This is a genomic window from Aquimarina megaterium XH134 (assembly GCF_000520975.1).
GTDB lineage: Bacteria > Bacteroidota > Bacteroidia > Flavobacteriales > Flavobacteriaceae > Aquimarina > Aquimarina megaterium.
This window is the reverse complement of the sequence record NZ_JACB01000004.1, coordinates 173,015-221,350: the sequence shown is the minus strand read 5'-3', so window position 1 is coordinate 221,350 and position 48,336 is coordinate 173,015. Positions and strand designations below refer to the sequence as shown.

Annotated in this window: 46 protein-coding genes (1 of these 46 running past the window's edge); 21 read left to right on the top strand and 25 right to left on the bottom strand. The window is 32.0% G+C overall.

Translation table 11 applies throughout. The annotated features are described in order from the left end of the window. Window positions 1-44: 44 nt before the first annotated feature. The 3 genes from Z053_RS0106050 to Z053_RS29885 are packed head-to-tail and all read right to left on the bottom strand — an operon-like array spanning window position 45 to window position 1,914. Window positions 45-827 carry a sensor histidine kinase gene (locus tag Z053_RS0106050; RefSeq protein ID WP_025664144.1) on the bottom strand — a complete coding sequence of 261 codons (783 nt, stop codon included), beginning with the start codon at window positions 825-827 and terminating at the stop codon, window positions 45-47. Next, window positions 800-1,492: a hypothetical protein gene (locus Z053_RS0106045; RefSeq protein WP_025664143.1), complete on the bottom strand. Its 693-nt coding sequence runs from the start codon at window positions 1,490-1,492 to the stop codon at window positions 800-802. Before Z053_RS0106045 ends, Z053_RS0106050 begins: the two co-directional genes overlap by 28 nt. Beyond that, window positions 1,492-1,914: a hypothetical protein gene (locus Z053_RS29885; RefSeq protein ID WP_025664142.1), complete on the bottom strand. Its 423-nt coding sequence runs from the start codon at window positions 1,912-1,914 to the stop codon at window positions 1,492-1,494. Before Z053_RS29885 ends, Z053_RS0106045 begins: the two co-directional genes overlap by 1 nt. A 661-nt stretch (window positions 1,915-2,575) precedes the next feature. Here Z053_RS29885 and gwsG point away from each other — a divergent pair. The 13 genes from gwsG (at window position 2,576) to Z053_RS31350 (ending at window position 8,372) form a co-directional block, all read left to right on the top strand. Next, the gene (gene gwsG / locus Z053_RS29880; RefSeq protein WP_025664141.1) at window positions 2,576-3,622 is read left to right on the top strand and encodes a grasp-with-spasm system ATP-grasp peptide maturase; all 1,047 of its coding nucleotides are present in this window, start codon (window positions 2,576-2,578) and stop codon (window positions 3,620-3,622) included. Further along, entirely contained in the window at window positions 3,582-3,779 is a 198-nt protein-coding gene (locus Z053_RS0106030) for a hypothetical protein (protein WP_025664140.1), read from the top strand. The genes gwsG and Z053_RS0106030 overlap by 41 nt, the downstream gene beginning before the upstream one ends. Further along, window positions 3,769-4,797, top strand: coding sequence for a grasp-with-spasm system SPASM domain peptide maturase (gene gwsS / locus Z053_RS0106025; RefSeq protein WP_081748219.1), 1,029 nt, complete (start codon window positions 3,769-3,771; stop codon window positions 4,795-4,797). The genes Z053_RS0106030 and gwsS overlap by 11 nt, the downstream gene beginning before the upstream one ends. 62 nt (window positions 4,798-4,859) lie before the next feature. Then, window positions 4,860-5,054 (top strand): hypothetical protein, encoded by a 195-nt coding sequence (locus Z053_RS0106020; protein WP_025664137.1) that lies wholly within the window; start codon window positions 4,860-4,862, stop codon window positions 5,052-5,054. 35 nt (window positions 5,055-5,089) lie between these two features. Then, window positions 5,090-5,284 carry a hypothetical protein gene (locus Z053_RS0106015; RefSeq protein ID WP_025664136.1) on the top strand — a complete coding sequence of 65 codons (195 nt, stop codon included), beginning with the start codon at window positions 5,090-5,092 and terminating at the stop codon, window positions 5,282-5,284. Window positions 5,285-5,319: 35 nt separating this feature from the next. Then, window positions 5,320-5,505, top strand: a complete 186-nt coding sequence (locus Z053_RS0106010) for a hypothetical protein (protein ID WP_025664135.1) — start codon at window positions 5,320-5,322, stop codon at window positions 5,503-5,505. Window positions 5,506-5,574: 69 nt separating this feature from the next. After that, complete coding sequence (locus tag Z053_RS0106005; protein WP_025664134.1) at window positions 5,575-5,757, top strand: hypothetical protein; 183 nt, start codon at window positions 5,575-5,577, stop codon at window positions 5,755-5,757. A gap of 27 nt (window positions 5,758-5,784) precedes the next feature. Continuing rightward, a complete protein-coding gene (locus Z053_RS0106000) occupies window positions 5,785-5,967 on the top strand; it encodes a hypothetical protein (RefSeq protein WP_025664133.1) in 183 nt (60 codons plus the stop codon). Window positions 5,968-5,992: 25 nt separating this feature from the next. Beyond that, entirely contained in the window at window positions 5,993-6,169 is a 177-nt protein-coding gene (locus Z053_RS31360; protein WP_160170055.1) for a hypothetical protein, read from the top strand. A 212-nt stretch (window positions 6,170-6,381) separates the two neighbouring features. Beyond that, the gene (locus tag Z053_RS0105990) at window positions 6,382-7,596 is read left to right on the top strand and encodes a lanthionine synthetase C family protein (protein WP_025664132.1); all 1,215 of its coding nucleotides are present in this window, start codon (window positions 6,382-6,384) and stop codon (window positions 7,594-7,596) included. A 128-nt stretch (window positions 7,597-7,724) separates the two neighbouring features. Continuing rightward, window positions 7,725-7,907: a hypothetical protein gene (locus Z053_RS0105985; protein WP_025664131.1), complete on the top strand. Its 183-nt coding sequence runs from the start codon at window positions 7,725-7,727 to the stop codon at window positions 7,905-7,907. Between the two features lie 79 nt (window positions 7,908-7,986). Next, window positions 7,987-8,136, top strand: a complete 150-nt coding sequence (locus tag Z053_RS31355) for a hypothetical protein (protein ID WP_160170054.1) — start codon at window positions 7,987-7,989, stop codon at window positions 8,134-8,136. Window positions 8,137-8,195: 59 nt separating this feature from the next. Continuing rightward, window positions 8,196-8,372 carry a hypothetical protein gene (locus Z053_RS31350; protein ID WP_160170053.1) on the top strand — a complete coding sequence of 59 codons (177 nt, stop codon included), beginning with the start codon at window positions 8,196-8,198 and terminating at the stop codon, window positions 8,370-8,372. Window positions 8,373-8,636: 264 nt separating this feature from the next. On the opposite strand, the gene Z053_RS0105970 is transcribed toward Z053_RS31350, so the two are convergent. From Z053_RS0105970 to Z053_RS0105915, 12 genes are all read right to left on the bottom strand, one after another. Then, window positions 8,637-9,494 (bottom strand): 5-oxoprolinase subunit C family protein, encoded by an 858-nt coding sequence (locus Z053_RS0105970; protein ID WP_025664130.1) that lies wholly within the window; start codon window positions 9,492-9,494, stop codon window positions 8,637-8,639. Next, entirely contained in the window at window positions 9,491-10,216 is a 726-nt protein-coding gene (gene pxpB, locus Z053_RS0105965) for a 5-oxoprolinase subunit PxpB (RefSeq protein ID WP_025664129.1), read from the bottom strand. Before pxpB ends, Z053_RS0105970 begins: the two co-directional genes overlap by 4 nt. A 10-nt stretch (window positions 10,217-10,226) precedes the next feature. Further along, window positions 10,227-10,952, bottom strand: coding sequence for a 5-oxoprolinase subunit PxpA (gene pxpA, locus Z053_RS0105960; RefSeq protein WP_025664128.1), 726 nt, complete (start codon window positions 10,950-10,952; stop codon window positions 10,227-10,229). Window positions 10,953-10,978: 26 nt separating this feature from the next. Continuing rightward, window positions 10,979-12,184 carry an Nramp family divalent metal transporter gene (locus Z053_RS0105955; RefSeq protein WP_025664127.1) on the bottom strand — a complete coding sequence of 402 codons (1,206 nt, stop codon included), beginning with the start codon at window positions 12,182-12,184 and terminating at the stop codon, window positions 10,979-10,981. Next, entirely contained in the window at window positions 12,185-13,321 is a 1,137-nt protein-coding gene (locus Z053_RS0105950; RefSeq protein ID WP_025664126.1) for a DUF2891 domain-containing protein, read from the bottom strand. It lies immediately after the preceding gene. A gap of 220 nt (window positions 13,322-13,541) precedes the next feature. After that, entirely contained in the window at window positions 13,542-16,415 is a 2,874-nt protein-coding gene (locus tag Z053_RS0105945; protein ID WP_025664125.1) for a M16 family metallopeptidase, read from the bottom strand. A 395-nt stretch (window positions 16,416-16,810) separates the two neighbouring features. Further along, the gene (locus tag Z053_RS0105940; protein WP_025664124.1) at window positions 16,811-17,431 is read right to left on the bottom strand and encodes a hypothetical protein; all 621 of its coding nucleotides are present in this window, start codon (window positions 17,429-17,431) and stop codon (window positions 16,811-16,813) included. 177 nt (window positions 17,432-17,608) lie between these two features. After that, a complete protein-coding gene (locus Z053_RS31345; protein WP_159099342.1) occupies window positions 17,609-17,767 on the bottom strand; it encodes a hypothetical protein in 159 nt (52 codons plus the stop codon). Window positions 17,768-18,254: 487 nt separating this feature from the next. Beyond that, window positions 18,255-19,094, bottom strand: a complete 840-nt coding sequence (locus Z053_RS0105930; protein ID WP_025664123.1) for a T9SS type A sorting domain-containing protein — start codon at window positions 19,092-19,094, stop codon at window positions 18,255-18,257. Between the two features lie 101 nt (window positions 19,095-19,195). Continuing rightward, the gene (locus Z053_RS0105925; RefSeq protein ID WP_025664122.1) at window positions 19,196-21,007 is read right to left on the bottom strand and encodes an AraC family transcriptional regulator; all 1,812 of its coding nucleotides are present in this window, start codon (window positions 21,005-21,007) and stop codon (window positions 19,196-19,198) included. A gap of 169 nt (window positions 21,008-21,176) precedes the next feature. Beyond that, on the bottom strand, window positions 21,177-22,715 hold the full coding sequence (locus Z053_RS0105920) for a YifB family Mg chelatase-like AAA ATPase (RefSeq protein WP_025664121.1): 1,539 nt from the start codon (window positions 22,713-22,715) through the stop codon (window positions 21,177-21,179). Window positions 22,716-22,946: 231 nt separating this feature from the next. After that, complete coding sequence (locus tag Z053_RS0105915; protein ID WP_025664120.1) at window positions 22,947-24,281, bottom strand: aspartate kinase; 1,335 nt, start codon at window positions 24,279-24,281, stop codon at window positions 22,947-22,949. A gap of 113 nt (window positions 24,282-24,394) precedes the next feature. On the opposite strand from Z053_RS0105915, the gene Z053_RS0105910 reads away from it, so the two are divergent. Further along, entirely contained in the window at window positions 24,395-25,048 is a 654-nt protein-coding gene (locus Z053_RS0105910; RefSeq protein ID WP_025664119.1) for a hypothetical protein, read from the top strand. Window positions 25,049-25,100: 52 nt separating this feature from the next. Here the strand turns inward: Z053_RS0105910 and Z053_RS0105905 are convergent, their stop codons facing one another. The 4 genes from Z053_RS0105905 to Z053_RS0105890 form a co-directional block, all read right to left on the bottom strand. Next, a complete protein-coding gene (locus Z053_RS0105905; protein ID WP_081748218.1) occupies window positions 25,101-27,170 on the bottom strand; it encodes a M13 family metallopeptidase in 2,070 nt (689 codons plus the stop codon). Between the two features lie 164 nt (window positions 27,171-27,334). Then, window positions 27,335-27,790: an RES family NAD+ phosphorylase gene (locus tag Z053_RS0105900; protein ID WP_025664117.1), complete on the bottom strand. Its 456-nt coding sequence runs from the start codon at window positions 27,788-27,790 to the stop codon at window positions 27,335-27,337. Beyond that, window positions 27,790-28,242: a type II RES/Xre toxin-antitoxin system antitoxin gene (gene parS, locus Z053_RS0105895; protein WP_025664116.1), complete on the bottom strand. Its 453-nt coding sequence runs from the start codon at window positions 28,240-28,242 to the stop codon at window positions 27,790-27,792. Before parS ends, Z053_RS0105900 begins: the two co-directional genes overlap by 1 nt. 46 nt (window positions 28,243-28,288) lie before the next feature. After that, on the bottom strand, window positions 28,289-30,595 hold the full coding sequence (locus Z053_RS0105890) for a hypothetical protein (RefSeq protein WP_025664115.1): 2,307 nt from the start codon (window positions 30,593-30,595) through the stop codon (window positions 28,289-28,291). A 359-nt stretch (window positions 30,596-30,954) separates the two neighbouring features. Between Z053_RS0105890 and Z053_RS0105885 the strand changes: the two genes are divergently transcribed. From Z053_RS0105885 to Z053_RS0105870, 4 genes are all read left to right on the top strand, one after another. Beyond that, window positions 30,955-31,488 carry a hypothetical protein gene (locus tag Z053_RS0105885; RefSeq protein ID WP_152538268.1) on the top strand — a complete coding sequence of 178 codons (534 nt, stop codon included), beginning with the start codon at window positions 30,955-30,957 and terminating at the stop codon, window positions 31,486-31,488. Window positions 31,489-31,911: 423 nt separating this feature from the next. Beyond that, window positions 31,912-33,108, top strand: a complete 1,197-nt coding sequence (locus tag Z053_RS0105880) for an ATP-binding protein (RefSeq protein WP_407637465.1) — start codon at window positions 31,912-31,914, stop codon at window positions 33,106-33,108. A 140-nt stretch (window positions 33,109-33,248) separates the two neighbouring features. Further along, window positions 33,249-34,553, top strand: coding sequence for a carboxypeptidase-like regulatory domain-containing protein (locus Z053_RS0105875; protein WP_025664112.1), 1,305 nt, complete (start codon window positions 33,249-33,251; stop codon window positions 34,551-34,553). 191 nt (window positions 34,554-34,744) lie between these two features. Further along, window positions 34,745-36,199 carry a S41 family peptidase gene (locus Z053_RS0105870; RefSeq protein ID WP_081748217.1) on the top strand — a complete coding sequence of 485 codons (1,455 nt, stop codon included), beginning with the start codon at window positions 34,745-34,747 and terminating at the stop codon, window positions 36,197-36,199. A gap of 6 nt (window positions 36,200-36,205) precedes the next feature. Here Z053_RS0105870 and Z053_RS0105865 read toward each other — a convergent pair whose 3' ends face one another. From Z053_RS0105865 to Z053_RS0105840, 6 genes are all read right to left on the bottom strand, one after another. Then, window positions 36,206-36,394, bottom strand: a complete 189-nt coding sequence (locus Z053_RS0105865) for a hypothetical protein (protein ID WP_025664110.1) — start codon at window positions 36,392-36,394, stop codon at window positions 36,206-36,208. A gap of 128 nt (window positions 36,395-36,522) precedes the next feature. Continuing rightward, window positions 36,523-36,852 (bottom strand): hypothetical protein, encoded by a 330-nt coding sequence (locus Z053_RS0105860; RefSeq protein ID WP_025664109.1) that lies wholly within the window; start codon window positions 36,850-36,852, stop codon window positions 36,523-36,525. Between the two features lie 68 nt (window positions 36,853-36,920). Next, entirely contained in the window at window positions 36,921-38,363 is a 1,443-nt protein-coding gene (locus tag Z053_RS0105855; protein WP_025664108.1) for a rubredoxin, read from the bottom strand. Between the two features lie 2 nt (window positions 38,364-38,365). After that, window positions 38,366-41,887, bottom strand: a complete 3,522-nt coding sequence (locus tag Z053_RS0105850; RefSeq protein ID WP_025664107.1) for a nitrate reductase — start codon at window positions 41,885-41,887, stop codon at window positions 38,366-38,368. A gap of 257 nt (window positions 41,888-42,144) precedes the next feature. Further along, the gene (locus Z053_RS0105845; protein ID WP_035095218.1) at window positions 42,145-43,545 is read right to left on the bottom strand and encodes an MFS transporter; all 1,401 of its coding nucleotides are present in this window, start codon (window positions 43,543-43,545) and stop codon (window positions 42,145-42,147) included. Between the two features lie 219 nt (window positions 43,546-43,764). Next, window positions 43,765-44,457 carry a response regulator gene (locus Z053_RS0105840; RefSeq protein ID WP_025664105.1) on the bottom strand — a complete coding sequence of 231 codons (693 nt, stop codon included), beginning with the start codon at window positions 44,455-44,457 and terminating at the stop codon, window positions 43,765-43,767. A gap of 388 nt (window positions 44,458-44,845) precedes the next feature. Here Z053_RS0105840 and nirB point away from each other — a divergent pair, with 388 nt between their 5' ends. The 3 genes from nirB to Z053_RS0105825 all read left to right on the top strand — a co-directional run. After that, window positions 44,846-47,362, top strand: a complete 2,517-nt coding sequence (nirB, locus tag Z053_RS0105835) for a nitrite reductase large subunit NirB (protein WP_025664104.1) — start codon at window positions 44,846-44,848, stop codon at window positions 47,360-47,362. A gap of 15 nt (window positions 47,363-47,377) precedes the next feature. After that, window positions 47,378-47,755, top strand: coding sequence for a nitrite reductase small subunit NirD (gene nirD, locus Z053_RS0105830; protein WP_025664103.1), 378 nt, complete (start codon window positions 47,378-47,380; stop codon window positions 47,753-47,755). Window positions 47,756-47,834: 79 nt separating this feature from the next. Beyond that, window positions 47,835-48,336, top strand: partial view of a DUF4202 domain-containing protein gene (locus tag Z053_RS0105825; RefSeq protein WP_025664102.1) — the 5' portion only. The gene runs 86 nt beyond the window's last position; 502 of the gene's 588 nt are visible here — the first part of the coding sequence; the start codon lies at window positions 47,835-47,837; the stop codon falls past the right edge of the window.

The following is a 48,336-nucleotide window of genomic DNA, read 5'->3' as shown; positions in this document are numbered from 1 at the left end:
TTAAAACCACTACTCAAGATGAGTTCTAATACAAATGTATTAAATCAATCGTTAAGTTGTATAGGATATGACAAGGTAAGTACAACTCCTTTTCCTGGTGAAGATGTATAATCTAGTTTTGCATTTACCAAAGCTGCACGGCTTTTCATATTAAGCAAACCAGAATTTGCCTGGACAGATTTTGGATCAAACCCAACACCGTCATCCTGTACTCTAATATTGAGTGTTTCTGGAGTATACTCCAGCTCTACTTCGAGGCTTGAGGCCTCTGCATGTTTTATAGTATTAGAGAAAAATTCCTGAATGATACGGTATAGGATAATCTCATCTTTTGGGTTTATATACACCTCTTCTCCTTTTACAGTAAGGGAAGGCGTTAAAAAATTAAGTTTCTCAAAACGTTTGAGTTCTACAGTAATAGATTTTTCTAACCCTACATTTTGAATCACTTCGTGATTTAAGGTCTTAGATAAGGTGCGTATTTCTTGCAAGCTATCCCCTACCAATTTTCTAACATCCTGTAGTGATTCTGATGCTGTATCCTCTATGGTAGCTCCCATAATATTAATCTGCATCACTGCCGTAGATAGCAATTGCCCGATATTATCATGAAGCTCCCAGCTTACATTTTTAAGTGCCTGTTCCTGTATCTCTATACGGGATTTAAAAATCTCATCCTCAAAACGTTGTTCTGCTCTTAGTTTATCCAGCAGTAATTTGTTTTTTCGGCGCTGAAAAGCCACAAAAAATACAATACCGAATACTACAAAAAATAAAATAATAGCGGTAAAATAAACAATTAATAAGATCTGTTCTTTCTCGAGCATACGATAAAACCAATGGTATAACAAGTATAGGTAAAAATTATAGCACAGTAAAGAATTATAACACGGATTTTAACGAAATCAACATTTTCTTTAGAATAATATGCACTATAAATAAATAAAGGAGCAACTACTAAATGCAAAACCATTGTCCCAATGGCAACATAAAAAACTAAATCCTTATTAAACTCCAATATTTTCTCACTTTTTAGCATTTCAAAAAAATAAAAAAATACACTTATCAAAATAATTAAAGTTCCTGTAACCATTGGAAAAGAAGAATGAACTTTAAAAAAATCGTCCGTAATCAATAAATTAAGAACAGATGTAGTAAAAAATAAAATTATTAAAATATCAAGAGTTAGTCTGAACTTTTTGGATAATAAATTTTCCTTAAAATACCATGTATAAAACACAATACTAACTATCGAATGAATATTATACAACCAAGCATTCTTAATCAAAAAAGTTTCTTTCAAAAATGATAATTCATCATATGTATCTATAAAAGTAGGTAATTTCCCTACCACTTCCACAAGAAAATTAAGCCATAAAAAATACACGAAATACCGTGTCAATTTATCAACACGGTATTTCATGATATAAAAAGTTCCTACTAGTGCTGCTAATAACTCAGCAGTTTGAAAAAGAATATTTAATGTTTTCATTAATAGATTTGTGGAGGATTACCACTATTCCCATAATTATATGGCTCAATATCATAATTATTAGGTGCACTATCACCTCCTTTACCCATCTCACCTGCAGGCGCTCCCGTAGGTGATAAAAAGATAGTTGAATACCCCCTATCCATGTTACACTTTTCTTTAGGATAGGCCCCAAAATACATTCGAATCCCAGGATTATCAATCCCTTGTTTTTTAGATTTCTTTTTTACATATTTAAGATATTGTTGTAATTCTTCAACACTCCACCAAAATTCCCTGGTGTCTTCATACCCCAAACACTTATCTATCTCAGGTGTTCGGGTACAGCACCATACATGTTGTAGCTCTTTTGCTTCTTCTACGCTAATACATTTTTTAGGTTTTCCACCTTTTTTTCCTTTTTTTGGTAATTCTTTTCCCATAACGTTATATTATTTTAGATTAAATTAGATTAGATTGATGCTAATATATCCAAAAAACATGCAGCAAAGCAAATACACCCTACCTAAAAATCAAAAACCACCCAACACCTAAACAGCACCAAACAACTGTATTTCAACACCCTAAAGCATCTAAAAAAATTACAAAAAAAATTACAAGGGGCATTTACCCCTATTACCAAAAGGGTGTTTTCCCCCTATTGGGAGATAAATGAATTCTCGTCCTCTTCTTCAATAGAATGACAAGCCCTTCGGCTAAACAAAAAATGCTAGTCTTAAGAAAAACCAAACAGAAATAACAATTATGTTTTGACGATAACCTTTCAGCAAACTACATCTTGCAAAGTTGGGCTTTAGATTTCAACTTTATTTTATAATATGTAAAAAGAATACGCCGAATAGTATTCAAATTTTCTAATTAACAATTTCATATAACAACTTTAATATTGTAAATTTCGTGGTCATAACTTACATATTAAATGCTAAATCAAAATATAAAAAATAAAGTTCAAGTACTGTGGGGTAAACTTTGGCATGTTTGATTATCAAGTCCAATTACAGCTATTGAGAATATAAAATATCTTTTTCACGAAACATTTAGAAGTATTTAAACTATTCGTACAATTTTATAAAACAAGCAAATATGCCACTTATATTTTCTCAAGAAATAGACTTTCCTACTAATAGAGTATTTGATTGGTTATCTTTTTATGATGCAGATTATCAAAAATACACTGGATTAAATTTAGAAGATGATTTCACATTTAACGATAAGAAAATCACAATATCTTTAGGAGGACTGAGTAAAAAAAAGTCTATAAAGATAAAAGATAAAAATCTTGATCCTGTCAACCTTTTTCCTGTTTGGTTTCGAAGACCAAATAAAGTATCAAATCCGTTTACAGGTGATTTTGAATATGAAAGCACCTACCCTAGAAATCTTTTTAATTATGCTTTAAAACAAAGAAATACCATTTTTTGGGATTACTTAGGGTATAAATTAGAATCTAATAACCATTTGGGTTCTTTTAAAACCACTGGACTTAATAAACCAATCATTCTCGAATTGGCTCAGCAATTTGGCCTCACAATTCCTAGCACTTTAATAACGAATTCTAAAGATGATCTAAAACTGTTTTTTGAAACCAATAATAATAGAATAATTACCAAGTCTATAGAAGAAATTATTATTGATCACAAACATTATATTAATGATGAAGAATATCATCATTTTTATCAAATTACCAACTTGTTAGAGAGTCTCGATAACACTCCTAGTAAATTCGCTCCTTCACTCTTTCAGGAATATATAGATAAAGAATACGAAATAAGAACTGTTTTTTTTAATGACAAATGTTACTCAGCTGCTGTGTTCACCCAAATTAATGAAAACACTAAAGTGGATATGAGGAATAGGATGGCAAATCATTTTACTCGATATATGCCTTATAAACTAGATGCTAAAATCGAAGCTAGCATTTTAAAATTAATGAATCATTTAGAGCTAAACTTTGGAGTAATTGATTTTATAAAATCAATAGATGATCAATATTATTTCTTAGAAATCAATCCTGTAGGACAATATGGAGATGTATCTTTATATTGTAACTATGGAATACATAAAAAAATCGCAGAATTTTTAATTAAAAATGAAAACAAAAAACAAAAAACCTCAGGTAAGCATTCCTGAAAATGAAGCAATTTCTTTTGATTTACATTATATTACAAGTGTACAAAAGAAAGAAATACCCAGAGAAGACTTTAAAGTAGAAATGAATAGATATTATGGCAAAGGTATGATCATGGATTTTTACAAAAACAATTCGAATATATTTCATGATGAATAACGAAGACCATTTTCTTTTATTTTCAACTTGTATCCCAGTAAAAGGACACGAAAGCAGTTTGATAATGGATTTGGATAAAAGTGAATATTTAGAAATCCCAAATGAACTATATGATATTTTAACCTCTGATCATTTTACGCATAATATAAAGAAAATAAAGAGTTTATTTAATAATGATTATGATGAAGGAATTAATCAATATTTTCAGTTTTTAGTTGATAATCATTACGGTTTTTACACATCAAATCCATCACCTTTTCAAAAATTGCCGTTGCATTTTGATTCTCCACATAAGATAATATCTTCTGTTGTTGCTATAAATAAAGAATCAAAATATGATTTAACAAATGTTTTTCAGCAATTAGATAAATTAGACTGTCAGCTATTACAAATTCGTATTTATGACCACATAGAGATGGGGGAAGTCATAGAAGCGTTAAAAGTATTGAAAAAAAGTTCAATTAGAATTATAGAATTATACTTCCCAGCTTTTTTAAAACTAAGTGATGAAGTCTTAAAAAAAATAATAGTTGATTTTCCTAGAATTTTGATAACAGTCTACGGAGCGCAAGAAAGCAAAAAAAATAGTGTATTAAAAAACTCATCTCGGGTAATTAGATACACAGATCAACAACTTTTATATGATTCGAAAGAGGTATATTCTACAGATCTCTTTACGGTGTCTCATGAAATGTATTTGGAAGCAGTAAATTATAATGCTGGACTACATAGAAAAGTATGTATAGACCATGAAGGGAATATAAAAAACTATGTATCCCATAATACTATTTTTGGAAACGTAAAAGATAATTTGATAGCTGAGATCATTCAAAAAGAAGAATTTAAAGAAAAGTATTATTTAAAAAACGATATCATAGAAAAATGTAAAGATTGTCAATTTCGATATATGTGTTTAAGTAATTCTGATGTAGAAAAAAAAGATGAAAATTATCATAAAATTGACACCTGTACTTACAATCCATATAAAAATACTTGGGATCAATCCAATACTATTTAATTTAAAGTTAACGTTTAACAAAATAATTATTTCTTACTTTTAGATAAACTAATATATACATTATGAAAAAAAAGAAAGCAGATTCTTTATCATTGAAATTTGACAAACAACAAATCAGCAAATTAACAAGTTTTAAAGGAAAGTCTATAGATTACGCTTGCGCACATGGTGTTATGGGAGGAGACCATGGAAATGCATCTAACACCTGTCATACGTTTGCAGCTGACTGTGATACGTGTGATACACAAATTAAATAAACTTTAATGAGCCAATTATTAAAAACATATACATTATGAAAAAAAAGAAAGAAGATTCTTTATCATTAAAATTTGATAAACAACAAATTGCTAAGTTAACAAAGTTCAAAGGCAAATCGATAGATTATGCTTGTGCACGTGGTGTTATGGGAGGAGATCTTGTAACTGCTTCTGGTAATAGTTGTGCAGTCTGTGATACTCGTAATACGTGTGATACACAAATTAAATAAACTTTAATGAGTCAATTATTAAAAACATATACATTATGAAAAAAAAGAAAGAAGATTCTCTATCATTAAAATTTGATAAACAACAAATCAGTAAGTTAACAAGCTTTAAAGGAAAATCTATAGATTATGTATGTGCACATGGTATTATGGGAGGAGATGGTGTAGGTGCCTCTCATACCTGCGGAGGTGAATCACAATGTTGGTGTGATACACAGGTTTAATTTAGTATTGATTATCTATAATTTAATTAAGTATTGTAAAAATTATAACTCAACAGAAAAACATATATCATGAAAAAAAAGAAAGAAGATTCATTATCATTAAAATTCAACAAGCAACAAATCAGCAAGTTAACCAGCTTTAAAGGAAAATCTATAGATTATGCCTGTGCACATGGTGTTATGGGAGGAGATTTCGGAGAACATAGTAATAGCTGTCCATCTCAGATGTGTTGTGATACAGGTTTAATTTAAATAAACTCTGCAGAAAAAACATACATCATGAAAAAAAAGAAAATAGATTCTTTATCATTGAAATTTGATAAACAACAAATCGCTAAGTTAACCAATTTTAAAGGTAATTCTATAGATTATGCCTGTGCACATGGTGTTATGGGAGGAGACAAAGGAGGCAACTCTAACAGCTGTCAATCAGTAATTTGCTGTGATACTGGCTTAATTTAAATAAACACCACAAAAAGCATATATCATGAAAAAAAAGAAATTAGATTCTTTATCTTTGAAATTCGAAAAGCAAAAAATTGCGCAGTTAACAAGTATTAAAGGGAAATCTATAGATTATGCTTGTGCACACGGTATTATAGGAGGAGATGAAGGAGGTCTAACTAACAGCTGTCCAGACGCATCAAACTGCCAAACTTGTTAGTGATATGTATTAATTCAATAACAGCCAATTGTATTTTTTAGAAAAGATTCTTCTTCAACTGAAGAATCTTTTTTATGTATAAAACTTAACCTTTATATAATAAAAAAACTATAGACGAAACATATTTTTAGAATATGATAATAAGATAATTTTTCATTTCCATAACTACACATTACATTAGTCTAGAAATAAAACAAACCAACACACCTTCTATGAATACTACCGAAATCTTAAGAAAAAAACTACAAGAAATACATATTGTTTTAAGCCAGAATTATGGTAGCAAACAAGATATAGGTGTTTTATCCGGTTTATCAGGAATATCATTATTTCAGTTTTATTATGCCAGGTTTACAGAAAACAAAAAAATGGAAGATATAGCCATAGACACTATATCTGAAACTATACAACGAATAAACGATGGGTATTCTTTTCCTACCTTTTGTACAGGTATAGCAGGAGCAGGTTGGGTGTTAGAATTATTAGATGAGGAAGAATTTATAAATATCGATACCGATGGTCTTTTGTCAGATTTAGACACTTTTCTTTATGATTCTATGGATTCTGATATCAAAAATGAATATTTTGATTTTTTACACGGAGCAATAGGTTATGGTTATTATTTTTTAAAGAGATATGAAAATACTGTATCAGAGTCGTTAAAACAAAAATACATAACATATATCCTACACCTTATTAATGCGCTTAAAAACAGTGCTAAAATTGACAAACGAGGATATTTTTGGATGTATGAACTTCATAAAGCAGAGAAGCTTTGGGGAGCTAATTTAAGTTTATCCCACGGCATGGCGAGTATTATCAATTTTTTAAGTAGGTTATATCAACATAAAGATTTTCAGAATCCTGTAAAAGATATGTTAATTGGCACGATTGATTTTATGATTAATTCTAAATATCCAGATGAAAATGGAAGCTCTCTTTTTCCTGGTTGGGTATATCCAGAAATGGAAAAATACACAAATAACAGACTAGCCTGGTGTCAAGGAGATTTAGGAATAGGTATTTCACTTTGGAGAGCAGGTAAAGTATTAGAAAATAATACATATAAAGAATTAGCAATACACATCGTAAAACATTCGGTAAAAAGAAGAGATACTGTAGAAGCGATACTACAGGATACAGGAATATGTCATGGAGTTTTTGGGATCGTTACCATATTTAATTATATGTATAAAGAAACCGAAGAGGTAATATTTAAACAAACAGCCGATTTTTGGATGAATGAAGCATTAAAAATGGACACACATAAGGACGGGTATGCTGGTTACAAACAATGGAGAGGTAGTCAAAAAAAATGGAAAAATGAAACCAATTTACTGGAAGGAATAGCCGGAATAGGCTTGTCCATAATTTCTTATTTAGAACCATCTGAAAGTCAATGGAATCAATGCTTAATGATTTATTAATCTATATTCTGAAGTTTATGTTATAAAAATACATAAGAGAGTCAACTCATCCATTACTATTTAATTTAAAATTAACATCTAAAAAAATAATTATTTCTTACTTTTAGATAAACTTAAGTATATATATTATGAAAAAAAAGAAAGAAGATTCTCTATCATTAAAATTTGATAAACAACAAATTGCTAAGCTAACCAATTTCAAAGGTAATTCTATAGATTACGCCTGTGCACATGGTGTTATGGGAGGAGACGGGGCAACTAATTCTAACAGCTGTGCTTCACAGATATGTTGTGATACTGGTTTAATTTAGTATTAATTCCTATAATTTAAGTAAACACTGTTATAAAACATATACATTTATAAAAAAAAAGAAAATAGATTCTTTATCATTGAAATTTGATAAACAAAAAATAAGTAAGTTAACACATTTTAAAGGAAAATCTATAGATTATGCTTGTGCATACGGTATTATTGGAGGAGATCTTGGGAGCGCATCTGATAGTTGCCAAAACTCAAACTGTGATACTACAATAATTTAGGCAGGGAATATCAGCCACTTAAACAAACACTGTAAAAGCTATAACTCAACACATATATTATGAAAAAAAGAAAAACAGATTCTTTATCATTAAAATTTGACAAACAACAAATCAGTAAGCTAACAAGCTTCAAAGGAAAGTCTATAGATTATGCCTGTGCACATGGTGTTATGGGAGGAGACAAGGGAGGTAACTCTAACAGCTGTGTAAATGCATCAAACTGCGTAACTTGTTAGTGATATGCATTAATTCGATAACAGAAATTGTATTTTTTAGAAAAGATTCTTCTGCAACTGAAGAATCTTTTTTTTATGGATAAGACTTAACCTTTGTATAATAGGAAAACTATAGAGGATACATATTTTAAAAATATGATACTAAGATAATTTTTCATTTCTATAACTACACACCACATTAGTCTAGAAATAAAATAAACCAATATATCATTAATGAATACTACCGAAATCTTTCCCAATTATGAATATCAAACATAGCTTTCCTCAAAACTCAATTAACCTAAAACTACACTTTTCTTTCATTCGTTTTTGCGCTATGTAGTTAATAGCAGTTTCTGTTAATTGCAAAACTCTTGGGTATCCTCCTGTAGTTTGGCAATCTCTCATTAACACAATTAAACTTCCTGATGGAGTTAATTGTATTGTACCTGGTAAAACAGGTGATGTTATAATCGAAGGTAAAGTGTTTGTTATTTTCTCTTCTAACTGAATTGCCATTCGATTTATAGTATTAGAAATTGTAAAAACCGAGTCTAGCATTTTAGATTTTTGTGCATCATTTAGCATGTCAAATTCGGGTCCTTTATACACCTCTAATGCATTTGAATTTTCTAAAAATAAAGGTGGTGAAATTGCAGAAAAATGATCGGTATAATTATTACTGCTTTGGTATGGTATTTTGTCATTTTTAGCTAATCGAAATCGAGGTGTAATTGACTTATAAAAAGATCTACTATGTAACACTTCTTCTGAAAGGAATCCATTCTTAATTCCTACATAACCATACATTCCTTTCCTACAAAAATTTATTTTAAGAATATCATTTTTTGAGACTCTAATCTCACGATACATTTCTATTTTTTGATCATTCAAAAAAGCATCTGTTTCGCCTCCTGTTAAAACAATAGTTGTGGTGTCATGAAATTTTAAAACAGGAGGTTGAATCGTCCATTCGATACATGCTGCATTTTTTGCATTGCCCAATATTAAATTTGCAAATCCAAATGCCACCTGATCCATTGCTCCACTTTTTGGAACTCCATATTTTGAAAAACCAAAACGTCCTTCGTCCTGGATAGTTGTAAAAAGTCCCGGTTTAATTATCTCGACATTTGTAATCATAAACACACAGATTCAGGCGTATAATTATTATTTTCAACTCTAGTTCTTATTTCGTTATATTCTTTTTCTTTAATCGATATAAACTGAATTTTATCTCCTGGTGAAATAAAGCAACAATTTTTTGTTTTCGGATTAAAAAAATCCAGAGGACACATACCTATCACATGCCAACCTCCAGGACTATCTACAGGGTATATCCCTGTCTGACTTCCACCAATTGCTACAGCACCTTTTTTAACATGCAACGAAGGAGTCATTTTTCGAGCACTATGCAATTGATTATCCAAACCACCCAAGTACAAAAATCCAGGTAAAAAACCAATACCATATACTGTATAGAGTGGAGCAGTATGTAATCGAATTATTTCTTCTACAGTAAGTGATTTATCTTTTGCAAATACTTCTAAGTCCTGTGCAAGGGAAGCAGCATAACAAACCGGAATTTCCCACAGCTTACTTTCGGGCCTTGCTTCTTCAAAACTTTTAGAATACAGCGATTTCAACTCCAAAACACTACTATAGAAATCCTCTATAGTAGACACATAACAAATTAATAACGAGTTATATGATGAAATTACCTCAACAATTAGTTTATCATAAAAAGAAAGTATCGATTTTTTAAAGAAAAGTAGGTCATGAAGGGTGTTTTCGTCAATTTTTGCAGGCCATTCTATTAAAATTGCTCTTTCAGAATATCTTTTGTATTGCAATTTATATTTCATAAGCTTCCTATTATAGTAAATTTAAAATCGAAAACTCTTTATATAAATATTTCAAAATCTGAACAGATTTTGGGTTATCTCCATGCACACAAATTGTATCAAAAAAAATTGGAACTTCTACTCTATTTTTAGTTTTCACTTTCTCTTCAAGAACCATTCTTTTTACATGACTAAAAATTTCTTTTGGATCAGTTAGTAAAGCTTCTTTTTCTTTTCTTGAAACCAATGTCAAATCATCATTGTAATTTCTATCAGCAAAAGCTTCATGTTTAACCTCGAAATTCCCTCTGGAAAGATACGATAATTTAGCATTTTTCAAAGTAATTATATATAAACTTTTATCGACATTTTTCACAGCTTCGATAATTGCCATAGCTACCGATTCATTTTTCACTGCTTCATTGTAAAGTGCTCCATGTGGTTTTACATGATGTAGTTTTCCTCCTGCTTTTTCGGTTAAAGATTTTACCAACCGTATTTGTTCGGTTATTATTTTTACCAAATCACCATATGGCATTTCAACTTTGGTTCTTCCAAAATTTTCACGATCAGGGTATGATGGATGTGCTCCAATTTTCACATTATGTTGCATTGCCAATTCGATCGTTTTCTTGATTACTTCTACATTCCCTGCATGGCTTCCACATGCAATATTACACCAAGAGATATACTGCATAATTTCGACATCAAAACCTGCCTCTTCCCCCACATCTGCATTAAGAATAATTTTCTTCATATTCCTACATTTACCAGTAATAATTCCTACAAACTTTCAATCACTTTCCAAATCCCTCTAAATCCTAAAAAGCAAGTAATGATAAGAATGAAAAATCCAATCAGGTTTTGCTTCCATGAATTGGTATATTTTCCTAATATTTTTTGTTGGTTCATTACCCATAAAAGGAAGATTGCAATTACAGGTAAAAGGAGTCCATTTGCGATCTGCGCAAATCGAATAATTACTATTGATTTTATCCCTAGGGAAGAAAACAAAACTCCCAAAAAAAGGATGAACATCCACACTGCTCTAAAGGATTTACTTTTGAGTCCTTTTTGCCATCCCATACACCCTTTTACTACATAAGCTGCTGCAAGAGGTGCTGTGATTGCAGAAGTAATTCCTGCTGCAAACAACCCAACAGATAGTACATATTTTGCCATCGAACCAAAAACCGGTTCCAGTCCTTTAGCCAGATCGGCTGCATTATTCACTTCTGCTTCTTGTATAGCCGCTCCCGCAATAATAATTGCCATTGACACAAACCCACCCAATACAATCGCAACTACAGTATCCTTTTTTGCTTCTGGCAGGTCCTCGGTAGATTTCCATTTTTCACTAACAATAGAGGCGTGTAAAAAGAGGTTATACGGCACTACTGTTGTTCCTATCAACCCTACAATGGTAAGTACATTATCACTAGAAAAATTAGGCACAAACCCTTTAAAAATCATTGAAATATCTGGTTTGGTAACTATTGCTGTTACTATAAAAGCTACACTCATTAATAAAACCAGAACAATCAAGCTTCGTTCTAAAACCTTATAATTACCTATGTACAATAGTACAAAGGCAATCACACCGATTACGATACTTAGGTAGTTTTCTGAAATCCCGAGTGAGGATTCTAAGATTGTAGACAGCCCAAGTACTCCCCCACTGATATTACCGGCTTCGTATGCCGCATTTCCTATGAAAATTGCTGACAGGATTAATGTAATAAGAGCTCCTCTTACAATTTTGTTATCAAATTGAGATTTTAGCACTTCGCTTAGTCCCTTTTGGGTGACTACACCTAATCTTGCTGCCATTTCCTGTAAAACAACACAAGCTACAATAGATAACACCAATGCCCATAGTAATGAAAATCCAAACTGTACCCCTGCTAATGTACATACAGTTACGGTACCTGGACCAATAAAAGCTGCAGTCACCCATGTTCCTGGGCCTATATTAAAAAATTTCTTCATTTATTTTGTATTAACATCTAGTGTATAAATAGCAAATGATCCCAGCCAATGCCCTCCTTCATAACTATCCCCAACCAGATTAGGCAAAGAATAGTTTACATGTGTATTTGCTACCGAAAAAAGATGCATGTACTCTTTATACTGTTTGGCAAGCCCATATAACACCCAGGCTCTACTAAAATTAAGTCCATCTAAATGAACCAATTTACCATCTGTACGATCAGACACTTCTCCTACGTCGATCGTAAAATTTTTGGCTTTAAGTTGCGGCATAAAATCAGAGATCCAACGATCAAATTCTTCTTTATTTAACACTCTTCTCATTACATCTATTTCTTCAAAACAAGGAGATAAAAAATCATAACCACTGGGTTCCCAGCCAATAGGACAACCTTGATCATTAGCATAGAATTCTCTTGCCCTGGTCTCTATAATGCCCTTTAGTTTTTGATCTCCCAGAGTATTTGCATAATCCCAAGCAAAGGATAATCCAAATGCAGTATTGGTATGCTCTCCTACTCTAATTGGATATTTAAGTTTTGGAAGAAAATCGATATACCGTTGTACAATAAGTGCAGTTAGTGGCTGAAGGTTTTCTTCTAATTCTCTTGCCAGTGGATCATCCCAGGTATGAAGCTCTTCGGCCAGTTTAAGCAACCAGGCCCAACCATAGGTTCTCTCGTATGATTTATTATGCTTTCCTTCAAAATACTTGATTTCTTCCTCAATATTCTTCTTAGACATATTTTGAAGCAATTTGGTTTTCGCTTCTTCCTTTTTTTCCAGATCAGGAAATGTTTTTAATAACTTCACTAACGACCAATGCCCATGGACTGAAGAATGCCAATCAAAACAACCATAAAAGGTAGGATGCAATACATGAGGTTCTCCTATATTTTCTTTTCCTCCTAAGGTTTGTCCCAGTTTATTAGGGTACTCTACCTGCAAGCAAGCTAATGGCAGTTCTACCAATGTATTGGCTTGTTTTAATGTGAGTTGCAAAGGTTCTTCTATTGGGTTCTCTTGTAGTGATTGTTCTTCGGTTTTTACATCCTTGGATGGTTGTTTTGATGTATCATTGTTTTTATTACACCCTAAAACAACAAGTAATGAAATCAGAAAAAGTATTCGGTACATAATCAATATTTATAAGTTTAAAATATCTACTTTCTTAAAAGTATCAATTTCCGGAATTATGCGTATGTGATTGTTGATAAGAACGGTAAATAGTTTATAAATTCTCTTAACCACTCAATAGAGTGATTTAAATACTGGTATAGTTTTTTATTTAGCGTTTTGGCATAAAAAAAGGGATATGATTAGATCATATCCCTTTACTTTCATTTCTAACTTGGATTTACATCTTCACATCGCTAAGCTTCACTTCTTTCCCTTCTTTATCCAACATCAATACTTCATCAAACCCGGCATTTTTAAATTGCTCAAATTGTGTAGCTGCATCTCCTATTAACAGGTATGCCATTTTGGTTTCATCAAGATATTTATTAGCTAATGCCTTATGTTGTTCTAAGGTCATTTCTTCTATTATTTTTTCTTCCTTAGCTATATAATCTGATGCAAAATCATACCTTCCCATTTCCTGTAACATTCCTAATAATGCTCCTTGGGTCTCAAATCTGCGAGCATTAGATTTTATTAAGGCGTTTTTAGTAAAGGCTAAATCTTCTTCAGAAATACCATCTTTATACTTCTCTATTTCATCTTTAAAAATCTTTACAGACTCAAAAGTCGTATTGGTACGTACACTTGAAGAGGCGGTAAAGGTCCCCGGTATCTTACTCCCATTAAACCTGGATCGTGCACCATAGGTATATCCTTTTTCTTCTCTCAAGATTAGGTTTACATTTCCTGAGAAAGATCCTCCCAACTTATAATTCATAACTGTAGCCGGAAAATAATCTTCGTCGGTACGTGCCATAGAAAGATACCCTATATTAATTACAGATTGTTTTGCATTAGGAATATCAACAAAATATAAAGATGATTTATCTCTGGTATTCACTACTTCATATTCTGGAATAGTTACTTCTTTGCTAGCCCATTTACTTTCTAAATTTTTAAGAGCCGCAAGTGCTTTATCTTGGTTTAAGTCTCCTACAATTTGAAATTTACTAACTGAAGGGGAGAAATTTTTGGCATAAAACTGCTTTAAATCGTCTATAGTAATCGCTTCTACAGAAGCTACAGTACCAGTGGTAGGGTAAGCAAACATGTGTTTTTCTCCATAAAGAAGTTTATTGTATACGTTTCTTGCCACCGTATTAGGGTCTGCAGCCGATCTTTTAATCCCATTAATAGTTTTGGTTTTTATTCTTCCAAATTCTTCTTCATCCCATCTTGGCTCCAGTAATATTTCGCCTATCAGATCCATTGTTTTATCAAGATTACGAACCAGGGTATTACCTCTTATGATAATTGCTTCTCTGGTTGTATACATTCTGATAGAGGCTCCCAGTAACTCTATCTCTTCTTCTAACTGCTCTGGAGTTTTGGTAGCGGTACCTTCCATCATGATATCTGTCATTAGGTTTGCTACTCCAATTTTATCAAATGAATCTAACAAATGTCCTCCAGAAATTATCAAACTAAAATTAACCAATGGAAGTTCATTTTGCTCTATACCATATACTTTCATTCCGTTAGATAATGAAGTACTCCAGGATTGAGGAATGTTCAGTTTTGGAGATTCTCCTTCTTTCGGAGCTACAGAACGATCAAAAGCCGAAGGTGTTTTTTGGATTTCTTCTTTTGTTTCGACTACTGCTTCTTCTACATTTTCTTTTATCTCTTCTTCTACAACTGCTGCTTTTTCTGAATCATTTGCCGCCAAATCCAATTTTCCTTTAGGAACAAAACTAGTAATCACATAAGGCTTATCCTTAATATATGTGTTGTATACTCTAATCACATCTTCTTTTGTAACCGCCTTAATATTTTCTATATCTTGAGTTATAAACCCCGGATCACCAGCAAACACATTGTATTGTGCTAATTGAAATGATTTTCCTAGTACACTACTAATTCCATTATAAAATTGTGTTTCGAGTCCTGCTTTAATACGTTCGATATCTGTTTCAGTAATTCCCTCTTCTTCAAATTTCTTAAATGCTTCAAAAACACCTGCTTCGATATCGGCTAGACTTTTACCATCATTAGCCGTAATATTTACTCTGAATTTACCTGCTATTTCCATAGATCTATTCCATGCATTAGTATCCGAGGTTAATTCTTTTTCTTTTACCAAAACTTTATATAAAGGTGCTTTTTTTCCGTCGGATAACAATTGCCCTAAGAAGTCTAATGCATAGGCATCTTTAGTATATTGTTCTACTGTTGGCCATACCATATTTAATTGTGCAGTAGTAGCAAAGTTATCTTCGTGAGAGAATCTTTTGGTTTCTGATAAAGTAACATTCTGTACTTTTAACTTTTCTACTGGTTGACGTTTTTTAATTTCGCCAAAATACTTCTCGATCATTGCTTTAGCCTCTTCTGTTTCAAAATCTCCAGCAAGTACTATAGTGGCATTATTGGGTCCGTAATATTTATCATAAAACTCTTTTACATCTTCTACAGTAGCATTTTGAAGATCTACTAACTCTCCTATTACTTGCCAGTTGTATGGGTGTCCTTCTGGATAAATATTCTTATCAATTACCCAATTGGTATGCCCATAAGGATTATTATCTACACGTTGTCGCTTTTCATTTTGCACCACTTCCTGCTGATTTTTGAAAGCACTTTTGGTAACTGTATTAATTAGAAAGCCCATTCTATCAGACTCTAACCATAATACCGTTTCCATAGCATTTTTGGGAACTACTTCATAGTATATTGTTCCGTCCTGCCATGTTCCCCCATTAAGTGTTCCTCCAACATCCTGAATCTTTTTAAAGAACTGATCCTGAGGTACATTTTCTGATTCTTGAAACAGCATATGTTCGAATAAATGTGCAAATCCTGTTCTTCCCGGTTTTTCTCGATTAGAACCTACGCCATATTGGATCGCAACCGAAACGATCGGATCAGATTTATCCTGATGTAATACCACTTGAAGCCCATTTTCTAGCTCATATTTTTCGAAATCAATAGATAATTTACCTACTTCTTCTGTTTGTACTTCAGAACTTGTTTCTTTCTTACAAGAGATAACTCCTAAAAATAAAAAGGACATTGCTACGACGAGCACCCTATAAACCTGAGTTTTCATAATTATGTTTTTTGTTTATGGAGTTAAAAATAACCTTTGCCAATGAGTATTTCTATTGATATGTTATTAAAATAAAGTTAAAGAGGTCTATTTTATGCTTGTAAATCCTCATAAAAAGCTTTTTATGAGGTAAATAGAAAGACCTTCCATTCTCTGGAAGGCCCTTCTATCGATAAGTAGTATTTACTCTTTTTAAAAAATTGAAGTTAGTTAAGTTACTATAGTTTACCTGAGTTTGTTTGCACTTTTGAAATCTAATTTTCTAATCATACATCAACAGATTCTATGTAGTAAAGAAATATTTCTATTTTTCTCAACATAACGACAAAACTGTATAACTCTAAAACGAGGTACATTACTTACGTGAAAGATTCTTACACCTAGATTTACCGAAGTTAATATGTACATTGGTTTGCTGCATTTGTACATTCGGTAGCCATATTATTTTTTCTGATTTGATATTCTTGAGAATTCATAATACCACAAACGACTGCTTTAAGACTTGTTCTTCTCATTTCTCGTGTCCAGGCAATTCCTCCGGTTACATCTGGCTCTCTTAAAAGCAATCCTCGGTATGCAATATAAATATCTAAATCCAGCTGAATCTCGGTCAAATTATAACGATTCAAATAACTATAATATTGATTCCCCCATCTTACTTTAGCTTCATTTGATATTATAAATTGTTCTGTTACAAAACAAACATCTCGTCTATTTAACTCTCTTACCCATTGAGTAACTACGCTTTGGTTTTCTGGACACCTTCTCAGAAAAGACAAATAGGAAATCCTAATCACGCAAGTTGCATCTATTTGAGGAGGTGAAGGGATATCTCTTGGTGGTCTGAAATCGGGATCTTCGGGAAAAGGAAATGATTTTTCTGGCGCATTGGTAGTATCCACTATTTCTACTGGCTCATTATTTGTATCTTCTTTCTCGCAGGAAGAAATTAAAAGCAATCCAAAAAACATAGGAAATAGTACAAGGTACTGTAATCTATATATTAATTTTTTCATGATATATAAGTTGTTTTAATGATTTATTATGTGAAATTATTTATGTTTCAAATAGAGGCTAAACTCCTTTGTTTTGATATAGAACTTAGCCTCTTATTAACTGATTCGGTGTTGCAACCAACTGATACTTATCGTTAGTAAAATACTTTCTAACTCAACCTCCGAATCCAAGACATATCACCCTCTTATGCAATGACCGTTATTACTACATACCGGCCATAAAAAAGGGCAATCTGCATCAGAGTTGCAATCTATTTTTATCCCTCCTTTAATAAAAGCTTGTTCGTTTCTTTTTAATTGATCGACACCGTTAAGGTTTACAATGTTTTTTAACATAACTATTAATTTTAAAATCGTATTTGTGTGAACATTTATAGACACTCACAGTTTGTGTCTATTCTTGCAAGAATATTTTTATATGCCCTAACCTGGTTTTAGATCTTTAGGACGGTTTCTTTTTTTAATACTTAAAAAGTCAAATTTTGTTTACAAAAAGTTTCAGATTATGAAACATATACTAATCGTTTATCTCAAAATTAAGTCGTGTATCCCTTTAAAACAAAGGGTTAGTATTCATATTTATAAATTTGAACAACCAAAAATTAATAGCGCGATTTTAATAAAATGATACTTCTTAAGAATTGGCATACTCATCATATTTAGAAGGCTAAGGCATATGTTTTTTGATCAAAAAACATATGCCTTAGCTATAAAGAATTTTCTTTTATGAATATGATTAGGATATGATTAATAGGTTCTACAAAAAAACCGTCTAGACATTTCGCTAGACGGTTTCGTTCATTTCAAAAAAGTAGATTGTTTTTTAATTTTTTACCAGGGTTTTATAATACTTATTTTCTCCACTGATAATCTGACAATAATACATTCCTTTTTCCAAACCTAATGTTTCAAAACCATACATAGTTTTAAGTCCTACACTACTTTTTCTTTTTAGCATACTACTTCTTACTTTTTTTCCATTGCTATTATATATCTCTATCTGTATTTTATTTTCATTGTTCTGCTTACCGAAATATTCAATCGTCAAATGTTCTTTAACAGGATTAGGGTAAAATTGAATTGGGTCTTTATGAGTCGATGTCATTGAAGTACGGCCTGAACGATCTTTACCTATCAATACTTGAATCTCTAAAATATCATCTAACCAATTCCCATCGCTACCATCTTCATCATTACGGTAATCTTCTTCATTATCATACTCTACCAAGCGTAATGAAATTAAATTGTTCTTCTCTTTAAAAAATAGAGGTGTGTTAAAAACATAAGGGTAGTCAAATATCGGATCTACAATTGATGGTGCAGGTGGGGGATCGTTTCTTACGGGAGGTATAATTACAGGTGCACTGGCTCCAAAAGGATCGCTGGGTACTACGACATAGGACAATCTAAAATATTTTGTGGTATTTATATTAGAACTATAATCTAAATCAAGTTTTAATCGTATAATATCATATGGTCTAAACGCTAACCTTTCTGGTCCTTTTAACTTTACAACCTGTTCTATTACCCCTTTATCATTAAATGAATCTGTAATAGATATGGATACATCAACAGTGCGATCCCTAGGGGTTAGTTTTTCTTGCCCATTAATGAAATGAGGAATACATACTACAAGGAGTATAAAAAAATACTTCGTTTTCATGATTAAAATTTTAAGAGTTATACATTAAAAACAAAGTATCAATAATTGGGCTTATCTAATAATTCGAATTGTTCATATTTATAAATTTAAACAATAAACCACTAGCTTAGCTCTAGTTTCTTAATATAATATGCCGGATTTAGTCCGGTTTTACTTTTAAAAACTTTAATAAATGTAGTGGCACTTTTATAACCTGTTTCCTTTGCTACAGCCCTGATGGTATAAGATCTAAACATTGGATCTTCTTTAAGTTTTAGCAAGGCATAATCTATTCTTAATTCATTAAGATATTGATTAAATGACTTCTTTTTTATTTCGTTTAAGGCTTTTGATAAGTAGGTCGTATTGGTATGAAGTAATTTTGCTGTTGAATACAAATTACAGTCTTGTGAAATATAAAAATGAGTATTTTCTAATTCTTGAAGTTTCTTGAGAATTTTTTCTGATTTTTCATCTTTTATTTTCACTTCTCGAATCGGGTGTTCTAGGTCGTGATCTAAAGATTTTTTCTCTTTAATATCTTCAATTATTTTTAGAAACTTTTGTTCTTTTATTTTAGTCTTTCTTCGATATACCAAAAAAGCGGACAATAGCCCTGTAATCAATACTATGGATATAGTTACAATAATTTTCTTACTTGTCACACTTTTTGTTTTTTCACTTGCCAGTTTATTGTTTTCGATTTTAAAATCTTCTAAGTCGTCTTCGTACAATAAATCTTTAGCCACTAATCTTTTGTCACTTTTTACCTGAATAATATTTTGAAGTCTATCATAATACGATATCTGTTTTTCCTGATCGCCCATCATTTTTGATGTTTCGATAGCCAGCTTATACATGTTTTCTATTTTATCTGCCTCTATGTTATCACCTATCAAATCAAAATTTTCATTTAATAGAGAAATTGTTTCATCATATTTTTTTTGTTGATATAAACACCTGGCTATATAGTAGTTTGCTATATATAAATTGGTTTGTTGCCCTCCTGTATTGTTTACAAAAATGTCTTTTCCTTGCTTAAGAAACCCTAATGCTTTATAATATTCTTCCTTTTTATAATAGATGTCTCCAAGATTAATATAAAAATAGCTTTTGTATATAGGTAAGTCGTAATTCTCTGCAAACAAAATACCTTGGTCATTTATTTTTAAAGCCTCATCAAGTTTATGGATTTCTGCCAGGCATTTGCCTTTTCCTAATAATGAACTTAGGTAGGTATTTTTGTATTGAACAAAATTATCTTTTGTTTCTTTCTCTAAGGTTTTAAGTACTAAATCGTATTCACCAATTGCATCTTTGTATCGTTTTAATTTCATACGTACATTGGCTATATTGGTATGACTTATCAACTTATATGATAAATTCTGTATGCCTCTAGAAAGTTCTTTGGCACTAAGATAAGATTGTAGTGATTCTTCATACGCTCCAAGAACATAGTAACTACTTCCCAACAAACTATGGCTTCCAAAAATCTTTATGGTATCCTTCATTTTTTCTGCGGATTTAACAGATATGTAGGCATTTTTTATTGTATTACTATGATGAGAACGTATGTATTCTATGTATGCGATCTGATAACTTGAGAAATACTGAATATTATAATCTTCTTGTATTTTTCCTCTTTGTAAAAAAGCCTTACAGTACGCTAAACCTTTTATAGTATCTTTCTCTTCAGAAAATGTGTTTTGAATAAAATTTTCTATTTTTTTTATAGAATCAGATTGAGTAATAAATCGTTTTTCTTTTTCTGAAATCGAATATGTCTCCTCTTTTTTCTCTGCTTTATTTTGTCCGATTGCAATACCAGAGCATATAGTAAAAACATAAAAGACAAGGTAATATCTACAGTATTCAGAATTACCAAAAACTGATAAAATTGATTTTGAGAAATGAGATAGTGAAAATAAGATCATTGGTTTTAAAGAGTTAAATTTTCATATCATCTTCAATTATATGTAGGACTATTATTATAGTTCTTTGTTACAAATTGAATTTTAATAATTAAAGAAATGTACATTTATATTTCTAAAATCATATCTTAATTAACACAAATAAAACTTATTTTCTTATTGCTTTCTATGATTATCCTAGCCATCCATCACGATCCAAGCTTCTATATTGTATAGCTTCAGAAATATGATCTCCCAAAATTGATTCTGATTTTTCGAGATCTGCAATAGTTCGGGATACTTTTAGAATACGATCGTATGCTCTGGCAGAAAGGTTTAATCGTTCCATTGCAGTTTTTAGTAGTTCTTTAGAAGCACTGTCTAAGGCACAGTATGCTCTGATTTGCTTTACTCCCATCTGTGCGTTGTAATGAATATTTTGCAATTCTGCGAATCTTTGGGTTTGTATATTTCGCGCTTCAATTACTCGTTTTCTTATTTCAACACTAGACTCTCCTCGTCTTTCTTCGCTAAGTTTATCAAAAGGTACTGGTGTAACTTCTATATGAATATCTATTCTATCTAATAACGGACCCGAAATTTTACTAAGGTAGCGTTGCATCTCTGCTGGAGAAGAGGTTACAGGTGCATTCGGATCATTAAAATACCCTCCCGGACTAGGATTCATACTTGCAACCAACATAAAACTTGAAGGATAGGTTACCGTAAATTTTGCTCTCGAAATGGTTACTTCTCTATCTTCGAGAGGTTGGCGCATTACTTCTAGTACTTCTCTTTTAAATTCTGGTAATTCATCTAAAAACAATACTCCATTATGAGATAGTGAGATTTCTCCGGGTTGAGGATAACTTCCACCACCTACTAGTGCTACATTTGATATGGTATGATGCGGACTACGAAACGGTCGTTGTGCCATCAATCCTACATTATCTTTAATACGCCCTACTACACTATGTATCTTGGTTGTTTCTAGGGCTTCTTGTAATGACATAGGTGGTAAAATGCTAGGTAACCTTTTACTTAGCATCGTTTTACCACTTCCCGGCGGGCCTACCAATATAATATTATGTCCTCCCGCTGCAGCGATCTCCATACATCGTTTTATACTTTCCTGCCCTTTTACATCTGCAAAGTCAAACTCAGGATTATCCAGTGCCATATAAAATTCTTCTCTGGTATCTACAATAGTTTGTTCAAGCTCTCCTTTCTCATCAAAATAGTCAATTACTTCTCTGATATTTTCTACTCCGTATACTTCTAAATGATCAACGATCGCTGCTTCTTTAGCATTTTGTTTTGGAAGTATAAATCCTTTAAACCCTTCTTCGCGTGCTTTGATAGCAATAGGTAGTGCTCCTTTAATAGGTTGTAAACTCCCATCCAGAGATAGTTCTCCCATAATCAAATATTCTGAAATTGCACCTCCCTTAATTTGCGAACTTGCTGCAAGAATTCCTAAAGCCAGGGTAAGATCATATGCAGACCCTTCTTTTCTTAAGTCTGCAGGAGCCATATTAATGGTTATTTTCTTTCCTGGTAATTTGTACCCATTGTTTTGTAAAGCAGCAGCTATACGATAACTACTTTCTCGTATCGCATTGTCTGGTAACCCTACAAGGTGATACCCTATTCCTTTATCGATATTCACCTCGACCGTAATGGATGTTGCCTCAACTCCAAAAACAGCACTTCCAAAAACTTTTGTAAGCATGTGTTATGTTTTACATACATGCAAACATACGTACGATGAGTTTTAAAAAATGAAACTGGGATTTTGTATTCGAAATACTTTAGATACGTATTTTACGATCTACCTTGCTTAGATATTAAAAGATAAGAATTGAAAAGTAGGGCCCTCGCCTTATAAAGATATATTACGTATGATATAATATCCCAAGCTTATGCCCTACTTATTTTATGTATAAAATTACATAACAAACAATCATACAACTGCTTCTACGGTTGCTTGAAACAGCTTTTTATTTAAAAACTTTAATGTTGGTATTTTGTCTTTGGTGTCTACCAAAATAGATATATTGTTATTGCTTCCTCCATAAGATACCATACGTACCGGTATGAAATTTAATATTTCGAAAAGCCTATATGAATTCTTATCATTGATAACAGATTCTCCTACAATACATATGATACTATGATCTTTCTCTACAGTTATTTCTGCGTAGGTTTCTATTTCTTTTACGATTTCATCCAGATTGCTTGTATTATCAATTGTTAACGATATCGCAATCTCTGAAGTGGTAATCATATCAATTGAAGTGTGGTAGTTATCAAAAACTTCAAAAATTCTTCTTAAATACCCATGAGCCATCAACATTCGATTCGACTTGATCTTAATCGCTGTAATTCCATCTTTTGCAGAAATTGCTTTCAACCCTTTTCGATATGTTTTATTAGAAATTACTGTTCCCGGTGCTTCTGGATCAAATGTATTTTTGAGAAGTACTGGTATATCTTTACCTACAACCGGAGAAACGGTTTGAGGGTGAAGTATTTTGGCACCAAAATATGCTAATTCTGCTGCTTCATTATACGTAAGATGTGAGATCGGGTGTGTTTCTTCAACATATCTTGGGTCATTATTATGCAACCCATCGATATCGGTCCATATCTGTACCTCTGAAGCATTTAATGCAGCTCCAATAATTGTAGCAGTATAATCACTACCTCCTCTTTTTAAATGACTAATTTGCTCTACCTCGTTTCTACATACAAACCCTTGAGTTATATATAAAGATGTGTGGGTATTACTTTCTATTACTTTATTCAATTTTTCACCAACCTTGCTAATGTTTGGATTTTCAACAGAACTCACATACATAAACTCTTTTGCATCTAGTAAAACATTAGATATACCCTCGGCATTTAAGAATCCAGAAAATATATATGTCAAAAGCGCTTCTCCAAAGGTAATAAGCTTAGAATTGACAACTTCTGAATACTCTTGACTAGAGATCTCAAACATTTCTGTGATCATTGCAGACAAACCGTCTTTAAGCACATTTCTTGTTTCCTGATTCTCGATTAATTCATCAATAACATCACTGTGTTTACTTTCTAATCGATGTAAATTTCTTGTAATGGCATCAACATCATTAAATTTCACATTTTCTACCAGTCGAATTAACTGATCTGTAACACCCGACATTGCAGAACAAACTACAATTTTATTTTCTTGATCAGAGATCAAAATTTCCTTTACCTTATTAAGGTTTTCAACAGATCCTACAGAAGTTCCTCCAAACTTTAAAATTTTCATCAATCTTGCTTTTTCATTTGTTTTTAACACTGCATAGTTAATTAATAACTCACAAATAATAAATATTTTAAAAGAAAAAGCATAAATTTGCACAGAATGTTAAATATGTAACAATGAAAACAATTACAGATTGTGTACACAATATTTTAAGGCATCAGCCTTTTCTAGAGGACGCACTATCAAGGGACATTATTAATTTCAGTTCGTTGGCTGTCGATCTATTACCTAAAGTAGAAAAAATCATGAAAAAGCCTGTTAAACCAGGTTCTATTGTGATGGCATTAAGGCGTTACCATCCAAAAAAAATAAAACACATCGATAATTTAAGGAATCTTGGTGATATTATGGTACGATCAGGGATAACCGAGTATACATTTTTAAACTCTAATAGTATTTTAACCAGCCAGAGTAATCTTTTGGAAAGTGTAAAAAACGAAACAAAAGCTTATTTTACATACTCTAGTAATTTTCAAGAAAGTAATATATTAGTGTCTTCGTCACTTAAATCTACTGTTGAGAAACATTTTAAAAATGAAGTATGCATCTCTGTTGCAGATGACTTATCTTCTATTTCTATAGCGTTACCCGAAGACAATTCTAAAGTAATTGGTTTGTATTTTTATATTTTTAAGCTATTGGCTTATGAAGGCATTCCTGTTTTTGAAGTTATTTCTACTTCAAACTACTTCACCTTATTTTTAGAAAAAGAATATGTTAATAAGGCATTTTTATTAATGAATGAAGTTAAAGAAGATCAATCTATATAAACAAAAAAACCCTGCTATAGAGCAGGGTTTTAATACATTACATATTATATTTTTACCAAATATGTACTCGTTTTTCTGGTGCCAAATACATTTTGTCACCTTCTTTTATATCAAAAGCTTCATAAAAGGCTTTAACATTTAATAAAGGTTGGATAGCACGTGTTGTACCAGGTGAATGCGGATCTGTCTTAATTTGAGTTCTTAAAGCATCTTCACGAATCTTTGTTCTCCATACGGTAGCCCAAGACATAAAGAAACGCTGTTCTGCAGTAAATCCATCAATATCTTCTGGTCTTCCATTTTCTGCAAAATACATCTGTAATCCATCATAAGCTCCTAACACACCTCCTAAATCTCCTATATTCTCTCCTAGTGTAAATTTACCATTTACAAATACACTATCTAACACTTCAATAGCACTATATTGTTCTGCTAAAGCATCTCCTCTTTCAGTAAAAGCTTTAAGATCATCTTCTGTCCACCAGTTTTTAAGATTTCCTTCTGCATCAAAACGAGCTCCAGAATCATCAAAAGCATGTGATATTTCATGACCAATAACGGCTCCGATACCTCCGTAATTAACTGCTTCGTCTGCTGTATAATTATAGAATGGTGGCTGAAGTATAGCTGCCGGAAATACAATTTCATTAAGTAAAGGATTGAAATATGCATTTACGGTTTGAGGAGACATTCCCCACTCTGCTTTATCTACCGGCTTTCCTATTTCATCGATTGACTTTTCGAATTGCCATTTTGATACTGCCATTGCATTATCAAAATTAGAATTCCCTTCTTTTACATCAAGTGTAGAATAATCTTCCCATTTATTTGGATATCCAATTTTAACAGTAAACTTATCTAATTTCTCTATAGCTTTAGCTTTTGTGCTATCACTCATCCATTCTAATACTTCGATTCTTTTTTGATAAGCTTTGATTACATTCGCAATCATTTTCTCTGCCTTAGCTTTTGCTTCAGGTGGAAATTTAGCATCAACATACAATTGCCCAATAGCTTCTCCTACAGAACCATTTACTGCACCTAATGCACGTTCATCAAGTGGTCTTTGTTTTTTTGCACCTCTAAGTGTTTTGCTATAAAAATCCCAGTTTGCTTTTTCTATTTCTGTAGAAAGAGATCCAGTTGCACTATTTAAAGTAGACCAACGCATTACGGTTTTAAGATCTTCAATATCTGTTCCTGTTAACACTCCTTGTAAAGCTTTCATATATTTTGGTTGCAACACCATAACCGTATCCAGTTGTTGTTTAACACCAAGATCTTTCAATAATTTATTCCAATCTACTGCTGGAGTCATTTCTGAAAGTTGAGCCATACTTCTTGGATTATTAAAGTTACGAGCATCACGACTTTGAACTTTATCTAATCTAGGTTCGGCTAATTTGGTTTCGATATCTAAAATCTTTTCTGCTGCTTTATGTGCCTGATCTTCGGTATCCCCAATAAACTGAAGCATTCTTGTAATATGATCCACATATTGTCCTCTAATTTCTTTAGACTTTTCATCCTGATCCAAATAGTAATCACGATCTGGTAATCCTAAACCACCAGTAGTTACATATGGAGCATTTATATCACTATTATTTAAATCTGGAAAAGAAGTAAACCCTAAAAACGGTGCAGAAGCAGCTGTTTCTGTTGCTAATACAGATTGTAAGTCCTGGATATTCTTTATTGCAGCTATTTTATCTAGTGTTGGCTGTAATGGAGTTATACCAGCTTTATTTCTTGCTATTGTATCCATTATAGATTCGAAGATAACCAGAGCCTTATGCTGATCAGTTCCTGCGGCATATTTACCACTGGATTTTGCTTCTTCCATAATCTTAAGCACATCATCATCTGTTTTCTTTCTTAAAACCCCAAAGCCTCCCCATCGTGTTCTGTCTTCAGGAATTTTAGTGTTTTTCATCCAACTTCCATTAACATAGCTATAGAAATCATCTTTAGGACTTATACTAGTGTCCATGTTTTCCAGAACTATGCCGGGAATCTTTTCTACTTCAGCTACTACTTCGCTATCGCTATCGCTTTTTTTTGTTTCGTTTTTACAACTCACAAAAGCAAAAATAAATGCAGCCAAAAAGTAAACATTTTTCATTTTTATACTCATTCTGTTATTAAATTAAGATTAGTTATTAGTAAGTATGACGTTTGAACCGAAAATTCGTTACGCACATTAAGCTGGTAATTTATACAAAATGAAATATGTTGATGAATTTTGGATAGAGTTTTAACGAAAAAATAAGATTTACCCAAAGGATTTTATTTTAATAACCGGGTATCAAAACAAAATGGTTCGACATCAAGAAGTTTTACTTTATCAAATTTAGGATGCATTGGATTGACTAGAAGGTTTTTTTCTTTCGGAATTATAATACTAGGAACTTTAAGCCCTAGGTATTGTTCTTCTGCGATCCACGGCATCACAAAATTTTGAATCTCGATAGGTACAGGAATTTGATTCCAATTATCTGGTATCTTTTCTATGTCTATTGTGGTAATTAATGCATCGGGAACTTCTATCGTAGCAATCGACATATCATCTGGAAAATATGCAGCTGGCAAATGAGCCAGTACTTCGAGAGCAGAAAGTGCTGCTGTAGTACTAGTATACAAAACGGCGACTCCTTTAGGATTCCATCTTCCTCCTACTGTTTTTGCTCCAATTCCGGTAAGGTCTTTTATATATTTTTGTTTAGCTATTCGATATACTCGCATTAGGCAAAAATTCCATGTTCTATTCTAACTAATTCTTCATTAAGTAACTGAAAACCAAACGTAGTATCTAATAACTCTTTTGGTTTTTTCATGGCTAATGCCACACTTGGATGTCCCATCCAATCTTTAAAACGAGAAAGATCTCCAAAAATATTTTCTCCTTTTGCATAAAGCTTAGCCAACTGTAATACTCTAGCACTAGCTTCTGTTCCTAATTTTTTATTTAAATCATAACGCTGGATAGTGCGTTCAGACATATGAAGTATATGTGCCAGCTCTTTAAGATCGAAACCAATAGTCTTAGCAAGATGTAGCAATGCTTTTTTATCTATCCCATTTCTTGATAACTCGATAAAATCATACATATTACGTAAAGGGATGTCTATATTTAGGTATCGTAATAAACCTTTATTTTCAAAACTATCAAAATCTAATGGAGATACTGCGCTCATAGCTATATATTTTACGACAAAAATACGAAAAAAAATGACAACTGTCCTAGTTTACTGTTAAAATTGCGTCTAATTGTGGTTTTACCTCATTCAATCGTGCTTCCATAGACCTAACCGCAACAGTTGACAGGTATCGGCCTAGTGGTAAAACTGGTTTAATCATAAGAACTTCTTCTTCCTTATTTTCTGGTTCTGAGAAAGAAAGCGGTATCATGGTTGGCTGTAATTTTATGATATACTTACTCCCTAGTTTTTTGATAATTTCCTGAGTATGCCCATATCTAACATTCTGCAATGTTGTTAAAGGAGCTTTATATTGTGTTTGTGTTTTTATGATTTTACGCTCCTCACTATTAGCAATAATAATATGCTTGATATTGATCTTATCCTGTAATTCTGGAAAAGAATCCCGTAATACATTCCTAAAAACTTCTTCAACACCCTTGGATACAATACCACCTACATTATCATAATATCCTGCATCTGCATATTGATCAGAATATTGTTTATCTGAAGCAGAAGTTTTTTTTACTTCTCCTACTGGGGTTATATAAGGAAACCCAGCATTTATACGCATTGCAGTCGATAGTCTGATAGAGCTATCGGGATAACTTTTTTGTAAATTTTCTATAAAATCTCTCATCCCCGTAAGTGGTCTTAGATGTGCGTATTTAACCGGGCTTATTACATTATAGTTTCCTGTCTGTGTATGTGTAGTATTAATAAGTAGAAGTGGTGCGGTTCTCTTCTCTTCTTTATTGGTACTATTGTTATAAAAAGATAAAAACTCTTTCTGTAGGATATCTTTATCTGACTCTTTAGAAAAGTATTTCTTGTATGTATGACTCCATTGTTCTTCTAACAACTTCCCTCTATTTTTAAAACGAAACAAACTCGTCGTTTCTTTAAATAGGTCTCTACCTAAAAGTGAAAGTAATGAAACCGATAAATAGTTTTCTTTATACACTGCGCTTGCTTTATATTTTAAAGCTGGGTATCCATCAGTCGACTTAGTTTTAAAACTAGCCTTTTTGTTATTATACATTGCAAGTTGCGCTTCTGCAAAAAACATAGCATTACCTACACTTCCTCCCGATGCTCCTGTTAAGGACAATAAATTTTCCTCAAAATAACTTCCATTAGACTTCTCATATAAATAACTATGTACTAAAAAAGACCAAAGTCCAGCTCTGGATCCTCCTCCTTCTGATGAAACTAAAAGAGCAGGAAACTTCCCTTCTCTCTTTTCTATGATATCAATTCTATCTTTTATCCATTGATATAGATATTGCTCCATAGCGGGTCTCTTTACTTCAGAAGGTTTTATAGTAAGTTGGTAATGATCTGAACTTTCTGAAAAAAGTCTGGAAGAAAATAAACATAAAACAACAATTATAGAAAACAAAGGTAGTTTTAGCTTTTTACCCAAAAGAATTAACACAAAACTTATCATGAATAAGCTTAATAATGATAATGTTAAAATTGATAAAGGATTTATTCTACTAGCCCATTCGGGAACAAAATTAAGTGCAAGAAAAGAAAACAATAACATAAAACCCGAAAAGAGAACAATCCCATAAAAGAGTTTTTGGGGAAATTCTTTTAAAAATCGATAGCTGTTAAACGATAATGTAAAGAAAAACAAAGCCAGTGCGCAATTAGACAGAAAAAGATTTCCTAAATCTTTTTCTGTCTGAGTATTTAAAGTACCCAGAGATATAATAAAAACGATCAACCCTACAGATAATAGAACGATAAAAGCATTGGTCTTGGGAATCTTATTAATAAATTCCTGGATATGACCATATATAGTAGGTTCTGATAATAGAAGAAGAAAAAAGATACAGTAGATAAGTGTATCTGTTGGTTCTAAAAAATTAGTATAGATATTATCAAGTTCAAAAAGCTCCATTGCATTAAGAATACTTAAAGCAGAAATAATTAATAGCAAAAGTGCTAATATTCTAGGCAGTACTTTTCTCATATGTACCCTAACCAAATAATGGTATCTCACCGATTTATTTCTCTCCTGAAATTTATAATGTTGATTAGGAACAAAACCAATTAGGTTAGAAAACGAAATATCTTTATAATTATAATAGTAGAAATACTTTGGTATATTCCAGATTAAAAATGCCGAAACCATAAGTAAGAAAAAATACAAAGGTACTTCAAACAAAAAGGCATCTGCTTGATTAAGAATTAACAATAAATCTATAGTTTGAGGAAAATGCCATAAAGCAAAATATAAAGCTAAAATAAGGAAGAGGCTAATTAGGTTATTAGATAACTCACTTAACAGTATTTTAAACCATATACTAAATTGTTGAAAAAACAACAACAGTTTTACCATTTCTGAAATAATTTAGATTTTAAGAATAAGAATATAAATCTAATGAATAAAACGAATACTCATATCTAAAAGTATTTTAATTTATTATTCATTAAAAATCAAACAAATATGGTGGTTGCTTTTAAAAATTGTTAAAAAAAACCAAAAAAATGATTTCATTAAACTACCCGTAATTAAAGGGGCATACGTGATTTCTACATCTTAATCACAAATAAAAATCAATATTAAACTCAAAAAATTTACGTTTTTCGCATAAAATGTTGTATATTGTCGTTGATTTTGTGTTTTACAACGATAAAAAATCATTTAAAGTAAGTTATTACTTACAAAATTGAAGTTCAACCCCAAAACCAAACTTTATGAAAAAATTTCTACCCTTATTAGCCTTGTTATTAACAAGCATGACATTTGCAAATACTAAAATTGACATTTCTTATAAGTTAATGTCGGTAACAGAAAACACCGTAGTTGATGGTTTGGACGAAAATTCTGAAGAAGGTGTTATTTTCATTACAGAAAGCTTACATCTTGAAGCTGGAGTACGTATCAAAGTAAGAAACGCTTGTCTAATAATTCTAGGTGATTTAACAGGTAATGGAATCATTGATATTGATGATTCAGCTACCGTAACCTTAGAAGGAGAAGAGCAAGGAAGAATTACTTTTATCAATAAATTTTTGGCAGATGACACCTGTCAGCAAACTACAGATCAAAAAACTTTTAAACATATAAAAGAAGTTCCTCAAGGACTTAAATATAGTCTATACAACATGTCTGGAAGATTATTAGACAAAGGAGAAGTAGATGATTATATTCAAAATTATATAGACCCAAAGACCTATTTAATTAAAATAGATGGATACAAATTAAAAAAGATAATTTTCAAAATGTGATTTAATCATTAAAAGTAAGGTTTAAAATCCACGGCAATCCCCTGTCGTGGATTTTTTTAAAAATACTCTAATCCCCCGCTATATAAACCTATAAAACATTGCTTAATATTTCAAAAAAAAACTATATTTAGCAATTATTCTCCCTAAGCTTCCCCTAATACAGCCAGTTTTTTAAATTATAAAGAACGTAAGCGCTCAACCAAAATAATTATTATGGCACGAATATCATGGTTCAAATCTGAAGCTGCTAGATATACTTTTTATGGGATATCTTTTGGGTTTGCATTTCCTGTTCTAGCCACAAGTATTGATATTGCCAGGTTTGATCTCGAATTCTCATGGCAATCTATCGCTTATGTACAAAGAAATTTTCCTATTCATTATATTATAGATACTGCCCCTCTATTTCTAGGTCTATTTGCTATGTTTGGAGGTAGAAATCTAGATAAATTAAAAGAAAAAAATCAACAAATCTTAAAAGCCTCAAAATTTAAACAAGAATTTCTTGCCAATATGAGTCATGAAATCAGAACTCCTATGGTTGGAGTTATAGGTATGATTGATTTGCTTTTTAATACTACAGAACTTAATGATCTTCAGAAAGAATATGTTACCACAATTCACCAATCTTCTCATAATTTATTAGAAATTTTAAATCAAATTTTGGATCTATCAAAAATGGAAGAAGGGAAATTTAATTTATCTCCTACTCCCATTAATTTTAAAAAGTTAATCCACCAAAATGTAGATCTCTTTTTGGCTACTGCAACAGCTAAAGAAATTAATTTAATTCCTAAATATTCTGAAGAATTATCCGAAAATATAATGGCCGATGGTAATCGTTTAACTCAGGTTATTTCTAACCTTATTGGTAATGCCATAAAATTTACTAATGGTGGAGAGATACATATACAGGTTTCTGCAGTAGCTCAAAAAAACGATTATTTAACCATCAAAGTAGAAGTGATCGACTCTGGTATTGGTATTGGCAAAAAAGATCAGGAAGCACTTTTTAGTCGTTTCAGTCAATTTAATGAAACATCAATTCTCTCAGGACAAGGAAGTGGACTAGGGCTTTCTATATGTAAAAAACTAGTGGATCTAATGCAAGGTAAACTTGGTGTAAAAAGTGAACTCGGAAAAGGCAGTAATTTTTGGTTTACTTTTAAAACAAATATCATCGATACATCAATACCTATAAAAGAAAGCAAGGTACCTACCCATGTAAAAAAACATAAATATGACCTACATGTGCTGTTAGTAGAAGATTCAGAAACCAATATACTGGTATCTAAACAAATTCTAAAATATCTTGGTTGTACAGCAGATATAGCAAAAAATGGAAGGCAGGCAGTCGACATGTTCAAAGAAGATACCTATGATCTTATTTTAATGGATATCAATCTACCCGAACTTGATGGTGTTCAAACTTGTAATCTAATTCGTAAAAATTACAAAAAAGTTCCTCCTATAATTGCATTAACTTCTAATGCGTTACCCGGTGATGCAGAGCGTTTTATTGCCAAAGGTCTGGATGATTACATTACTAAGCCCTTTACTACAGAAATTTTGAATATTAAACTCAAAAACTGGTTCGGAGATCATTATAGGTATCATTAATCGTATTTGAAGTAATCCGAAATTTAACAAAAGCTACTGTTTTAACGTATTGACATCAAATTTCTTCGGTAAAATTTCTTACCTTGTAATGTAGGATTAAGCTCTTTAAAAAAGAAATTACAACCAAAAAAACTCGAGCTATGAACAAAAAAAGTATTTTTTTTCACAATAGATATACCTCTTTTCTATTGTTTATTTTGCTAACTATCTCATATTCTGCTCACATACAAGCATTCACTTATATACAGGATAGTAGCCAAGATGACACCAATTATAACGAGTACAAAGGATATATACTCGATAGTGAAAACAATCGACCTCTGATATCTGCATCTATTGAAGTAAATGAAACGAATATTTCTACAGTTACAAACGATGAAGGGAAATTTTCGTTAAAGGTTCCTAAAGAGATGGCTAATGGAAAAATAACAGTCTCTTATCTTGGGTATAGAGATAAAGTGATTATGTTATCCAAATTTAATGGTAAAGAGTTAAAAATAAAACTAAATACCTCTATCACCGAATTATCCGAAGTTAATATTGATCCTAAGGATCCAAATGCACTTATACGTGAAGTAATAAAGAGAAAAGGGAGTAATTATCTTAATGAAAACAGTATCATGACTGCCTTTTATCGAGAAACCATCAAAAAACGCAGAAGCTATGTATCGCTTTCTGAAGCTGTGGTAGATGTCTATAAAAACCCTTATGAATCGACAAAAACAGATATCATTAAACTTTTTAAAGCTAGAAAAAGTGCCGACTATAAAAAATTAGACACCTTAACATTAAAATTACAAGGAGGACCTACCAGTACACTTTATATTGATGTGATGAAAAACCCTGAGATTCTTTTTACTGCAAATATGACCGATACTTATATTTTTAGTTTTGATAAGTCTACAAGAATTCATGATCAATATATTTATGTATTAAATTTTAAACAACGCCCATACATAAAAGAACCATTATATTATGGAAAATTGTATATAGATGCAGAAACATTAGCAATGACCAAAGCTGTCTTTAGTCTTAATATGGAAAATAAAGAAGAGGTTAGCAAAATGTTTGTTAGAAAAAAACCAAAAAAAGCAAAAGTATACCCTACCCAAGCATCTTATACAATTGATTATCGTCAAAAAGATGGAAAATGGTATTATAGTTATGGAAGAATTGATCTTGTCGTAAAAATTAACTGGAAGAAGAAATTATTTAATTCGGTTTATAAATTAAATGTAGAAATGGCGGTGACCGACTGGAAAAAGAATATTAATAACGAAACGGTTAGGTCAAGAGATCAATTAAAATCTTCTGTGGTCATCAGCGATGAAGCATCTGGATTCTCTGATCCTGTATTCTGGGGTGAATACAATGTTATAGAGCCGGAAAAATCTATAGAATCAGCAATCAAAAAAATAAAAAGACAACTGCGAAAATTAAACTAAAAACAAAACAATTTGCAATCTAAAAAGAGTATGTTTTTCATACTCTTTTTTTATTAAACTCATGGTATTAAATCTAGTAATAGATAAAATTCACTCAACAATTTTATTATTTTTACACCTGGGAAAACAAAAAGATTGCAACAATAAGCAATCTAAAGAAGTCAATTAAGTTATATCGTTAAAATCATCTAATGAAAAAAATACAGTGTTTTGTACTTTTTTACATACTCACTTGTGTAGTTTATGCACAAAAACGCATGGATTCTCTTGCTGTTAGAGAAGATTTTAGGATTTTTGAAAATATCCTTAAAAAAGGACACCCCAGTTTATATGAATATATTGATCAAGATTCTTTGGAGTATATTTTTGAGATTACAAAAGAATCCCTAACTACAACAGATTCTGATATAAAATTATATCAAAATATGCTAGATGTTACAGATAAAATAAAAGATGGACATCTTTCATTTTTTGCTCCCAATACCATAAAAACAGACCAATATTATTTTCCTCTGATTCTTAAATTAATAAATACAGAGTTTTATACCGATACCGATGATTTTGATATCCCAATAGGTTCTAAAATTAATCGAATTAACGGGAGAAAAACTTATGAAATTTTACAACACCTAAAGAAATATGTGCCAAGTGACGGCTATAATCTCACTCGAAAATATAGAGAAATAGAATTGAAGTTCGGATTATACTTTGCATACGAATATGGCATTGAGAAAAAATTTAGCATCGACTATACAGAACCAGATGGTACAGAAAAAAATAAAGTATTACCTGCAGAATCTTTTGTAAACGTAAGACTTAGAAACACCAAACGTAATTCCTATTTTGCTTCATATCATAACCAAGAAAATGGCTTTGACTACTTTGATACATTTATCAATAACAAAAGCCCCTTTGTGTATTACAAAGAAGACATAAATACTGCCGTCGTAGTGGTCAATTCATTTAGAGGAGATCTCAGGATTTTTAAATCGAATCTAACAAAAATCTTTAAAGAAATTAATAAAAAGAAAATTAGTAATCTTATCGTTGATGTTCGACAAAATGATGGAGGTTTTAGATCTAATGCTGTACATTTATTCTCATTCATCACCAATAGTGTATTTAAACAGATAACTAGTGAATATGTAGCTTCACTTACTGTTCCCGAGCGAAAACATGTCACCAAGACCTATCTTAGTGAAAAACATTTTTTAAAAGATAAGTTTTATAACCATCCTATATATGATGGATGGAAACTGGTTTTTGATGATATGGAAGCTCTTATGGTTCCCGATAAAGATAGATTTCGAGGAAATGTATATGTACTTGCAGGGGGAGCAACTTTTTCTGCCGGATCTACCTTTGCATTAAATGTTAAAAATGACCCTAATATTATTTTGGTAGGAGAAGAAACCGGTGGTGGATATCATTTTTCTAATGGAGAGTTTCCTGTATATTACGAATTTCCTAATTCCAAAATAATTATGGTAATGTATATGGAAAAAATCAACCATCATGTAATAGACAAAAGAGTTCCCAAAGGATCTGGTGTACTTCCAGACAGGCAAACTATATTCTCTATCGATGATCTAATCTCTGGCAGAGATCCTGACCTGGATTATGTTTTAAAATTGATTCGGGGATAAGTAAAATCACCCAATATATGTATTTACACTGGTGACTAACTCACAAGAATTATGTAGCATTTGCTTAAATCTTAATGCAAGATGCTCATCGTTAAACTTCATTGCCTCACTAATACTGTTAGACAATACCAGTTCGCCGATAAGATATTCAACAAAATAACTTTGGTCATCTGTTAGAAGTACATATTCTGTCATACGATAATTTATTTTCCGAACTATATTTTATGATGATACAACCTCATAAAGTTCGAAGGTAAAAATAAGTTTAAAACCTACTCAAAAAGATAAAGGAGTAGAATACTTTTACACAGAAGTATTAACAATTATATTGTATGAATTTCAATTTTTCTTAAAAGTCCTGTTTCAATATATTCTGAAATTTTGTTGATCTCTTTAACGTTTTCGGTTGCTATAGGGATCCAACCATCTATTTTAATTTTATCATTAGGATTGCTACTAAAAAACATCTCATACTCACAGTCTTTTAATTTGTTTTTACCGAAAGAATAATTTGGATTATTTTTAGTTTTATCCTGTATTCTTTTTTTGACAATTTCGATTTTGGAAGCTAAATCCAAAGCTTCCGTATCTCTATGTACTTCTACTTCTAAAAATTCTGAAATAGATACCATAATTATTTCTTCTAAATTCATAAGTAAAAATTTTAGTTATCATTATTATCTAAACTATTCTATTCCCTAACTTAATATCAGAATCACCTTTACATTACCCGCATTTTAATCTTCTTAAAATTATTTTTTGGAGCTTCACAGAGAGAACAGCCATAATTATCTGGTAATTCAACAAAATCTACTCCTCTTGGGATTTTGTTTAATACATCTCCAATTAAAGAATCATAAATAGTTTGACAATTATTACATTGATACACTTCAATCTCAAGAGTTTCTTTTTTAATACCTAGCTCAGAGGGTTGATCATCTTCCATTTTTCCTAAATTTTGAAAATATGTTTTTGTTAATTCAAGTAATATTCCTGGTAAATCCATTTGATCTATATCTTGAGCATATACAATATATTGTTGGGTATTAGGGTTGAAATTTTTAGCATACAACACATTATATGTTGGCCTTACTACAAAATCCTGAATAATGTCTGATATCTTATTTTCTTCTATCATTATAGATGTAAAATATCGCTTTTGATCATGTTTAAATATGATTCCAAAAGTTAATCCATAGGTACTGATATCATTTTGGTCAAAGTTCATCACTAAAAACTTTTTTAGATCAAATGCTTTTTTATTATTAACTGGTATATGCCAGTTTAGTTCTAAGGCCGAGTGTCGAACATTTATACCAAATTTCCCTAGTAATTTTTCTAAAACCAACTTACTTTCTTTTGGTATTCCTTTTATTATAAAAGATTTCCAAGGAGTTAGACATATTTTTCCTATTCGATATTCTATACAAAATTCACATAGAGTATTTAGAAATTCTAAATTATATCTATTGTTTCTCCAATATAACCCCAACCAATATTGATGTTCATCCATTTTGTTCATTCCTTCGTAATAGGGAAACGGGCTAAAATTAATTTGAAGTGGCTTTTCTATTATTCTATTATTAGCTTCTAGGTTCTTATTCAAAAATTGAAACAGCTCATTAACATTATTCACGTTTTGATATTCATTTTCAATTGCTTTTGCAACTTTTGCAATATCCCATGTATAAATTAACACGGGATAAAATACTTCTTCCCAATTGGGTAATTTTAAAAATAAATACCAATAATCTTCATAAGAAGAAGCTATAAAGTTTAAATCGCCTGTAAACACAGGAACGATCTGTTGCTTAGGGTCGGTAATGTTTATTTTTAATTTTGGACTATACCTAAATTCTTCAAGAATATATAAATAGGTTGTGTCTCGTAACCAGACCGTAGCGTTAAAAATATCAATAGAAACATAAGAACAACTGATATTTTGTTGTGTTTCTGAGGCAAAAAAGGACGAGTCAAAAAAATCACTTTTGGTAATAATATTTCCATTACTATTCTTTTTAGGAAAAATAATATCCTGCCGAGATCCAAAATGAAAAACATCAAGCCCCAGATTCTGAGCGTACTTAATAATACGTAGCAATTCTATCGGAGACAAAACACCTCCTTTAACATCTACTCGATGTAAATATTTTTCTTTTTTCATAACTAAGTCAATTGTAAGACATTGTTCAACACTTCTTTTATTTCAGGTTTGCAGCTACCACAACCTAATCCTGCTCCAGTTTTGCTACATAGTTCAGAAAAAACCTCGCATCCTGATCTAATCTCTTTCTTAAGGTTTCCCTCTCCTACTTGACTACAAGAACAAATAAGTTTACCTATAACAGGTTTATCAGGTTTTGAAGACTTTAACAATTCGTCTCGTTTCTCTGATAATTCTATTTTTTCTTCAATAAGACGTTTAAAATCTGCAAATTCTTTTTTATCTCCCATTAAAATAGCTCCTATCAATCTATCGTCTTTCACAATACATTTCTTATAAAACCGCCTGCTAACATCCATAAATACTACTTCTTCAAAAGAGCTATCATTGGCAGGTACATCTATATTACCAATACTACAAAGGTCTAGATCTTCAAATTTGAGAATATTCATGAAAACAGAACCTCTATATATTGCGCTATAATCCCCCAACAAATATTTAGCTACGATATCAGCTTGTTGTTCTGCTGCTGCAGTAATACCAAATAAATTACCGTTAAACTCGGCAATTTCTCCAATAGCAAATATATTAGGGTCACTTGACTGCAAATATTGATTCACCAATATTCCTCGACGGCAATGAATTCCTGTTTTTTTAAGCAAATCGATATTAGGAGTTGTACCTATAGAGTACACTACTGCATTACAGTTAAAGGATTTACCAGACTTTAAATTAACCAGTAAATCGCCATTATTCTGTTTAAAAACAGTATCTACTTCGTTATCAAAATAGATTTGAATTCCTTTTTCTTTTACATGTTCTGCTAATAAACGACTGGCAACAATATCAAGTTGACGTTCCATTAATCGGTTTCCTTTTTGTACAATTGTAATCGTTATTCCTTTTTTACGAAGTACTGCTGCCAATTCTAACCCTAGTAATCCGCCACCTACTATGGTTACATGCTGCCTATTCTCTGGTATACCCGTTTGATTGAGATATGATTTTAACTTATCGGCATCGCTACGATTGCGTAGGGTAAATCTTCCCGGACGATGTATTGGGACTTCCTTCGGGATAAAAGCACGGCTACCTGTTGCCATTAAAATAACATCATAATCATGTTTTTGGCTTTTACTATCTATAAGGTGTTTTTTTTCTCTATTAATTTCAATAACAGGGTTACTTACGAAGAGGGTTACATTAAGTGATTTCATATTTCCCTCTCGCATCTTCTGTAACTGTTCCCATTTTAGTTCTTCACTTATATATTCAGGAAGTAAAACTCTGTTATAAAATGGATATGGTTCTTTAGAAAACACTACAATTTCATCTTCGCTATTAAATTCTCTATACGTTTGAATAAAACGATATGCAGCTGTTCCAGCTCCTACTATACAGATCTTTTGTTTTGGTTTTATAAATTTATAAACCTGAACCGCAGAAAATTTAAAATCAGGCTCTTTAGATGTCGTATCTACAATACTAGTCGTCAAATTATTCGCCCTTCCATAATCATTGCCCAGAACTTTGCCCCAATGCATAGGAAGAAAAACCACCCCTTTATTGATACCATCACTAATTTTTGCTTTTACCTGTACTTTACCTCGTTTACTCTCAATAATAACAATATCTCCTTCTTTTATTTTCCTCAAAAATGCATCAACTTGATTAATCTCTAAATAAGGATCTGGAGTATGAGTTCGCAGTCTATTTACTTTACCTGTCTTTGTTCTGGTATGCCATTGGTCACGTACTCTACCTGTTGTAAGAATCAATGGATATTTTTCCGTCAATAACTCAGAGGTTGGTTGCGTAAACTTCGGGATTACAAATTTTACATTTCCAGTATCGGTATGAAATTTTTTATCTTCAAATAATCGCGATGTACCAGGATGATTATTCTTGGGTACGGGCCATTGAAAACTGCCTTCTGTTTTAAGACGTGAATAGCTAAGTCCAGAAATATCGATAGTAGTTCCTTTGGTTAGTGTACAATGTTCTTTATATACTTCTTCTACAGTGTTATAATCAAATCCTCGATATCCCATTTTTTGTGCAAAACTCCAAAGAATTTCTACATCTGGCATTGCTTCTCCCGGAGGATCAATCACTTTATTAAGGTAAGTAATCCTACGCTCACTATTTGTCATTGTACCTTCCTTTTCTGCCCATCCGGCTGCTGGAAGCACTAAATCAGCATACTGGATGGTCTCTGATCGATGTGATATATCCTGAACTACAACAAACTTGGCACTCTGTAAAGCTTTTTCTACTTTATTAGCATTAGGAAGGCTTACCAATGGATTAGTGCATATAATCCAAATGGCTTTTAGTTTTCCATTTTCTAATGCATCAAACATTTCAGTAGCAGTAAGTCCTGGTTTTTCCGAAATCTCTTTTCCTCCCCAAAAGTTTGCTACTTCCTTCCTGTCTTCTTCATTTGAAAGTTCTTTATGAGCTGCTAATAAATTAGCCATTCCTCCTACCTCCCTTCCTCCCATTGCATTGGGTTGTCCTGTTAAAGAAAATGGACCAGATCCAGGTTTACCAATATGCCCTGTGAGTATAGATAAATTTAATAATGCATTGTTTTTATTAACTCCAATAGAACTTTGATTTAATCCCATCGCCCATAGAGTAATAAACCCTTTTGCGTCTGCAATATAGGAAGCAGCTTTTTTAATATCTGCAACTGTTATCCCACAGGTGATAGCAGCTTTAGATAGAGATATTGATTGCAAAGATTCTTTAAACGTTTCATAATTATCTGTATGATTAATAATAAAACTCTTGTTAATTTTTTTTCGATCGATTAATCGTTTTGCAATTGCATTGTATAAAACTACATCTGTTCCGGGAAGAATCTGCAAATGTAAATCTGCTATATCACAGGATTGTGTTCTACGAGGATCAACAACTATAATCTTTATTCCAGGATTCTTTTCCTTTTGTGCTTCTATTCTTCTAAACAAAATGGGGTGACACCAGGCAGGATTTGCTCCGGCAATCATAAAACAATCTGCCAGTTCTATATCATCATATGCAATCGGGACACTATCTTCTCCAAATGCCTGTTTATATCCCACCACAGCAGAACTCATACATAGTCTCGAATTGGTATCAATATTATTGGTTCCTATGAACCCCTTTACTAGCTTATTTGCCAGATAATATTCTTCTGTGAGGCATTGTCCAGAAACATAAAACCCAACACTATCCGAGCCATATTTTTCGATTATTGTACTAAAAACTGATGCTACCCTGTCTAGTGCCTGGTCCCAGGATACCCGTTGACGGTCATGCCCTTTACTCCAGCGCATTTCTGGATATAGAATTCTATCACTTCTATCTTGAATCACATGGTGAAGATTCATTCCTTTAGAACATAGCATTCCATGATTTACAGGATGATCCGGATCCCCTTTTACTGTAATTAAACCTTTTGGGTCTTTTTTTGCTATAATTCCACAACCAACCCCACAGTATGAGCACGTTGTTTTGTATGATTTGAATGTAGGCATAAGATATAGTTTAATGCACAATTTCTTTATATCAAAACTAAGTATTAATACGTATTCACCATAGTTTCATAACCTTTTTCTATGTTTGAATCAAAAGAATTATCAATTCAATAAAATACTATAGTTTAAAAATAGATTTTGAGGTTATAGAAGGTTTATTTTATTAAATCTCTCATAAAAAAGGTGACTAATATTTTATAATTAACTACATAAAAACTCATAAATACCCTAGCATTTATTCAGAGTTGTATTATTTATTAACTATATACAGGAGTACTTTTCATTTCTCTTGCAACTGCTTTCTCATCTTCTGTTGAAAACTTAATCATAAGTGAGATAACTGCAGTAAAAATCACAAAAATTCCAATAGTAAAATATCCACTAGATACTGCTTCAGATGAAGCAAAAGTTTGAGCTGCTTGTATAGCTTCCTGACTAAAATCTTGATTATCGGCTATTGCTTTCTTCTCTGCCACCGCAGATTTTGATTTTAGCACGAATGCAGCTACAAAAGCACCTACATTTCCTCCCGCGCCAACAATACCAGAAATAGATCCAATTGCTTTCTTATTAATAAAAGGTACAACCGAAAAAGTAGCTCCTTCTGCCATTTGAACCGTAAGACTAAAACCTATCAAAAATATAATTCCTAAAGTCAACTCATTCATTCCCGAAAATAGAGACAACATAATCCCTTCAATTCCCAAAATAATTGCAAGAAATAAAACACGTCCTCTTAGACCTTTCATTTTCCCAAACTTATCCCCAAAAACTCCCCCCAGGGTTCTTGCAAAAATATTCATCAACGCAAATGACAATACAATATTTCCTGCTGTAATTCTTTCAAGTTGAAATGTATTCTGAAGATAATCGTCCATAGTTCCATAAACTGTTAATTCCATACCAAAACACGCAGCATAGACTATAAAAAGTATCCAAACTCTATAATCCTGGATAGCCATCAAGAAACTAACTTCATCTTTTTTAAACCTTATAAATTCTCCTTTAGCTTTCAATTCTGAAAAGTTTCCGTTAGGAGTATCCTTAGTAAAAAAGAAATATATCACACCCATTAAAAAACAAGTAATTCCAGCAATGATCATACAATATCTCCAGGCATCAGTTTCTGCTACACCAAAACTAACAACAGTCGCTGCAATAAGTGGCATTCCTAGTCTATTAACTCCCCCGCCCAAGTTTCCCCATCCAGCAGATGTCGCATTTGCTGTCCCAACTATATTAGGAGCAAACATAATAGAAGTATGAAATTGAGTAATTACAAATGAAGCACCAATAAAACCAATAAATAGCCTGCATATAATAAATTGAATTGGAGTTTGGACAAACCCAAGTAAAATCACTGGTACTGCCCCAAAAATTAGCAACCATGTATAACAAATACGTGGCCCATACCTATCACACAATTTACCGATCAATAATCTCGCAAAAATAGTTCCTGATACTGCTACAATAATAGAATTCCATTTCTCATCTGGAGTTAATCCCAAATCTTTAATTACATCGGGCATAAATGGTACAATACCAAACCAGGCAAAAAAACACAAAAAGAAAGCGATCGACGTGATCCAAAAGGTTCGGATAGATACACTTTTATAATTTAATAAATTTAGAGTCGTAGATTTACTATAAGTATTCATAATTCCTTGTTTTTAGATTCGTTATATTCTGGTTTCAATCAACCAGTGAATATATAAATTCAAATCAAAACTAAGTATAAATACTTATTTTTAAATTAAAAAATACGTAATTCATACAAGAATTACGTATTACAAAATATATCTTCTCAAAATTAAATATTCGACAAAAACTTTGAAGATAATTGTCAATTTTACAATACAGAAGAATGAAGTAAATCTTTAATCAATCATGCCATATTTTTTGGCCTTGTTACTCAGCTCCAATATATTTTTCACTTTCATTTTTTTCATCAAATTAAATCGATGTACTTCTGTAGTTCGCTTACTAATATCGAGTGTTTCTGCTATATCTTTATTTGTTTTTCCCGAAATAGCTAAACGAAGTATTTGATTTTCTCTCTTTGTTAAATCAAAAGGATTCTGTGTAGTTATTTTAGATTTTATTGATATGGTATCCTTTGATAAAGATGCATAATCGGAAGATATATTATCTCCTCCCTTTATTTTTTTAATCAAGATAGAAGACACATCTCCACTAAAATATTTTTCTCCTTTACTCACTACTGAAAGTGCTTTAAGAAATTCATCTTTACTAGCACCTTTTAGAAGATACCCTTCTGCTCCAGCATTTATAGATTGTAAGATATATTCATCAGAATCATGCATAGATAGCATAATAGCTTTAGAAGACACACCAAGTGATGTTAGTTTTTGCACGGTCTCAATCCCAGATATTTCAGGCATTCTAATATCGCAAATTACGATATCTGGTTGTAGGGATTGCACGAGTTCAATAGCTTCAATTCCATCCGAAGCTTCTCCAACTACTTCGTATTGTTCCTCATCTTCTAAAAGAGCTCTTATACCATCTCTTACCAAAAAATGATCATCTACCAATACAATCCTAACCATACAATTTGTTATAATATATTATACTTTCTTTGAGAGAAAAACTATCTCTATGTTCAAAGATATGAATATTTCAAAAACGACTAAGTAGTTGTACTTGGATTTGTATTCAAAAAAACAGAATTAACCATGTTCACAAACAGAAGTATTTAAAACTATTGAAATTGAAATACTCTTACTGCAAACAGTTTTTCAAAACAGATTTTATGGCCAGTTTCAGGTCTTCAAAAAAAGAAAAACAATTCTTTCTAAACAAAATTATGTGAAATAGATTTTATAAAACTCTATGCATATTTTTTAGAGATTCTCAATTTGTTATACTCATAATTACGTAATTCTTATCACAATAATACGTATTAATACTTAATTTTGAATTTTAAATACGTAATTTATGAAAAAGGTAGTAGTAATAGGCAACGGAATGGTAGGTTATAAATTTTGTGAAAAGTTTGTAGCCTCTGAAAAGTTCCATAATTATAAGCTTACAGTTTTTGGAGAAGAGCCAAGAAGAGCATATGATCGTGTACATTTAAGTGAATACTATGCCGGAAAATCGGCAGAAGATTTAAGCCTGTCTTCAACTACATGGTACGAAGAAAACAATATTGATCTTCATATTTCTGAAATGATCACTAAAATCAATAAAAAAGAAAAAGCTGTAATTAATCATAGAGGCGAAAAATATTCTTATGACTATCTGGTCTTAGCTACAGGGTCATCTGCATTTGTCCCTCCTATCCCAGGTGTAGAAAAAGAAGGAGTGTTTGTATATAGAACTATCGAAGATCTCGAAGCTATAAAGTATTATGCCAAAAAACTAAAATCTGAGGGAAAAAATCAAGCTGCAGTATTAGGTGGAGGGTTATTAGGTCTCGAAGCTGCTAATGCTGTAAAAGAATTAGGATTGCAAGCCCATGTGGTAGAATTTGCACCAAGATTAATGCCCAGACAACTTGATCAGGGAGGTAGCGATATGCTGAAAGCTAAAATTGAAGAACTTGGGTTACATATTCATCTGGGTAAACAAACTAAAAATATAGAAGGGGATCATGTTATCGAAGGTTTAAAATATGTAGACGGTAGTGAGCTAAAAGTAGACATGTTAGTCGTCTCGGCTGGTATTCGTCCACGCGATGAAATTGCTAAAGAATGCAAATTAGCAACGGGAATTCGTGGTGGAATTATTGTAGATAACACCATGAAAACTTCAGATGATCATATTTATGCCATAGGTGAAGTCGCTCTTTATAACAAAATGATCTACGGGCTTGTCGCCCCTGGTTATGATATGGCCGATGTAGCTGTATCACAAATCACAGGTAATACCAAAAATATTATGAAGGCAGATATCGATATGTCTACTCAACTGAAACTTATAGGAACAGAAGTAGCTAGTTTTGGTAACGCTCTTCATGAAGGTGAAAATGTTGATACCATTATATATAAAAATAAACGTAAAGGAATTTATAAACGAATCAATATATCTAAAGAGAGCTCTAAACTTTTAGGGGGGATTTTGGTTGGGGATTCATCAGATTACAATTCATTATTTCAGATTTATAATACCGCAATGACTCTACCCGAAAATCCTGAAGATTTAATTTTAGGAAATCGTAATGATGATAATAGTTCTTTGTTAGGAGATGTAATGGATCTCCCAGATGATGCCCAGATTTGTTCATGCGAAAGTGTGAGTAAAAATGTCATATGCAGCGCTATTCAGGATGGCTCTTGTAATGATCTTGGAGATGTAATTTCCTGTACCAAAGCAGGAACGGGTTGTGGAGGGTGTAAACCAATGGTAAAAGATTTAGTAGATGCTACTCTTAAATCACTGGGAAGAAAGGTAAATGATATAATATGTGAGCATTTCGAATATAATAGACAAGAACTTTTTGATATCATAAAATTAAAAGGATATAGAAAATATAATCAGATACTAGATAATTACGGTAAAGGAGACGGATGCGAAGTATGCAAACCTGTAATCGCCTCGATCATGGCTAGTATCTATGCAGATACTGCCAATGAAGAAACTACAATACAAGATTCTAATGATCGATTTTTGGCTAATATTCAACGTAATGGGACGTATTCTGTGGTACCGAGAATTCCAGGAGGAGAAATCACTCCAGAAAAACTAATTGCTCTTGGTAAAATAGGCAAAAAGTATGATCTCTATACTAAGATAACAGGGGGGCAGCGAGTAGATTTTTTTGGAGCTCGGTTAGACCAACTTCCAAAAATATGGGAAGATCTAATTAATTACGGATTTGAAAGTGGTCATGCATATGGAAAATCTTTACGAACGGTAAAAAGTTGTGTAGGATCTACCTGGTGTAGATATGGGATGGATGAAAGTGTAAGTTTTGCAATAGAACTCGAAGAGCGCTATAAAGGTCTTAGATCTCCACATAAAATAAAAGGAGGAGTATCTGGATGTATAAGAGAATGCGCAGAAGCAAGATGTAAAGATTTTGGAGTTATCGCAGTAGAAGGAGGCTGGAATCTATATATCTGTGGAAATGGAGGCGCCAATCCAAAGCACGCCGAACTCCTGGCAGAACAAATAGATAATGAAACCGTAATTAGGTATCTTGATCGATTCCTCATGTTCTATATTAGAACTGCTGCTCCGCTAGAGAGAACTGCAAAGTGGTTAGATAAGCTTGAAGGAGGTATCGAATATCTAAAACAAGTAATAATTCACAATAAACTTGACATTGTTGAGGAACTTGAAAGTGAAATGAAAACTCTTGTTGGATCATTTAAATGTGAATGGACTCAAGCTATACAAGACAAGGAAATCATGAAACGATTTAATCATTTTGTAAACAGCGATGAAACCGATAACAACCTTGTATTCGTTCCTCTAAGGGATCAAAAAATGCCAGAGCCTTGGAAATAAAATAGAAAAAACAGTATGGAAGAAATATTAGAAATATACAAAACCACTACAATAGAAAATGTTACAATTTGGTTTGAAGCAGGAAAGGTGAGCGACTTTCTAAAAAATAGTGGCGCATGCATTAAATATAAAAACAAGCAAATTGCAATTTTTAATTTTGAAAGAAAAAATGCCTGGTATGCCTGCCAGAATGTATGCCCACATAAAATGGAAATGGTTCTAAGCAGAGGGATGACAGGCGACCAGAACGGGGTGCCAAAAATAGCATGCCCAATGCATAAAAAAACATTTTCATTAGATACTGGTAAAAATCTAGACGGAGATCTCACTCCTATCGCTATATATCCAGTAAAAATAGAAGACGACAACGTGTTTGTTGGTTTTGTAGAATAGAAAGGATTATTTGATTCGCAATCATACATCCTGATCCAAAAAACTCTAACTTTGTTAGAATATCAATATACAAAACACTATGTCTGTTAAAAAATTAACTGAAGCTTATACATTATTTGATAAAGCAAATACTCAAGATCCCAATACAGAAGACGTAAACGGGAGTCTTATACCCAAAGAATTAATTTATGGACAGCGAATGACACAAACACTAGAAACATTTGATCCAGAAGCTTCTGATGCGTTAAAACTAGCTGCTCGTTCTCAACATATTTGTCGATGGGAGATTCCTCGTTCTAACTATGTAATGGATCGAACAGGTTATCTAAAATGGAGAGAAGATTTAAAAAAGTTTCATGCTAAAAAAGCATCAGAAATCCTTCAACACATAGGTTATGACATAGAAACTATAAATAGAGTTTCTTTTTTGCTTCAAAAGAAAAAATTAAAAAAAGATGAAGAAACGCAAACCCTTGAAGATGTGATTTGCCTTGTCTTTCTTAATTTTTATTATGAAGATTTTTTAATAAAACATACTGAAGAAAAAGTAATTGATATTTTACAAAAGACATGGCGTAAAA

Bases quoted from the DNA above. Each gene is read 5' to 3' on its own strand.
- Z053_RS0105910 (WP_025664119.1), top strand. From the start codon at position 24,395: ATGAAAACAATTACAGATTGTGTACACAATATTTTAAGGCATCAGCCT.
- Z053_RS0105845 (WP_035095218.1), bottom strand. From the start codon at position 43,545: ATGAATACTTATAGTAAATCTACGACTCTAAATTTATTAAATTATAAA.
- Z053_RS31345 (WP_159099342.1), bottom strand. From the start codon at position 17,767: ATGTTAAAAAACATTGTAAACCTTAACGGTGTCGATCAATTAAAAAGA.
- Z053_RS0105905 (WP_081748218.1), bottom strand. From the start codon at position 27,170: ATGAAAAATGTTTACTTTTTGGCTGCATTTATTTTTGCTTTTGTGAGT.
- Z053_RS0105940 (WP_025664124.1), bottom strand. From the start codon at position 17,431: ATGAAAAAATTAATATATAGATTACAGTACCTTGTACTATTTCCTATG.
- Z053_RS0105900 (WP_025664117.1), bottom strand. From the start codon at position 27,790: ATGCGAGTATATCGAATAGCTAAACAAAAATATATAAAAGACCTTACC.
- Z053_RS0105885 (WP_152538268.1), top strand. From the start codon at position 30,955: ATGAAAAAATTTCTACCCTTATTAGCCTTGTTATTAACAAGCATGACA.
- Z053_RS0105840 (WP_025664105.1), bottom strand. From the start codon at position 44,457: ATGGTTAGGATTGTATTGGTAGATGATCATTTTTTGGTAAGAGATGGT.
- Z053_RS29885 (WP_025664142.1), bottom strand. From the start codon at position 1,914: ATGGGAAAAGAATTACCAAAAAAAGGAAAAAAAGGTGGAAAACCTAAA.
- Z053_RS0105925 (WP_025664122.1), bottom strand. From the start codon at position 21,007: ATGATCTTATTTTCACTATCTCATTTCTCAAAATCAATTTTATCAGTT.
- Z053_RS0106015 (WP_025664136.1), top strand. From the start codon at position 5,090: ATGAAAAAAAAGAAAGAAGATTCTTTATCATTAAAATTTGATAAACAA.
- Z053_RS0105880 (WP_407637465.1), top strand. From the start codon at position 31,912: ATGTTTGGAGGTAGAAATCTAGATAAATTAAAAGAAAAAAATCAACAA.
- Z053_RS0105915 (WP_025664120.1), bottom strand. From the start codon at position 24,281: ATGAAAATTTTAAAGTTTGGAGGAACTTCTGTAGGATCTGTTGAAAAC.
- Z053_RS0105950 (WP_025664126.1), bottom strand. From the start codon at position 13,321: ATGTACCGAATACTTTTTCTGATTTCATTACTTGTTGTTTTAGGGTGT.
- Z053_RS0105955 (WP_025664127.1), bottom strand. From the start codon at position 12,184: ATGAAGAAATTTTTTAATATAGGCCCAGGAACATGGGTGACTGCAGCT.
- Z053_RS0106020 (WP_025664137.1), top strand. From the start codon at position 4,860: ATGAAAAAAAAGAAAGCAGATTCTTTATCATTGAAATTTGACAAACAA.
- Z053_RS0106045 (WP_025664143.1), bottom strand. From the start codon at position 1,492: ATGAAAACATTAAATATTCTTTTTCAAACTGCTGAGTTATTAGCAGCA.
- Z053_RS0105890 (WP_025664115.1), bottom strand. From the start codon at position 30,595: ATGGTAAAACTGTTGTTGTTTTTTCAACAATTTAGTATATGGTTTAAA.
- Z053_RS0105990 (WP_025664132.1), top strand. From the start codon at position 6,382: ATGAATACTACCGAAATCTTAAGAAAAAAACTACAAGAAATACATATT.
- Z053_RS0105865 (WP_025664110.1), bottom strand. From the start codon at position 36,394: ATGACAGAATATGTACTTCTAACAGATGACCAAAGTTATTTTGTTGAA.
- Z053_RS0105930 (WP_025664123.1), bottom strand. From the start codon at position 19,094: ATGAAAACGAAGTATTTTTTTATACTCCTTGTAGTATGTATTCCTCAT.
- Z053_RS0106000 (WP_025664133.1), top strand. From the start codon at position 5,785: ATGAAAAAAAAGAAAATAGATTCTTTATCATTGAAATTTGATAAACAA.
- parS (WP_025664116.1), bottom strand. From the start codon at position 28,242: ATGAGCGCAGTATCTCCATTAGATTTTGATAGTTTTGAAAATAAAGGT.
- Z053_RS0105920 (WP_025664121.1), bottom strand. From the start codon at position 22,715: ATGCTTACAAAAGTTTTTGGAAGTGCTGTTTTTGGAGTTGAGGCAACA.
- gwsG (WP_025664141.1), top strand. From the start codon at position 2,576: ATGCCACTTATATTTTCTCAAGAAATAGACTTTCCTACTAATAGAGTA.
- Z053_RS0106010 (WP_025664135.1), top strand. From the start codon at position 5,320: ATGAAAAAAAAGAAAGAAGATTCTCTATCATTAAAATTTGATAAACAA.
- Z053_RS0105945 (WP_025664125.1), bottom strand. From the start codon at position 16,415: ATGAAAACTCAGGTTTATAGGGTGCTCGTCGTAGCAATGTCCTTTTTA.
- gwsS (WP_081748219.1), top strand. From the start codon at position 3,769: ATGATGAATAACGAAGACCATTTTCTTTTATTTTCAACTTGTATCCCA.
- Z053_RS0105860 (WP_025664109.1), bottom strand. From the start codon at position 36,852: ATGAATTTAGAAGAAATAATTATGGTATCTATTTCAGAATTTTTAGAA.
- Z053_RS0105850 (WP_025664107.1), bottom strand. From the start codon at position 41,887: ATGCCTACATTCAAATCATACAAAACAACGTGCTCATACTGTGGGGTT.
- Z053_RS0105855 (WP_025664108.1), bottom strand. From the start codon at position 38,363: ATGAAAAAAGAAAAATATTTACATCGAGTAGATGTTAAAGGAGGTGTT.
- Z053_RS0106005 (WP_025664134.1), top strand. From the start codon at position 5,575: ATGAAAAAAAAGAAAGAAGATTCATTATCATTAAAATTCAACAAGCAA.
- Z053_RS0105970 (WP_025664130.1), bottom strand. From the start codon at position 9,494: ATGATTACAAATGTCGAGATAATTAAACCGGGACTTTTTACAACTATC.
- Z053_RS0106050 (WP_025664144.1), bottom strand. From the start codon at position 827: ATGCTCGAGAAAGAACAGATCTTATTAATTGTTTATTTTACCGCTATT.
- Z053_RS0106030 (WP_025664140.1), top strand. From the start codon at position 3,582: ATGAAAACAAAAAACAAAAAACCTCAGGTAAGCATTCCTGAAAATGAA.
- Z053_RS0105870 (WP_081748217.1), top strand. From the start codon at position 34,745: ATGAAAAAAATACAGTGTTTTGTACTTTTTTACATACTCACTTGTGTA.
- pxpA (WP_025664128.1), bottom strand. From the start codon at position 10,952: ATGAAGAAAATTATTCTTAATGCAGATGTGGGGGAAGAGGCAGGTTTT.
- nirB (WP_025664104.1), top strand. From the start codon at position 44,846: ATGAAAAAGGTAGTAGTAATAGGCAACGGAATGGTAGGTTATAAATTT.
- nirD (WP_025664103.1), top strand. From the start codon at position 47,378: ATGGAAGAAATATTAGAAATATACAAAACCACTACAATAGAAAATGTT.
- Z053_RS31350 (WP_160170053.1), top strand. From the start codon at position 8,196: ATGAAAAAAAGAAAAACAGATTCTTTATCATTAAAATTTGACAAACAA.
- Z053_RS0105875 (WP_025664112.1), top strand. From the start codon at position 33,249: ATGAACAAAAAAAGTATTTTTTTTCACAATAGATATACCTCTTTTCTA.
- pxpB (WP_025664129.1), bottom strand. From the start codon at position 10,216: ATGAAATATAAATTGCAATACAAAAGATATTCTGAAAGAGCAATTTTA.
- Z053_RS0105985 (WP_025664131.1), top strand. From the start codon at position 7,725: ATGAAAAAAAAGAAAGAAGATTCTCTATCATTAAAATTTGATAAACAA.
- Z053_RS31360 (WP_160170055.1), top strand. From the start codon at position 5,993: ATGAAAAAAAAGAAATTAGATTCTTTATCTTTGAAATTCGAAAAGCAA.